This window comes from Caballeronia sp. 11_S32 (assembly GCF_056930355.1).
On the sequence record NZ_JBXOWH010000004.1, the window covers coordinates 510,474 to 568,144 of the forward strand.

50 protein-coding genes (2 of these 50 cut by a window edge) are annotated in these 57,671 nt (G+C 65.2%); 17 read left to right on the forward strand and 33 right to left on the reverse strand.

What is annotated here, in order from left to right; translation table 11 throughout:
- Positions 1-715: the beginning of an FUSC family protein gene (locus AC1Z32_RS28405; protein WP_483482167.1), read on the reverse strand. Its footprint begins 1,397 nt before the window's first position; the window shows 715 of its 2,112 coding nt (coding positions 1-715); its start codon is at positions 713-715; the stop codon falls past the left edge of the window.
- A 133-nt stretch (positions 716-848) separates the two neighbouring features.
- Between AC1Z32_RS28405 and AC1Z32_RS28410 the strand changes: the two genes are divergently transcribed.
- Positions 849-1,808, forward strand: coding sequence for a LysR family transcriptional regulator (locus tag AC1Z32_RS28410; protein ID WP_483482168.1), 960 nt, complete (start codon positions 849-851; stop codon positions 1,806-1,808).
- Between the two features lies 1 nt (position 1,809).
- Here AC1Z32_RS28410 and AC1Z32_RS28415 read toward each other — a convergent pair whose 3' ends face one another.
- The 12 genes from AC1Z32_RS28415 to AC1Z32_RS28470 all read right to left on the reverse strand — a co-directional run bounded on the left by AC1Z32_RS28415 (position 1,810) and on the right by AC1Z32_RS28470 (position 19,876).
- Positions 1,810-2,493: a Fe2+-dependent dioxygenase gene (locus AC1Z32_RS28415; protein WP_483482169.1), complete on the reverse strand. Its 684-nt coding sequence runs from the start codon at positions 2,491-2,493 to the stop codon at positions 1,810-1,812.
- Between the two features lie 50 nt (positions 2,494-2,543).
- Complete coding sequence (locus AC1Z32_RS28420; RefSeq protein WP_483482170.1) at positions 2,544-4,802, reverse strand: TonB-dependent receptor; 2,259 nt, start codon at positions 4,800-4,802, stop codon at positions 2,544-2,546.
- 452 nt (positions 4,803-5,254) lie between these two features.
- Positions 5,255-6,208 (reverse strand): LysR family transcriptional regulator, encoded by a 954-nt coding sequence (locus AC1Z32_RS28425; protein ID WP_483482171.1) that lies wholly within the window; start codon positions 6,206-6,208, stop codon positions 5,255-5,257.
- A gap of 78 nt (positions 6,209-6,286) precedes the next feature.
- Entirely contained in the window at positions 6,287-10,876 is a 4,590-nt protein-coding gene (locus AC1Z32_RS28430; protein ID WP_483482172.1) for a cellulose synthase subunit BcsC-related outer membrane protein, read from the reverse strand.
- Positions 10,870-12,021, reverse strand: a complete 1,152-nt coding sequence (gene bcsZ, locus AC1Z32_RS28435) for a cellulose synthase complex periplasmic endoglucanase BcsZ (protein WP_483482173.1) — start codon at positions 12,019-12,021, stop codon at positions 10,870-10,872. Before bcsZ ends, AC1Z32_RS28430 begins: the two co-directional genes overlap by 7 nt.
- 1 nt (position 12,022) lies before the next feature.
- Entirely contained in the window at positions 12,023-14,512 is a 2,490-nt protein-coding gene (gene bcsB, locus AC1Z32_RS28440; RefSeq protein WP_483482174.1) for a cellulose biosynthesis cyclic di-GMP-binding regulatory protein BcsB, read from the reverse strand.
- A complete protein-coding gene (bcsA, locus tag AC1Z32_RS28445; protein ID WP_483482175.1) occupies positions 14,512-16,728 on the reverse strand; it encodes a UDP-forming cellulose synthase catalytic subunit in 2,217 nt (738 codons plus the stop codon). Before bcsA ends, bcsB begins: the two co-directional genes overlap by 1 nt.
- Entirely contained in the window at positions 16,725-17,513 is a 789-nt protein-coding gene (gene bcsQ / locus AC1Z32_RS28450) for a cellulose biosynthesis protein BcsQ (protein WP_483482176.1), read from the reverse strand. Before bcsQ ends, bcsA begins: the two co-directional genes overlap by 4 nt.
- A complete protein-coding gene (gene bcsP / locus AC1Z32_RS28455) occupies positions 17,510-18,283 on the reverse strand; it encodes a cellulose biosynthesis protein BcsP (RefSeq protein ID WP_483482177.1) in 774 nt (257 codons plus the stop codon). The genes bcsQ and bcsP overlap by 4 nt, the downstream gene beginning before the upstream one ends.
- A 117-nt stretch (positions 18,284-18,400) precedes the next feature.
- Positions 18,401-18,856 carry a cellulose biosynthesis protein BcsD gene (bcsD, locus tag AC1Z32_RS28460; protein ID WP_483482178.1) on the reverse strand — a complete coding sequence of 152 codons (456 nt, stop codon included), beginning with the start codon at positions 18,854-18,856 and terminating at the stop codon, positions 18,401-18,403.
- Positions 18,857-19,383: 527 nt separating this feature from the next.
- On the reverse strand, positions 19,384-19,581 hold the full coding sequence (locus AC1Z32_RS28465; RefSeq protein ID WP_483482179.1) for a hypothetical protein: 198 nt from the start codon (positions 19,579-19,581) through the stop codon (positions 19,384-19,386).
- Between the two features lie 52 nt (positions 19,582-19,633).
- On the reverse strand, positions 19,634-19,876 hold the full coding sequence (locus AC1Z32_RS28470) for a hypothetical protein (RefSeq protein ID WP_483482180.1): 243 nt from the start codon (positions 19,874-19,876) through the stop codon (positions 19,634-19,636).
- Positions 19,877-20,021: 145 nt separating this feature from the next.
- Here AC1Z32_RS28470 and AC1Z32_RS28475 point away from each other — a divergent pair, with 145 nt between their 5' ends.
- Positions 20,022-20,636: an NAD(P)-dependent oxidoreductase gene (locus AC1Z32_RS28475; RefSeq protein WP_483482181.1), complete on the forward strand. Its 615-nt coding sequence runs from the start codon at positions 20,022-20,024 to the stop codon at positions 20,634-20,636.
- A 72-nt stretch (positions 20,637-20,708) separates the two neighbouring features.
- On the opposite strand, the gene AC1Z32_RS28480 is transcribed toward AC1Z32_RS28475, so the two are convergent.
- The 5 genes from AC1Z32_RS28480 to AC1Z32_RS28500 form a co-directional block, all read right to left on the reverse strand.
- Positions 20,709-21,176 carry a DUF3331 domain-containing protein gene (locus AC1Z32_RS28480; protein WP_483482182.1) on the reverse strand — a complete coding sequence of 156 codons (468 nt, stop codon included), beginning with the start codon at positions 21,174-21,176 and terminating at the stop codon, positions 20,709-20,711.
- 429 nt (positions 21,177-21,605) lie between these two features.
- Positions 21,606-22,445 carry an ABC transporter permease gene (locus AC1Z32_RS28485; RefSeq protein WP_483482183.1) on the reverse strand — a complete coding sequence of 280 codons (840 nt, stop codon included), beginning with the start codon at positions 22,443-22,445 and terminating at the stop codon, positions 21,606-21,608.
- A 6-nt stretch (positions 22,446-22,451) separates the two neighbouring features.
- A complete protein-coding gene (locus AC1Z32_RS28490) occupies positions 22,452-23,723 on the reverse strand; it encodes an ABC transporter permease (protein ID WP_483482184.1) in 1,272 nt (423 codons plus the stop codon).
- A 63-nt stretch (positions 23,724-23,786) separates the two neighbouring features.
- A complete protein-coding gene (locus AC1Z32_RS28495) occupies positions 23,787-24,833 on the reverse strand; it encodes an ABC transporter substrate-binding protein (RefSeq protein ID WP_062604195.1) in 1,047 nt (348 codons plus the stop codon).
- Positions 24,834-24,903: 70 nt separating this feature from the next.
- Positions 24,904-26,001, reverse strand: coding sequence for an ABC transporter ATP-binding protein (locus tag AC1Z32_RS28500; RefSeq protein ID WP_483482185.1), 1,098 nt, complete (start codon positions 25,999-26,001; stop codon positions 24,904-24,906).
- Positions 26,002-26,180: 179 nt separating this feature from the next.
- On the opposite strand from AC1Z32_RS28500, the gene pdxR reads away from it, so the two are divergent.
- The 5 genes from pdxR to AC1Z32_RS28525 all read left to right on the forward strand — a co-directional run bounded on the left by pdxR (position 26,181) and on the right by AC1Z32_RS28525 (position 34,731).
- Complete coding sequence (gene pdxR, locus AC1Z32_RS28505; protein ID WP_483482186.1) at positions 26,181-27,668, forward strand: MocR-like pyridoxine biosynthesis transcription factor PdxR; 1,488 nt, start codon at positions 26,181-26,183, stop codon at positions 27,666-27,668.
- A 1,291-nt stretch (positions 27,669-28,959) separates the two neighbouring features.
- Positions 28,960-29,895: a lysophospholipid acyltransferase family protein gene (locus tag AC1Z32_RS28510; RefSeq protein WP_483482187.1), complete on the forward strand. Its 936-nt coding sequence runs from the start codon at positions 28,960-28,962 to the stop codon at positions 29,893-29,895.
- 104 nt (positions 29,896-29,999) lie between these two features.
- The gene (locus tag AC1Z32_RS28515; protein WP_483482188.1) at positions 30,000-31,184 is read left to right on the forward strand and encodes an HlyD family secretion protein; all 1,185 of its coding nucleotides are present in this window, start codon (positions 30,000-30,002) and stop codon (positions 31,182-31,184) included.
- 2 nt (positions 31,185-31,186) lie between these two features.
- Positions 31,187-33,301 carry a peptidase domain-containing ABC transporter gene (locus AC1Z32_RS28520; protein WP_483482189.1) on the forward strand — a complete coding sequence of 705 codons (2,115 nt, stop codon included), beginning with the start codon at positions 31,187-31,189 and terminating at the stop codon, positions 33,299-33,301.
- On the forward strand, positions 33,298-34,731 hold the full coding sequence (locus AC1Z32_RS28525; protein ID WP_483482190.1) for a TolC family protein: 1,434 nt from the start codon (positions 33,298-33,300) through the stop codon (positions 34,729-34,731). Before AC1Z32_RS28520 ends, AC1Z32_RS28525 begins: the two co-directional genes overlap by 4 nt.
- Before the next feature lie 12 nt (positions 34,732-34,743).
- On the opposite strand, the gene AC1Z32_RS28530 is transcribed toward AC1Z32_RS28525, so the two are convergent.
- On the reverse strand, positions 34,744-35,337 hold the full coding sequence (locus AC1Z32_RS28530) for a TetR/AcrR family transcriptional regulator (RefSeq protein WP_483482191.1): 594 nt from the start codon (positions 35,335-35,337) through the stop codon (positions 34,744-34,746).
- A gap of 109 nt (positions 35,338-35,446) precedes the next feature.
- Between AC1Z32_RS28530 and AC1Z32_RS28535 the strand changes: the two genes are divergently transcribed.
- A complete protein-coding gene (locus AC1Z32_RS28535) occupies positions 35,447-35,914 on the forward strand; it encodes a nuclear transport factor 2 family protein (protein WP_483482192.1) in 468 nt (155 codons plus the stop codon).
- 22 nt (positions 35,915-35,936) lie between these two features.
- Here AC1Z32_RS28535 and AC1Z32_RS28540 read toward each other — a convergent pair whose 3' ends face one another.
- Entirely contained in the window at positions 35,937-36,116 is a 180-nt protein-coding gene (locus tag AC1Z32_RS28540) for a CsbD family protein (RefSeq protein ID WP_062604187.1), read from the reverse strand.
- Between the two features lie 69 nt (positions 36,117-36,185).
- Positions 36,186-37,208, reverse strand: a complete 1,023-nt coding sequence (locus tag AC1Z32_RS28545) for a transporter (RefSeq protein ID WP_483482193.1) — start codon at positions 37,206-37,208, stop codon at positions 36,186-36,188.
- A gap of 291 nt (positions 37,209-37,499) precedes the next feature.
- On the opposite strand from AC1Z32_RS28545, the gene AC1Z32_RS28550 reads away from it, so the two are divergent.
- From AC1Z32_RS28550 to AC1Z32_RS28560, 3 genes are all read left to right on the forward strand, one after another.
- A complete protein-coding gene (locus AC1Z32_RS28550; RefSeq protein ID WP_483482194.1) occupies positions 37,500-37,832 on the forward strand; it encodes a hypothetical protein in 333 nt (110 codons plus the stop codon).
- Positions 37,833-37,919: 87 nt separating this feature from the next.
- The gene (locus AC1Z32_RS28555; protein WP_483482195.1) at positions 37,920-38,351 is read left to right on the forward strand and encodes a response regulator; all 432 of its coding nucleotides are present in this window, start codon (positions 37,920-37,922) and stop codon (positions 38,349-38,351) included.
- Between the two features lie 319 nt (positions 38,352-38,670).
- Positions 38,671-38,946, forward strand: coding sequence for a hypothetical protein (locus AC1Z32_RS28560; RefSeq protein ID WP_062604185.1), 276 nt, complete (start codon positions 38,671-38,673; stop codon positions 38,944-38,946).
- Positions 38,947-39,054: 108 nt separating this feature from the next.
- Here the strand turns inward: AC1Z32_RS28560 and AC1Z32_RS28565 are convergent, their stop codons facing one another.
- A complete protein-coding gene (locus AC1Z32_RS28565; RefSeq protein WP_483482196.1) occupies positions 39,055-40,014 on the reverse strand; it encodes a chemotaxis protein in 960 nt (319 codons plus the stop codon).
- Positions 40,015-40,320: 306 nt separating this feature from the next.
- On the opposite strand from AC1Z32_RS28565, the gene AC1Z32_RS28570 reads away from it, so the two are divergent.
- The 3 genes from AC1Z32_RS28570 to AC1Z32_RS28580 all read left to right on the forward strand — a co-directional run bounded on the left by AC1Z32_RS28570 (position 40,321) and on the right by AC1Z32_RS28580 (position 42,729).
- The gene (locus AC1Z32_RS28570; RefSeq protein ID WP_014251054.1) at positions 40,321-40,761 is read left to right on the forward strand and encodes a CBS domain-containing protein; all 441 of its coding nucleotides are present in this window, start codon (positions 40,321-40,323) and stop codon (positions 40,759-40,761) included.
- Between the two features lie 130 nt (positions 40,762-40,891).
- Complete coding sequence (locus AC1Z32_RS28575; protein WP_483482197.1) at positions 40,892-41,887, forward strand: diacylglycerol/lipid kinase family protein; 996 nt, start codon at positions 40,892-40,894, stop codon at positions 41,885-41,887.
- The gene (locus tag AC1Z32_RS28580; RefSeq protein WP_483482198.1) at positions 41,884-42,729 is read left to right on the forward strand and encodes a metallophosphoesterase family protein; all 846 of its coding nucleotides are present in this window, start codon (positions 41,884-41,886) and stop codon (positions 42,727-42,729) included. The genes AC1Z32_RS28575 and AC1Z32_RS28580 overlap by 4 nt, the downstream gene beginning before the upstream one ends.
- Here the strand turns inward: AC1Z32_RS28580 and AC1Z32_RS28585 are convergent.
- A complete protein-coding gene (locus AC1Z32_RS28585; protein ID WP_483482199.1) occupies positions 42,713-43,108 on the reverse strand; it encodes a PPC domain-containing DNA-binding protein in 396 nt (131 codons plus the stop codon). The two genes, AC1Z32_RS28580 and AC1Z32_RS28585, sit on opposite strands and share 17 nt — an antisense overlap.
- Before the next feature lie 105 nt (positions 43,109-43,213).
- Between AC1Z32_RS28585 and AC1Z32_RS28590 the strand changes: the two genes are divergently transcribed.
- Both AC1Z32_RS28590 and AC1Z32_RS28595 read left to right on the forward strand, forming a co-directional pair.
- A complete protein-coding gene (locus tag AC1Z32_RS28590) occupies positions 43,214-43,603 on the forward strand; it encodes an MAPEG family protein (protein WP_483482200.1) in 390 nt (129 codons plus the stop codon).
- Between the two features lie 16 nt (positions 43,604-43,619).
- On the forward strand, positions 43,620-44,294 hold the full coding sequence (locus AC1Z32_RS28595; RefSeq protein ID WP_483482201.1) for an alpha/beta hydrolase: 675 nt from the start codon (positions 43,620-43,622) through the stop codon (positions 44,292-44,294).
- Here AC1Z32_RS28595 and AC1Z32_RS28600 read toward each other — a convergent pair.
- The 10 genes from AC1Z32_RS28600 to cobA all read right to left on the reverse strand — a co-directional run bounded on the left by AC1Z32_RS28600 (position 44,283) and on the right by cobA (position 56,543).
- A complete protein-coding gene (locus AC1Z32_RS28600; protein WP_483482202.1) occupies positions 44,283-45,242 on the reverse strand; it encodes a nucleoside hydrolase in 960 nt (319 codons plus the stop codon). The genes AC1Z32_RS28595 and AC1Z32_RS28600 overlap by 12 nt on opposite strands.
- Positions 45,239-47,251: an ATP-binding response regulator gene (locus AC1Z32_RS28605; protein WP_483482203.1), complete on the reverse strand. Its 2,013-nt coding sequence runs from the start codon at positions 47,249-47,251 to the stop codon at positions 45,239-45,241. The genes AC1Z32_RS28600 and AC1Z32_RS28605 overlap by 4 nt, the downstream gene beginning before the upstream one ends.
- Before the next feature lie 283 nt (positions 47,252-47,534).
- Positions 47,535-47,693, reverse strand: a complete 159-nt coding sequence (locus tag AC1Z32_RS28610) for a hypothetical protein (protein ID WP_157697443.1) — start codon at positions 47,691-47,693, stop codon at positions 47,535-47,537.
- A gap of 152 nt (positions 47,694-47,845) precedes the next feature.
- Positions 47,846-50,632, reverse strand: a complete 2,787-nt coding sequence (locus tag AC1Z32_RS28615) for an Hsp70 family protein (protein WP_483482204.1) — start codon at positions 50,630-50,632, stop codon at positions 47,846-47,848.
- Entirely contained in the window at positions 50,633-52,525 is a 1,893-nt protein-coding gene (locus AC1Z32_RS28620; RefSeq protein WP_483482205.1) for an Hsp70 family protein, read from the reverse strand.
- Positions 52,522-53,118 carry a DUF2760 domain-containing protein gene (locus tag AC1Z32_RS28625; protein ID WP_483482206.1) on the reverse strand — a complete coding sequence of 199 codons (597 nt, stop codon included), beginning with the start codon at positions 53,116-53,118 and terminating at the stop codon, positions 52,522-52,524. The genes AC1Z32_RS28620 and AC1Z32_RS28625 overlap by 4 nt, the downstream gene beginning before the upstream one ends.
- Before the next feature lie 314 nt (positions 53,119-53,432).
- Entirely contained in the window at positions 53,433-53,918 is a 486-nt protein-coding gene (locus AC1Z32_RS28630) for an adenosine-specific kinase (RefSeq protein WP_483482207.1), read from the reverse strand.
- 45 nt (positions 53,919-53,963) lie between these two features.
- Positions 53,964-55,094 carry a CmpA/NrtA family ABC transporter substrate-binding protein gene (locus tag AC1Z32_RS28635; protein WP_483482208.1) on the reverse strand — a complete coding sequence of 377 codons (1,131 nt, stop codon included), beginning with the start codon at positions 55,092-55,094 and terminating at the stop codon, positions 53,964-53,966.
- Between the two features lie 21 nt (positions 55,095-55,115).
- Positions 55,116-55,691 (reverse strand): ANTAR domain-containing response regulator, encoded by a 576-nt coding sequence (locus AC1Z32_RS28640; protein WP_483482209.1) that lies wholly within the window; start codon positions 55,689-55,691, stop codon positions 55,116-55,118.
- 84 nt (positions 55,692-55,775) lie between these two features.
- Positions 55,776-56,543, reverse strand: a complete 768-nt coding sequence (gene cobA / locus AC1Z32_RS28645) for a uroporphyrinogen-III C-methyltransferase (protein ID WP_483482210.1) — start codon at positions 56,541-56,543, stop codon at positions 55,776-55,778.
- A 636-nt stretch (positions 56,544-57,179) separates the two neighbouring features.
- Here cobA and AC1Z32_RS28650 point away from each other — a divergent pair.
- A protein-coding gene (locus AC1Z32_RS28650; protein WP_483482211.1) for an MFS transporter crosses the window boundary here: on the forward strand, positions 57,180-57,671 show its beginning. It continues 834 nt past the right edge of the window; 492 of the gene's 1,326 nt are visible here — the first part of the coding sequence; the start codon lies at positions 57,180-57,182; the stop codon falls past the right edge of the window.

Here is a 57,671-nt window from a genome sequence, read left to right on the forward strand (position 1 = left end):
ACTCGTAGGCTGCGATGCCGCGCGTCGCTTCGAAGCCGACGATCTCATCGACGAAATCGGCGAAGCGGCGCTCACGCGCGATGCGCGAGAGACGCCCGCGCAACACGCCCGCCGCGAACGCCGCGAAGTCCGTCTGGCGCTGCGCGAGCGATTGCACGAGCGTCGCGCTTGCATGACGCGGGAACACGAGCGCGCTCACGACGCTCGAGCACACGATCCCGAGCATGACTTCCGCGCCGCGCGTGAGCGTCGCGATCAGCAAGTTATTCGGATCGGTGACGGCGGGAATGCCGATGAGCGCCGCCGTATAGCCCGCGAGCACGAAGCCATACCAGCGGAACTGGCGATAACGCACTGCGAGCGCGGTGCACGCGGCGACCCATAGGGTCAGGGCGAGCACATAGAGCTCGGTCTGCTGCACGAACACCGCGCCCAACACGAGCGCGGCCAGCATGCCGAGCGCCGTGCCCGCGAAACGGTAGACGCTCTTGGCGAGCACCATGCCGGAGAAGGGCTGCATCAGCACGAAGGTGGTCGTCATCGCGACACGCGGCTGCGGCAGTTCGAGCCGCATCGCGATGCCCATCGCGAGGAATGCGGCAAGCAGTGTCTTCGCGAGATGAAGCCAGATGTGGCCATCGGTGGCGAGCCAGTCGCGTATCGACACGCGTGCTTCCAGGAACGACATGCAGTCCGCCGACAGGCTCCTCATCATGAAGGCGCCGATTGTAGGCAACCCGTTCACGGCGATTAATGAGGGAATTCGGGAACATTCTTTCCGGATTCAACAACAATCGCCCCCCGGAAAAGTCGGACAATGACGCTTCCGAAGTATTTGTGACTGTTTGATGGATACCCTACAGAACATGCGGGTCTTCACTCGCGTGATCGAAGCTGGCAGCTTCACGGCTGCGGCTCAGTCGATGAACTCGACGACCGGCGCGATGTCGCGCGCCGTCTCTGAACTGGAAGCCCATTTGCGCACGCGCCTGATGAACCGCTCGACGCGGCGTCTCGCGCTCACATCGGCGGGCGAGCGCTACCTGAAGCGCGTGCGGCAGATTCTCGCCGACATCGACGGCGCGGAAGAGGAAGCGAGCTGCGCGCATGAACATCCGTCGGGCACGCTGCGCATGTTCAGCTTCGCGAGCGTGGGCCAGCATTACATCCTGCCGGCCATCGCGCGGTATCGCGCGCTGTATCCCGATGTCAAGGTCGAGCTGACGCTTTCCCAGCGCATGCCCGATCTCTTCGAAGGCAGCAGCGACGTGGCCGTGGTCTCGGCGAGCGCATTGTCGGATTCGGAAGTCATTTCGCACAAGCTCGGCGAAACCTTCAGCATTCTGTGCGCATCGCCGGAGTATCTGCGCTCGCGGGGCGCGCCCGAAGAAACCGCCGATCTCGCGCAGCACGATTGCCTCACCTTGCAGACGCCCGCGTTTCCCGCGCGCGAATGGACGCTCGAAGGCCCCGAAGGGCGCGAGACGCTGCAGATCAGCGGGCCGGTGCAGGTGAATATCGCGGAGTCGCTCGTCGTGGCGATTCGCGAAGGCATGGGCATCGGCATGTTGCCCTTGTATGCGGCGATCGAAGGCTTGCGCAACGGCTCGCTCGTGCGCGTGCTGCCGAATCACACGCTGCAGCGCACGAACCTCTATGCGCTCTATGCGTCGCGCAAGTTCGTCGATGCGAAGACGCGCACGTGGGTTGAGTTTCTGCGCGCGCATCTGCCGGACGTGATCGCGCGCGACGAAGCCCTGCTTGCCGAAGTGGGCAAGGCCAAGCCGAACGTCCTGCGCGTCGCGTGAATCACGTATCGCTCCACATGCGCAGCAGGTTGTGATAGCAGCCGACGAGTGAGCGCTTCGCGGCTTCGTCGCCGTTGGTGGCGTTGAGGCGCTGGATCGAGTTGTCGAGATCGAAGAGCAGGGCGCGCTGAGTATCATCGCGCACGAGGCTTTGCACCCAGAAGAAACTCGACACCCGCGCGCCGCGCGTGACGGGCCGCACCTGATGCAGGCTCGTGGCGGGATAAACGATCGCATGCCCGGCGGGCAGCTTCACTTCCTGCACGCCGTAGGTATCTTCGATGATGAGCTCGCCGCCGTCATAGTCCTCGGGCGGCGTGAGAAAGAGCGTGACCGAGACATCGGTGCGCACGCGCGCGCCGTGACCGGGCACGATGCGGATCGCGCCATCTACATGACTGCCGAAATGCATGCCGCCTTCATAGCGGTTGAAGAGCGGCGGATACACGCGATTGGGCAGCACCGCGCTGATGAATAGCGGATGGCGCTCCAGCGCGCCGATGATCGCATCGCCCAGTTCCTGCGCGATCGGCGAGCCTTCCGCGATCTGCATGTTGCGCTTGACCGGCGCGCCCTGATAGCCCGCGGTAGCGCGGCCATCGACCCAGGAGTCGCTGGCTTCGAGACGCGCGCGCATGGCGGCGGTGTCTTCGGGGCTCAGCACGTTCGGTATCGAGAGGATCATTGTTATTGCCTTCGCGCGCGCCATGTATCACGGCGCGCGCTCATTTCACATCAACGGAAGCGGTAGTTCAACGTCGCGAGGAACGTGCGGCCGAGGCCCGGCACCGCGCGTCCGCCATCCGACGGAATCAGTGCGTCGTAGTACTTCTTGTCCGTCATGTTCAGCACGTTGAGCTGGATATCGTAGCGCTTCTGATGATACGCGGCCATCACGTCCCAGCGCACGTAGCCGCCCACTTCGACCAGATTGTTGTTCGCCGCATAGCGCGACGACACGTACGTCGGCCCGCCGCCGATCTGCCACGCCGGCGTGAAGTCGTAGGTCGTCCACAGCGTGAGCATGTGATGCGGCGTGTTCGCGAGCTGGTTGCCGGTGGTGCCGTCGAACGCCTTCTGCACCGTGCCGTCCATGTACGTGTAGCCGCCGAACATCTGCCATTGCCGCGTGATGTGGCCCGCGACGCCCAGCTGATAGCCGCGCACGCGCACGTCGCCGTCGAGCGTGTACTCGCCCGTGGATGTCTGCGTGCGCGCGTTGGTCTTGTCGATGTTGAAGAGCGACTGCGTCACCGAAAGCCCGCCGTTCAGCAGATCCCACTTGGAGCCGATCTCATACGAGCGGTTGTGCTCGGGCGGCGTGTTCTGCTGGCCGTTGGTGAGCGTGAGCGCTTCGAGCGACGGATTGAACGACGTGCCATACGACACGTAGTACGACTGCCAGTCCGTCGGCTGCCACACCACGCCGGTGCGCACGCTCGTGAAGTAGTTCGTCTGCGTCGCGTAGCCGGGCGCGTTGATCGAGTTGTGGATCGACGCCTCGTAGCGGTCCCAGCGCACGCCGCCGATCCACTTCCAGTGCTCGCCGATCGAGATCGTATCGTTCAAGTAGATGCCGATGCCGTTCGCGCTCGATTCCGCGAGATTGGTCGCCACTTCACGATAGTTCGACGGACGCGGCACATAAGGCGGATTGACGAGCGGCACGATCGCGAGCGTGTTCGACGGCAGGCCCGGCGTGGTCGCGGTGAAGGTCTGGTTGCTGTACGTCTCGTGACTCAGATCGACGCCGAAGAGCATGTCGTGCTTCAGGAGACCCGTCGCGAACTTGCCCTGGAAGTCGGTCGTGTTGTAGACCGAGTGATCGTTGATGTTGCGGTCCTTGCCTTGCAGCCGCACATAGAGCGACGTGAGCGGCAGCGTCGTGTAGTTGCCGTTCGAGAGCGCGGGCGAGGTGCCGAGCGGCCCCGTCAATACGGCCGCCGGGTTGGTCGCGCGCGCCTCGGTGCTGTAGTGGCTGAACTGCGTCTGGTTGCGCAGCGTGAACATGTCGTTGAAGCGGTGCTCCACGCGCGCGTTCACGGTCTGCACGTCCTGGATCGTGCGGTCGTCGGTGAAGCCGTAGAAGGTCTTCGTGTCGACGGGCGCGGGATGGCCGTTCAGCGGCGGAATGCCGTAGTCGGGCTGATCGCGGTTGTGCTGGATCAGCGCGGACAGCGTCACCTGCGTCGGCGTACCGATGCCGAACTTCACTTCCGGCGCGATGCCGTAATCCTTGTTGTGCATCTCGTCGCGCGTCGAGCCGAGCGACTGGCCGAACGCGTTGATGCGGAACGCGGAGGTGTCCGTCATCGGCTGATTGATGTCGACCGTCGTGCGATAGCGGTCGTGCGTGCCCGCCTGCAGCGAGACATCGGCGCGCGGCTTGAGGTTCGGCTGCTTGCTGACCTGATTGATGACGCCGCCCGTCGAGCCGCGTCCGAAGTACAGCGACGACGGGCCGTAGAGCACGTCGATCGATTCGAGATTGAACGTATCGCGATAGTACTGGCCGCGGTCGCGGAAGCCGTCGAGATAGATGTCCGTGCGCGCCGAGAAGCCGCGCAAGTTGATGTTGTTGCCGATCTGCCCGCCTTCGGCCGCGCCGATCGTGACGCCCGGGACATTGCGCAGCGCGTCGGTGAACGAGCTCACGCCCTGCGAATTCAGCACTGCCTTCGGCACGACGACGACCGCCTGCGGGATATCGCGCAGCGCCGTCGGCACCTTGGCGCCGACGCTCGACATTTCGGGCTGGAAATCAGGCGCGTCGGCCTGGCCCGTTACCTTGACGGCGGGCAGGGCGGCGGTTTCGGGTGCGGTGGCGGCGGGAGCGCCGTCGGCGGGAGCCGCTTGCGCGACTTGAGATGCGGAAGGAGCGTTCTGCGATGCGGCTTGCGTGGACTGCGGTGCGGTTTGGGCGTAGAGCGGCGCGGCCATGGGGACCGCGGCAATAGTCACCAATGCCGCTGCGAGCGGCGTTTTCCTCAACATTTCGTTTTTATCCCGATGCTTGTTAGTGAAATCCGAATCGGCAGCGAAGCGGGTTTTCGTCTACCGAAAGTGATCGAACAGCGATCAAAGCGGAGCGGGCGGCAGCGCCCTGAACCTGACAGCGCATCCAGTCGCGCCGAGCCTGATTGAAACGGGCTATCGGCGCAATTGTATTAAATGCGAATCAGTATCATTACACGTCTCAGAAACATTTGGAAATAAACATTGCAGAAGACGGGTCTTTTTCCCGACGAGCGTGACGTCCGCGCAACGAAACAATGTGTGGAAAATGCGGATTTCGGCGCAGGCCGCGATGCGCGCCGAGGACTGTGTGACAACGGTTTGGAGGGAGATACCCGGCTCGCGCGCTGGTCGCGTGGACTCAAACCGCATCCATTGCGGACAAAAAGTGGCGGATCACTATTGCGCCGTGCCGACGCACGCGGCTGGCCTCAGAACCCGCCGACGCCGGATGTGACGAGCGCATAAGGACCGCTCGTCAATTGCTGACGCAGGAAATCGATGCACACGCGGATCTTCGCCGAATGCGACGAGCGCGCCGAGGTCACCGCCCACACATCGGCGCGCTGGCGGTAAGCGGGCAGCACGGGCACGAGCGTCCCGTTCTGCAGGCTCGACGCGACATCCCAGATCGATCCCATCACGATGCCGAAGCCATCCTCGGCCCATTGGCGCACGATGTCGCTGTGGTTCGACGCGATCGGCCCCGTCACCTTGACGCTTTCCTCGCCGCCCGGCCCGGCGAGCCGCCAGACGCCGAAGCGCTGATCGCGTCCGCGAAAGAGCAGGCAATCGTGCTGTGCGAGTTCGGCGAGCGTCTTGGGCGCGCCGCGGCGCTCGAGATACGCGGGCGCGGCCGCGAGCACGCGAAAACTTTCGACGATCTTGTGCGCGATCAGATGCGGCTCCTGCACTTCACCGACGCGAATGTCGATATCGAAGTTCTCGCCGACGAGATCCACGCGCCGGTCGAGCAGTTCGAGCCAGATCTCGAGCCCCGGATGACGGCGCCGCAGCAAGGTGAGCGCCGGCGACACATGCTCCCGCCCGAGCCGCAGGCTCGTGCCGATGCGCAACAGCCCGCGCGGATCGTCGAGGCCGGAAAACGCGTCGGCCATGCCTTGCACGTCGTCGAGAATCTTTTGCGCCCACTGGAAGGCCGCTTCGCCGTCGCTCGTGATGGACACGCGGCGCGTCGTGCGCATGAAGAGCTTCACGCCGAGACTCGTCTCCAGCATCGCGATGCGCTTGCTGACGTGCGCCGGCGAAATGCCGGTTTCGGTGGCGGCCGCGATGAAGCTCGAACGCCGCGCGACGATGCAGAAGAGCTGAAGGTCGCGCAGGAATTGATCGTTGTTCGCGACGAGCGCGCTTTGTGTTTTCATTCGGCTGATCTTGCTCGTGTGCCCGCTTGCGGCCGTGGCCCTAAGCCTAGCCGCAAGCGAAGCGCACGCGCAAGAACATCAGTTCGACAGCGACAGATACGGCGAGCTGAACGCCTGTGGCGGGAAGGCCGGCTGCACGCCGCCCTGACGCGTGAAGCTGTAGCGCACGTAGACGGCGGCGAGCCACTCGCGATACTGATACGCGTTGCCGAACGATGCCGTCGCGCCGAACGCGAGCTGCGGCGCGAGCTGATATTCGCCCGTCGCGTTGATCGAGTACGACACGCCCGTCTTGCTTTGGCCCGGATAGACCGCGCCCGCATCGGGCGTCGCGCCGGAGCTGGCGGCCCGCGCCTGGTAGGTGGCGTTCGTCGGGAAATAGTTCGACGCGTCCTCGCGATAGTGCTGCACGCCGATCGAGCCCTTCAGGTCGTAGGAGAAAAGCCCCGTGCGCCCCATGTATTCGACCGGGAAGTTCAGGATCACATACTGCTGCGGGCTGAAGTAGCCGCCTTGGCCGTAGGTGAAGTACGACAGGTTCTTGTCGTAGTGCATCAGCGTGGTGTTCGCGCCGATGGTGAGCGTCTGGTCCGGGTCCTTGATGATGCGCGTATAGATGCCGCCGCCGCCCTTCACCGCGTTGTTGGTCGCGACCTGATTGCCGTCGAGGAACTGATACGCGGCGTTCACGTAGACGCCGCTCGTGCCGTCGTCCCAGCCGAGATCGGCGCGCGCGCCTGTCGATGTCACGCCGCCCCATGCGAGGCCCGCGCCCTGATCGCGCGTGCCGGCATACGACAGCAGGCTGTCGGTCACGGCGCGGCGCGCGACGGCGAGCGAGTACGAGACCTTGTCGGTGATCGCGTTCTGATACTGCAAGCCGCCGACGACGTTCGTCTCGCGGAAGCCGAGCGGCGTCGTGCCGATATCGCCCTTGATGTTGCGGTTCTCGTAGCCGACCGAGAGACCGACGCCCGTCGCCGTCTGCGAGCCGTAGTTGTTCGTCGGCGGATTGGCCACCGCGCCGAGACCCGAGCCGAAGCGCGCGAGCGTGTTCGGCTCGCTGCTCGCGGTGCCCGCGTCGAGCGTGACGGGCGTCGCGCGCACGATCACGTGGCCGTTGCCCGCCTTGATGCGGCCTTCGATGGGCGCTTCGATATCGGTCAGGTTCGAGAGGCCGTCCTCGCCGTCGCGGCTGCGGAAGATGAGGCCGCCCGAGATCGTGCTCGCCTGCTCGCGATTGATCTGCGCGAGCTCTTCCGCGACGCCCGCCGTCTGCGAATTCGCGACCGGCATGGGAACGCCGCCGGCGCTCATCGTCGCGGCGGCGGCGGCGCGCTGCGCGGGCTGCGCCTGCGACGGATAGTAGGGCTGCGCGTAGCCTGCGGGCGGCTGCGGGATGTAGGGCTGCTGCGCGTACTGCGGCGCGTAGGGTTGCGGCGGCGCGTAATAAGGCTGCTGGCCGTACGGCGCCTGCGCGTATTGCTGCGGTTGCGGTTGTGGCGGCGCGGCGTAGGCGTAGGGATCGGCGGGTCGCGCCGTCGTCGCCTTGTTCGACGACTTCGGTTTCTTCGTCGCGCCGGCGGCAGGCTGGGGCGCGTAGGCGTTTGCTTGCGCGTCGCGCGCGCCGGGCGACATCGGCCAGGGCGCGGCGTACGGGTCTTGCGCGGCGTAGGGCTGCTGCTGCGGGTAAGGCTGCTGTGGATAAGGCTGCTGCGGATAAGGCTGCTGCGGATAAGGCTGCTGCGGATAAGCCTGCTGCGGATAAGCCTGCTGCGGATAAGCCTGCTGCGGATACCCGGCCGAAGCCCCCGCATCCTGCCCCGGATACGGCTGCAACGGCGCGCCGGACTGCCCTGAGCCGTAAGCGTCGGGTCCATATCCGCCGCCCGAAACCGGACGCGGCGCGCCCTGAGGCACGGGAGCCGGCGAGGGCGCGACGTAGGGCGCGGTATAAGGCGCGGGCTGAGGAGGCGGCAGATAGGTCGGCACGGGCTGCGAGTAAGTCTGAGGAAGGGCCTGACGATAAGACGCGCCGGATGCGAGCGCCGGATTCGACGCCGTATCGACGGCCGTCTTGCCTTCGAACGGATTGGTGCCGGGCAGCGGATTCGAGCCGATGCGGCTCATCGCGCTTTCCCAGCCCCGCGGGACATTGCCGCGCGCCTGACCGGGCGCGGCGGCCGGCACGGGCGTATTGGCCGCGATGAGCGAGCGCTGCAGGAACTGCGCGGCGAGATCGAGCTTGCCTTGCGCGCGATACATCCGGCCGATCGCGGCCAGCACGCCGGGATCGTTCGGCGCGGCGGCATACGCCTGATTCGCGTAGGTCTGGGCGAGCTTGAAATCGTGCACGCCGCTCGCGGCCGACATCGCCGCCGTTTGCAGACCGACATCGTCGGGGCGGCGCGACAGCGCGTTCTGGTAGCAGGAGAGCGCGCTGCGGTCATCGCCCGCCGATGTGTACATGCGGCCGAGCGCCGCCTGGAGATCGGCGTTGTCGGGCATCGCGGCGAGCCACGGCGCGATGACGTCGTAGGCGGCGGCGAGATCGCCCTGCCGGCGCACGGTATCCGCGCGCGCAACGACGATGCCCACGTTCAGATTGTTGAAGTCGGCGCGCTGCTGCGTCGTGAGCGGCATCGACTGCAGGCGGCGCATCACACCGCCGAGCTCGGCTTCCTGCTGCGTCGCCGACAAAATGCCTGCGTATTGCAGCAACAGGCCGGTGTCGTTCGGCGCACTGGCGATCGCGCCGCGCACGAGCGAGAGCGCCCGCGCCGGATCGCCCGCCTTCACGTACGCCGACGCCACCGCGCCCATCAGCTCGGCATTGCCCGCCGCCACCGGCTCGGCCCGGCGCAGGATCGCGAACGCCTGCTCGCGCTGGCCCGCGGCTGCGGCGCGCGTCGCGAGATCGGCCTGCTGATGAACCCAGAGGCGATGCTGCAAGGCCGTCATCGCGGGCGTGCGTTGCGCGGCGGGAATACGCTCGAGCTGCGCGAGTCCCGTCGACCAGTCCTGCGTTTCGGCCGAGAGCAGCGCGCTCGCGTAGAGCGCGTCGGTCATGTCGGGATGCGTGGCCAGCAGGCCGTCCATCATGCTGCGCGCATTGCCCACCGCGCCCTGACGCACGTAGATGCGCGCGAGATCGAGCCGCAGCCACGGATCGTCGGGATCGTTGAGGAGCGCGTCTTCGAAGAGACTGCGCGCCGCGCCGAGATCGCCGCGCGCTTCCGCCGCGCGCGCCTGCGCGGCCTGCGCCTCGCCGCGCAGCTTGTTGATGCCGCCCGCTTTCGCCTGCTGCTCCGTGTTCAGGCGATTGGCGAATTCGAGCGCTTCGTCGCCGCGCCCTTGCGCGGCCAATGCGCCGACGAGCCCGCGAATCGCGTCGGGATTGTCGGCCTGACGGCGCAGCGCCATGCGATACGCTGCTTCCGCGCCGCGCGGATCGCCGTTCGCGAGCAGCATTTCGCCGAGCAGCACCTGCGCGGTGACATCGGAGGGATTGATCGCGATCGCGCGCTCGAACAGCGTCTTCGCCTGCGCGATCTGGCCGTTGCTGCGCGCGCCGATGGCATCGCTCGTATAGGTCCAGTAGGTCGCGCTCGTGAGCGCGTCCTTCCAGCGCGCCGGATTGCCCGCGCGCGACGCGCGTTCGAGGTACGTGCGCGCCTCCGCGAAACGCTCCTGCTTCAGCGCCGCGACGCCCATGCCGCCGAGCGCGTCGGCGTCGTTCGGATTGCTCGCGAGCACCGATGAAAAGCGCGCGCGCGCCGTCACGAGATCGCCGCGATCGAGCGCGGTGAAGCCTTCGGCAACCGTGCGGCCGCGCGCATCGACGACGGAATCGGCCTGCGCGCGCTCGCGTGCCGACTTGTCCTGCTGAACCATCGAATCGAAGCGCGCCTTCACGGCGGCGTCGTCGGGCGAAACCTGCAGATACGCCTGATAAAGCGGCGCATCCGACGCGCGCGCGCCGAGCCACAGCAGCGCCTGCCGCCAGCTCTTCTTCGCGTCCGCGCCGACGGCACTGTCGTTCGCGAGCTTCGCGAGCCGCGCGATGCCGTCGCGCCGTGTGGAATCGCGATACGTCAGATGTTGCGCGTAGGCGAGCTGGTAGCGCGGTTCGTCGGGATTCTCGTGCGCCAGCTGCTCGAGACCGCGGCGCGCTTCGTCCCAGCCCTGGGGCGTCGCGGCGAGCGCCTGGTAGTACTCGAGCTGAAGCTGCGGCGTCGTGGGCTTGCCTTCGATCGCGCGCCGGTATTCCTGCACCGCCGACGCGCTTTGCCCGCTCTGCGCGAGCCGGCGCGCGTCGTTCACGGTCTGATCGCGCGAGCTGGTTTCGCCGAGACGGCGGCCGAGCTCGTCGATGTTCGGATAGTTCGGCGCGACCTGACGCAACTGCGCGAGATACTGCTGCGCGCCGCTGCCGTCCTTGCGGTCGGCGAGCACCATGCCCATGCCGAAGAGCGCGTCGGGCTGCTTCGGATTGATGCGCAGCACCTTCTGCCACGCCTGCTCCGCGAGATCGCCGCGCTTGTGCGCCTGCCAGTACTTGCCCTGGTCGATGAGCACGGTCAGCGGATCGGCGGCCTGCGCGAAGGCCAATACGGGCGTGGCGCAGATCAGCGCCGCGATCACGCGTTGTCTGGCCCGGATCAGCATGCGCGTCTCCAGTTCGGCTGGAGACGGCCGTTTTCATCGAAGCGATATCGCCCGTCGATGAAACCGCCGCCGAACAGGCCGAGCACGCGGTCGTAGTAGACCGGCTCGCGGCCCGCGCCCGGCGGCGCGGTCAGTGCTTCGAGATGGGTGCGCGCAAGCCCGAGGCCGCGCTCGTCGTTCAGCGCCTTGAAGTAGGGCGCAAGCGCCCCCCAGTAGGACAGCGGGCCTTCGCCCGTGGCCGCGCCGGTCGTCACGTTGACTTTCTCCGGCGGAAAACCCGTCTGCGCGACGCTCTGGCGCATGCCGCCGAGCGCATCGAGCCACGGCCGCGCGAGCGGATCGCCGCTCGCCGCCATGCCGGCCCAGAGATAGACGCGGATCGCGTCATAGCTGCCGACATCGCCGTTCTTCGGATCGACGGCGAACTGGCCGTTCGGGTTTGCCTGGTACGCCGCCCAGTCCGGCGCGTAGCCGCGCGGCGAGGTGACCTTGACCATCCTCGCGGCGTTCTGCGCGAGCTTCGTCCACGGGCCGTCGGGCATTTCATGCGCGAGGCCGCGCAACAGCGGCAGCGGCAGATAGCTCGGATTCAGGCGCGTCACGTCGCCGGTGCGAAAGCCTTGCGGGCCGGGCAGCAGCATCGGACCGAGGCCCGGCAGATCGACGACTTCCTGCTTCACGATCTGCGTCGCGAGCGCGTAGGCGAGCTTCGTGTAGGTCGGTTCCTTCCACAGCCGGCCAGCCTGGAACAGGTCATAGGCGATCCACAGATCGGCATCGGATGCCGGGTTCGGATCCATCACGCCGAACGAGCCGTCCTGCTTCCTGCCCCATTGCCACGCGGGCAGGCGCAGGTTGTTCGCGTCGAACTGATTCGCCGACAGATTGCTGCGCGTCCAGTTGAGCAGACGATCGAAGGTCGCGCGGTCGTTCGCGACGAGCGCGAAGAACATGCCGTAGGACTGGCCTTCCGATGTGGTCTGCTGCGCGTCGGTGGAGCGGTCGATCACGCGGCCATCGGCCTGCACGACGCGCTCCACGAAGAGACGGTACGCGGGCCAGTCGCATTGCTGCGCGGCCTGCGCGCTTGCCGCCGAGGCGGCGATGATTGCACCAGCAAAAAACCTGGCGGTGAATACCCGCATATCAATCCCTCAGGCGCCGCGCGGCGATCGAGCGCAGCGCGCGGTAAAACAGGGCGGCGATGATGAGCGCGGCGAGCACGCCGCTCAGCACCAGCAGAAGCGGATGCGACGACAGCGCCCAGCGCATGTAATGCATCGGCGACAGATGGCCGACGTAGTACGCCTCGCCGTTCGACGTGACCGTCACCGTGCGCCCATGGATCACGGCCATCGCGCCTTGAATGGAAGGCAGCAGGTCGTTGTCGAGCAGGGCGGCGGAGAGATCGGCGTCCGACTGGCCCGCCGCGCTGATGAGCGCCACCGCGCTGCGCCCGCTCTTCAGCGGCGATTCGAAGCCGGTCAGGAGCGCATCGCCGTTCGAGCTGACGAGCGAGAGATCCGCGCGCGCCGGCGAGCGTTCCGGGCCCTGCTCGCCATGCCACCAGTCGACGACCTTGAACGCGACATCGGAAAGCTGGAAGGTGCGCGCGTCGCCGTCGCCGGAGAAGGGCATGTTCTTCGCCCAGCGCTGCAGGAGCGGCTGACGGCCCGGCGAGCCGAGAAGCAGCAGATCCTTGTCGGCGAAGCGGTCGACGTCGTTCGCGCTCGTCACGGTGACGCCCGTCACCGGATAGCCCGTCGATGCGCCCATGCGGCCCATCTCCAGCAGATACAGGCTGTAATCGGCCGAATTCGGCTCGTTCGGCAGCACGACCGCCGTCTGCGAAAGATCGGCCATGCGGGTGAACGGGAAGCCGCCGTTGGCGAACGCCGCCAGATCGGGCAGCGCCATGTAGTGCGGGAAGCCGGACAGATCGATGGTCGAGTTCGGATCGATCGCGCCGACGACGTTATCGAGCACGCGTCCCGTGCATTCGCCGGTCTTCGGGATGTCGTAGTAGAAGTGCAGGCGCAACTGCGCGCGCGGCGTGATGAGCAGCGGCGGCAGATAGATCTCGCGGCGCGCGGCGACGGTCTTGTCCGGCAGCACGCGGCTGAAGTAGTGGCCGAGATCGAAGGTCGATGTCGACACCGCCGGAATGCGCAGCGACTGCACGAAGCCGTTGTTCACGCTGATATTGAGCGACGAGCGGTCCGGCGCCGGGCGCACCGTGTAGCGATAGCCGAGATCGACGGGCACGCCTTTGGTCTGCCACATGAAGAGATCGGGCGGCACGCGCAGGTTGACGCGCACGGCGTCGGCGTCGTAGCCGTGCGCGGTCAGATCGCGCGCTTCCGCAAGCTCGCCGAAGCGCACGGGGCGGTCGGTCGGCAGCCAGTTCGGCGCGTCGTAGGGGCGGCGCGGCTGCAGGTCGTTGAACTGCGTGATCGTCGCGTTCGTGCCGCTCAGTGCGTTCTGGCCGACGCCGAGCGCCTTCGCGGCGGTCTTCAGTTCCGCGTCGTCGCGGCCGAGCACGAGCAGGATGCGGCCGCGCGCGTTGGCATCGCGATCGACGAGCGCGATCGTCGGGCCGGAGACCGGCGGAATGTCGACGCCCGCGACCTTCGCATCCCCGACCGCGAACACGACGGCATTGCCCGAAAGCGGCACGTTGTCGGTTTGCGCGGGGAAGATCGCGCCGCGATAGCCCGCGAGCGAGCCGAAATACGACGCGACCATGCCGGCCGCTTCGAGCGCGGGCAGGCTCGGCTTGCCCGCGAACACGAAGGGCAGCTCGAGACGGCGCACGTCGCGGCGGTCGAAGAACGGCTGCGGCAGCGCGGCGAGATCGGGCTTGTTCGCGATCGACGCGTACGTGAGATCGAGCGAGCTCGCGTTGCTGACGGTCGCCCACAGTGTCGAGTTCGACGGATCCTCGCACTGCTGCGTGTAGTGGCCGATCAGCTGTACGTTCAGGTGATTGAACTCGGTGATGAAGCGCGGATCGATCGCGACATCGCGCGCGACCAGCACGCCGGCCTGATCGCGCGGCACGGGCAGCGTCGCGGCCACTTCGCCGTTGATCAGCACCTTCAGTTGCGAGATCGACGGCAAAAGCGACGGCGAATAGCTGTAGATCAGATGCAGGATCGCGCCCGTCACGACTTCGTCGCCGCGCACGGAGAACGCGATGCCGTTCTGGCCGTCGGTGCCGCGCAATTGCAGCGGATCGAGCGCGCCGTAGTCGGCGAAGCTGAGCGTCTGGCGGCGTCCGCCCGGAACCAGCGTGCCGGGATCGGCCGTGGTCGGCGTGCGCGAGCCTAAGGGCTTGTCGGACTTGCCGGAGAACGCGGGCACGGGCATCGCGAGCGCGGGCTGACCGATCGTGGCCGGGTTGTAGACGACGGACGGGCTCGGCGCGGGCACGGCGCCGACGCCGGTGGCCTGCTGCGCGCCCGCCGCGGCGCTTTCCGATGCGGCGGCCGCCGCAGCCGATGCGACCGGCGCCGCGAACGCGGTCTGCAACGCCATGAAGACGGCCAGCGCGCGCACAAAAGGCCTTTCACAAAAACGCGGCGCGCGCGCGCCCGTTTCGTTTTCAACGCGCAACTTCGACATACCCATGCCCATTATTGGTCTTTGGTTTTCAGCTTCTTCACATCCACCGGGCGCTTGTTCATCCAGGTACGAAGGTCGCTGTACAAATGCTCGAACAATCCCGCGATGCCGCGCGTGCCCACCAGCAGCACGTGCGACAGGCCGCGCAGCGGCGTATCGGGGCGGCGTCCCTCGGACCAGCCGGTCCAGGCGTCCGCGCGCGCGAAAGTGGTCTTCACGAAGTCGTATTCCTGCTCGCGCGTGAGCTGCGAAAAGCGCAGGCCGACGCGGCCGGGTTCCGTATAGCCGACGGTCGCGGGGAACGCATACTCTTCGTCGCCGCGAAAGAGCGAGACCGTGACGCGCTCGTGCATCGGCACTTCGATTTTGGCGGGCAGCGCGACGCCCACGCCGCCTTCCGAATAGTCGATGGTCTCGCACGCGAGCGTGCGGCCGGTCGAGAACTTGAGCATCACGGGCATCTTCATCGTGACGCGATGCGTCGCGCGCACCTGCTTGCGCTCGCTCGCCGCCGCCACCGATGCGCCGAGGATCAGCATGTTGTAGACCGTCCAGCAGAGGTTGAGGATGGTCGTGTTCACCTCGCTCCTGATGTGCCAGTACATGACGATATGCACGATGCCCGCGACGAAGCCGAGCAGGTTCAGCAGCAGGAGGAACAGATAAGGCCGCGAGATATACCAGTCGAAGTAATCCTTCGCGATCTGGCCGCCCTTGGCCGTCACGTTGAACTTGCCGAGCTTCGGGTTGATGACCGCGAGCAGCGTCGGCGCGGTGATGTACGACGCCAGCACCGACTCGTACACTTCGGCCCAGAACGAGTGGCGGAAGCTGCGCTGCATGCGCGAGTTGGTGATGCTCGCGTGCATCATGTGCGGCAGCGCGAAGACCGCGATGGTGCTCGCCGCCGCTTCGATCACATGCGCGCCGAAGAAGAGATACGACAAGGGCGCCGTGAGGAACACGAGACGCGGCACGCCATAGAAGAAGTGCAGCATGCCGTTGAGATAGCACAGCCGCTGACCGATCCTGAGGCCCTTGCCGGTGAGCGGGTTGTCGATGCGGAAGATCTGCGTCATGCCGCGCGCCCAGCGGATGCGCTGCCCGATGTGGCCTGACAGGCTTTCGGTGGCGAGCCCGGCGGCCTGCGGAATCGCGAGATACGCGGTCGTATAGCCGAGCCGATGCAGCTTCAACGCGGTGTGCGCATCCTCCGTCACGGTCTCGACCGCGATGCCGCCGATCTCTTCGACCATCGAGCGCCGCAGCACCGCGCACGAGCCGCAGAAGAAGGTCGCGTTCCAGAGATCGTTGCCGTCCTGCACGAGGCCGTAGAACAGCTCGCCTTCGTTCGGCACCTTGCGGAACGTGCCGAGATTGCGCTCGAACGGATCGGGCGAGAAGAAGTGGTGCGGCGTCTGCAGCATCGACAGCAGCTTGTCGCGCAGGAACCAGCCGAGGCAGATCTGCAGGAAGGAACGCGTCGGGATGTGGTCGCAGTCGAAGATCGCGAGGAATTCGCCCTTGGTGATCTTCAGCGCCTCGTTGATGTTGCCCGCCTTCGCATGACGGTTGTGCGTGCGGATCGTCCAGTTGACGCCCACTTCCTCGCAGAACGCCTTGAACTCGGGACGGCGGCCGTCGTCGAGCACGTGGATCGCGATTTTGTCGGCCGGGTAGTCGAGCGCGAGCGCCGCGTAGATCGTGGGTTTCACGACCGAGAGCGGCTCGTTGTACGTCGGGATGAAGACGTCGACTGTCGGCCACTGGCTGCGGTCGGCGGGCAGCGGCAAGGGCTTGCGCTTGAGCGGCCACGCGGTCTGGAAGTAGCCGAGCAGCAGAACCAGCGCCGCATAGACTTCGGCGGCGACGAGCAACAGGCCCCAGGCGGCGTCGAGCGGACGCTCCCAGTAAGTCGTCTCCGTCAGACGCCAGAACATGTAGCGGCCCGACGCGGCCACCGACAGCATGATCATCACGAGCGTCGCGTACTGTCCTTGCAGACGCCGGAAGCCGAGCGCGCAGAGGAAGCAGATGGTCGCGAACGCGAGCTGCTGGCCGAACGCGAGCGGCACCGTGACGACGAAATACAGCGCGAACGCGGCGAACACCGTCAGCAGGATCACGACGATCCGGCTGCGCCAGATGCCCGCATCGACGAAACGTTCGAGACGCGAAGTCGCGACGCTGACCTCCGTTTCCGGCGATGGGATCTTCGCGGATCTCATGCGAGTTTCCTCGATGAGGCGGCCATCGCGTCGATGGCGGAAAGGAGCCAGTCACCGCACGCGCGCAGATCGGCGGCGGCTTGCGAAAGCGGATCGTAATGGATCAGGGTCGTATCGCACGCGAGCGATTCGGAGACCCCTTCATCTTGATGGATCACGCCGGGGAACAGTTTGGTGCCGAGCATATTGCGCAGCACCTTCAGCACGTCCTTGCTGAGCTGGCGCGACTGATCGACCTGATTCACGACATAGCCCTGACCCGCGAAATCCGGGCGCGGCGCGGCGTAGGCATCGACCATGCGCTCCATGCCGGGGATCGCCGCATAGGACGCGGCATCGGCAAGCACCACGTTCAGCGCGAAGTTCGCGGCCGTGAGCGCGGTGCGCGTGTAGACCGACGAGCCCGGCGGCGTGTCGACGATCACGATGTCGTTCGCGTCGAGCGCGAGCGAGTCGAGTGAATGCGCGAGCCACGCAGGATCGCTGTCGACGAGCGCCTCGAAGCGGCGGCGGTCATCCTCGGTCACCGCGCCGTAGGGCAGCACCGTCACGCCGTCGACGCCGTCGAACATCACGGTCTGCCACGGATCGCGGCTGAGCGTCGCGCGCGAAATGCCGTCGATGCTGTCGAGCGGAATGCCGAAGTGCAGGCGCAGCGCGTTCTGCGGATCGAGATCGAGCACGATCACGCGGCGGCTGCGCGCGGCGAGCACCGAGGCGAGATTGGCGGCGAGCGTCGTCTTGCCGACACCGCCCTTCGCGGAAACTACCGTAATGACTTTCATGAGCGTGAGAGGCGGCTCGCGCGCGCGGCGTGGCCTGCGGCTGCTTGCGTGTTCGTGGGTTCGCCGGCCTGCGGACTGGCGCGGCGCAGCCGCTCGAACATGGCGTCGAGCGAACTGGCGGGCGCGCTGGGCGTGTTCTGGGCGTTTGCCTTGAAAAGCTTGCCGAGGATCGATTGCGGCGCGGCGGCCGCGGGTTCGGGCGTGCGCGGCGCTTCGGCGGCCGGCGTTACCGGTGAAACCTGAGCTGTCGTGCGGCGCGCCGCGAAGTTCGATCCGAACGTGGCTGCCGCGCGCGAGGGTTTTTCGGCGTCATTCGCGACGGGGCTGGACTCGACCGGCGTTTGAACAGGCGGCACGCTCGCCGCGAAAGCGGCTGCGGAATCCGGAATCGTTCCGGTTTGATTCGACACCGATTCGCCGAGCACCGAAAAGCGCAATGCGCTCAGCGACTCCGCCGCGGGCGGATTGACCGGCGGAATCGTGCGGCGATGGGGGCGTGTGAAGAGTTGCTGCTTGCCGCGATGAATCGGCGTCGGCTTTTCGGCCGGCTCGCCCGAGGGTTCATACGAGCGTGTGCGTGGCGAGCCCGGTTGCGCATCGCGCGGCGGCGCGATCTCGGGAATCGACGGCTGCGCGAAGTCGAGCGTGGCGAGCAGCGGCCAGCGGGTGCGGGCGGTCCTGGCTTCGTTTTCCCGTCCGATTTCCTGATAGTTGCCTGCATTGCCGCCGAAATGATCGAACAGCTTCTCGATGTCGCGCGAAGTATTCATGGTGCCGCTTCCTCGTCGTGCTTTTTTGATGCCTGGCCGGTGCTGCCTGTTTTGAGCCGCCCGTCAGGGCGGTCGAAGCCGCCGCATCGGGGCGGCGGTCGGATTGCGCTGGACGCTTCAGGCCGCGACGCGCGCGAGTCTGAATTCGATGGCCGAGTCGTCGCCGAACTCGCTCGCCTGCCTGATCGCGAGTCCTTGCGCGCCGAGCGCGGCGAGCCACTGCTGATAAGCCCCTTCGAGAAACGCGGGCGTCCACGCGAGCGCGCGCTCGCCGAAGGCGGGCAGAGGCGCGCAGTAATGCACGATGCTCAGATAGTCGCGCTCGTCGGACAGTTCGACGAAGCCCCAGTCGGTGTCGCTCCACAAGGCGTTGAGCGCGTCGGCGAGCGCCGCCGTCGAATCGCAGGGCGGCAGGGGGCGGGCATCGGCAAATCGGCTGCCCACGCGGTGCATCAACTGGCGCAGTTCATTGCGCCCGATCTGCGTTTCGAATTCGTCGGCAAGCGCGGCCAGCAGCCCGCGCCATTGCCTGGAGATCTGACTGTCCAACAGGTAATCGAAAATAGCGGCCATGTTCTCGTTCGGCAGGGCGCGAGCCGCAGCACGTGGTTGATCGGTCTTGGTTACGTCCTCGCCGGGATTCCCATTTAACCCGCGAGCATTGATCCGGACATTTGTCCAGGCGCTATTACACGTCTGAACTTACTTCAATGTGGTTTTTTTCGCCAGTAGAAACACTAGCAGCGGGCTGATTTGTCGGATCGGCGGAAAAGGCGGCCACAGGAGGCCCAATTCGGGCGTTTAGAGCCTTTTGGCATGGACGAAATATCGACACCCACGAGACTCGTCGCGGCGACGCGGCATGGGGGCCGGCGCAGCGGAGGCGGCAGTGTACCATCTCGTTAATCGAGCGGATCGACGGTGTCGGCTCAGATTCGCACCGATTGACATTTGTCGGAATCGCTTACCGGAAAGGCTGCTAACCACCTGATTCATCAGACTTATTGACATCATCGAGCCGTGTGTCCACTACAGTCGGCAACCACACGGCGAAAAAAAAAGCGCCCCAAGTGGGGCGCTTTGCATGAGCTGTTGAACGCTTACGGGTTCGCGCGTACCGCGTCCCTGACTGCGTCCATCACGATGCCGTAATTGAGCGGGATGTCCAACGAATCGGAGTAGCCGGGTTGGTCGGCCGACTCCTTTGAGACTGCGCGAACCGGAATCGGTTCGTAGGCGGTTTCGCCTGCCGGATTGTCGCGTCCTTCGATGGCACCCTGCAATTGCGGATTCTTCACGATTAACTCCTTCCGGTAATGGAGCGGCGAGGAACTGCAATATAAACCAATGTCATGACATTTTGGCGACTTCGATTTGAAAACTCGCTCCGAAACTGCTGCGCGCGGCGCGCCGGTAATCGCCGCTGTCGCGCATCTCGAAAGAGTGCGGGGCCTCCAGTTTAATGGTGAGCCGCGCTGCCGAATGCGCTGTTTCATTATGACAATGGCGTGTCGGTATGGCTTGCCGCGCCGTAAATCGGCCCGGAAATTGCATGACCATAACTTTGCCACGTATGCTTTTAATTGTGACCATGCGGGAATCGGTTCTCGGATTCCCTCCCGCGCGGAAATAAACTCTATCGAAGGCGCTGCCGGTGCCACGGTTTATTTCGCTTTATCATGAACCGTCCGGTTGGACGATGCCGGCTTGAACGCCGTTACAAAAGGAGAAGTTGGCAATGAGCAAGATCGCGATCATCGGTGCGACGGGCAATGTCGGCAGCCGTCTGCTGGAGGAGGCGTTGCGGCGCGGACACACGGTCACGGCGATTGCTCGCGACGCGTCCGGTCTCCCGCCGCGAGACGGCGTGATTCCGCAAAGCGTCGATGCGCTCGATGCAGATGCTCTTGCGACTGCCATCGCCGGGCACGACGCCGTGTTCAGCGCTACGCGCTTCGTCACGGTGCCGGAAGAGGCGATCGCCGGTCCGGTGAAGCGCGCCGGCGTGCGGCGCCTGCTGGTGGTGGGCGGCGCGGGCAGCCTTTATGCGGCGCCGGGGCAGCGCGTGCTCGATCTGCCGGACTTTCCCGCCGCGTACAAGCCGGAGGCGACGGCGGGCGCGGCCTTTCTGGACGCGCTGCGCCGTGAACGCGACATCGACTGGACCTTCGTTTCGCCGTCGGCGGAATTCGTGGCCGGGCCGCGAACGCAGAAATTCCGTATCGGTGTGGACGAACTCCTCGTCGACGGCCGCGGCCGCAGCTGGATTTCCTTCGACGATTTCGCGATCGCCTTCCTCGACGAGTTCGAGCACGACGCCCACATCAGGCAGCGCTTCACGGTCGGCTATTGATGGCGAGCGGCGGCAGAACCGGCATCGGCTAGCGCTGCCGGTCTTGCCGCCGCTTTCGTATGCCGCCGCAGGTCAGCCGTGCATGTCGACTTCCATTTCCTCGCTGTTCCGGGGCATCGCGGCGGCGAGGATCATGGCGGCGGCGTTTTGCGGCTTTGGATCGCGTTGCGACGGCCGATACACCTGATCGCCGCGATGAATCGGCATCCCCGACAGGGAGCACACGCCCTCGGCCGTCGCCGTGGTCGCGCGCCAGCCTTGATAGCCGTAATGGCACGTGCCGGGGTCGGACCAATAGACGAGCGCGGTCGCGCTGCTCGGACGCTCGATCACGCGCACGATCGCCTGCGGGAACGGCAGTCGATCGTCGGAATGATGCGGATGCGTGCGATTCCAGTCGCGTGTCAGGCGCTCGAGAAACGCGCTCTCGGCGCGCGCGGATTTTTGGGATGGCGCGGTGCGAGCGATGTCCGTGGGCATCGCTTCGAGCAGGTGAACCGTCTGTGACCACGGGTCCGCTCTTTTCGAAACAGCTGTCATGGCATTGTTCCAGGCTTTGACTCGACCTAGAACGTACGTCATTAAGCACATTCCGATAAATACTGCATCAGTGAATACACTATCCCGCTGATACGAATAATCGGGGCGGAGGTGGCCGAGCGCCTTTGCCGGCGGGCCGAGAGGGGCGCGCGCGGCCCGGTTTGTTTCTTTGCTGGCGGGGCTTCGAACCGGTCTGAGAGGCTCACCGCGGACCGATACGCGAGGCTAATTCCGGCGACGACTGCAGCGTCCGCAGGTCAATTGAGCCATTGTTGGCCCAAGCAGAACGGCCCGGCCGCGTTGGCGGCCCGGGAACGCCTCAGATCGACTCAGTTGGTGGTCTTCGCAAGAGCGCGAGGTGCAAGCAGATGGCTCACCGCGCGGGCGTTTGCGCCAGTCCGGCATACCTTGCGCGGTCCGCCGCCCGCCCTATCCCGCGATCGCGCGTTTCGCCGCCCGACCCCTCAGCCACTCCAGCGCCAGCAGCAGACTCGTCGAGAACACGATGAGGATCGTCGCGAGCGCCGCAATGGTCGGGCTGATGTTTTCGCGGATGCCGGTGAACATCTGCCGCGGCAGCGTCGTCTGATCGGCGCCGGCGAGGAAGAGCGTGACCACGACTTCATCGAACGAGGTCGCGAACGCGAACAGCGCGCCCGAGATCACGCCCGGCGCGATAACGGGCAGGGTCACACGGAAAAACGTCGTCAGGGGGCTCGCGCCGAGCGATTGGCTCGCGCGCACGAGATTGTGGTTGAAGTTCTGCAGCGTCGCGCCGACCGTCGTGACGACGAAGGGCACGCCGAGCGCCGCGTGCGCGAGAATCAGCCCGAAATACGTATTGGCGATGCCGAGCGGCGCGAAGAACAGATACATGCCGACGCCGACGACGATCACCGGCACGATCATCGGCGAAATGAGCACGGCCATGAGCACGCCCTTGCCGATGAAGTTCGCCTTCGTCAGCCCGACCGCCGCGAGCGTGCCGAGGATCGTCGCGACGAGCGTTGCGGAAGGCGCAACGATGAAGCTGTTCTTTGCCGCCATGCGCCATTCCTGCGACATGACGAGGTTGTGATACCAGCGCATCGACCAGCCCGGAATCGGGTAGACGAGGAAGGTGCTCGATGAAAACGACAGCGGCACGATCGCAAGCACGGGCAGGATCAGATATAGCAGGATCAGCACGCAGACGATGCGCAACGTGAAATACCAGACGCGCTCGATGGCTGACGTGTGCGGCGCGAACATCGGTTTGGCGAGTTTCATCTTTGTTTACCCCAGGCTCACGTTCGAGCGCGTGAAGCGTCCGTAGATCACATACAACACGAGGGTCGCGGCGAGCAGCAGCGCGCCGAGCGCGCAGGCCATGCCCCAGTTGATCGTCACGTTGGTGAAGTACGCGATGTAATAGCTGACCATCTGGTCGTTCGGCCCGCCGAGCAGCGCCGGCGTGATGTAGTAGCCGATCGCGAGAATGAACACGAGCAGCACGCCCGCGCCGATGCCCGGATAGGTTTGCGGCACGTACACGCGCCAGAACGCGGCGAACGGATGGCTGCCGAGCGATACCGCCGCGCGCTGGTAAGTGGGCGGCACGGATTTCATCACGCTGTAGAGCGGCAGGATCATGAACGGCAGCAGGATGTGCGTCATCGAGATATAGACGCCCACGCGGTTGAAGAGCAGCGCGAGCGGCGAACCGATCAGCCCGCTGCCGATCAGCGCCTTGTTGACGAGGCCCTCGCTCTGCAAGAGCACGATCCACGCGGCGACGCGCACCAGCACCGAGGTCCAGAACGGAATCAGCACGAGCACCATCACGAGGTTCGCGCGGCGCGCGGGCAGCGTTGAGATCCAGTAGGCGAGCGGGTAGCCGAGCAGCAGCGCGAACAGCGTCACGCCGAAGCCGATTACGAACGTGCGGCCGAAGACGTTGAGATAGATCGACTGGTCTGGATCGGCGTGGACGATATCGCCGAAGCCGTTCTGCTTGTGATCGAGCGATGCGAGGAGGTAGAAGGGCGAATATCGGCCCGCGTTCTTCGCGATTGCTTGCCAGTAGGCGGGATCGTTCCAGCGTTCGTCGATGTCGAGAATCTTCGACTTGATCTGCGCGGCGGGCAGGGGTTTGCCGTCGTCGCCGGTCAGGGGCATGGCGCGCGCCGTCTTCGCGACGAGCGAGCGGTAGCCCGGAATTTCGGTGTTGAGGCGCCGGGCGAGCGCGCCCATCGATTCGCCTTCCGAGATCGCGGTGAGATCCTGCGCGAGCGCGGCATACGCTTCATCCGATGGCGGCGTCTTGCGGTCCCATTTCGCGAGCGCGGCGCCGGTATGCGGCAGCGCGTTCGCCACTTCGGGATTTTCGATGGCGCGCGTGAGCAGCGCGCCGATCGGCACCACGAAAATCAGGAACAGGAAAATGGCGAGTGGCGCGATGAGCACGAGCGCCATGGCGCGCTTCTTGGCATCGGCGATCTTCAGTTCGCGCTTGAGACGCGCGCTCGATTCGCGCGAGTCGTCCGCGGGGATCGTCATGGTGTTCACGTTGGTGTCTCCTTCCCGGCCGCGCCCCACGGGAGCGCGGCCGTCATGCCAGCTGAAATACGCTTACTTCGATGCCCACGCGGTGAAGCGCTGCTCGAGCTCGTCGCCGTGGTCGGTCCAGAACGCCATGTCCTGCAGCACCGCGTTCTTCGCGTTCTCCGGCGAGTTCGGCATGTCGGACTTGGTCTTTGCGTCGAGCGCGGAGATCGCGGCCTTGTTCACCGGACCGTACGCGATGTGCTGCGCATAGACCTCCTGCGGCTTCTGCGACACCGAATACGCGATGAACTGCTGCGCCACGTCCTTGTTCGGCGAGCCCTTCGGAATAGCCCAGTAGTCGAGGTCATAGATGCTGCCGTTCCACACGACCTTCAGGTTCTTGCCTTCCTTGCGCGCCGCGTCGATGCGGCCGTTGTAGGCGGTGGACATCACGACATCGCCCGCGACGAGGAACTGCGGCGGCTGTGCGCCCGCTTCCCACCACTGGATATTCGGCTTCAGTTCGTCGAGCTTCTTGAATGCGCGGTCAGCGCCGGCCTTCGTGCCGAGCACCTTGTAGACGTCCTTCGGCGCGACGCCGTCGGCCATCAGCGCGAATTCGAGGTTGTAGCGTGCGCCCTTGCGCATGCCGCGCTTGCCGGGGAATTTCTTCGTGTCCCAGAAGTCCGCCCAGCTTGCCGGGCCAGTCTTGAGCTTATCGGCGTTGTAGGCGAGCGCCGTCGACCATACGAAGAAGCCGACACCGCACGTCGCCGGCGATTCGGGCACGAGGTCTGATTTCTTCGCGATCTTCGACCAGTCGAGTTTCTCGTAAAGGCCTTCGTCGCAGCCGCGGCCGAGATCGCCCGATTCGACCTCGACCACATCCCAGTTGACGTGCTTCGCTTCCACCATCGCCTTGACCTTGGCCTGTTCGCCGTTGTACTCGACGGCCGTGACCTTGTTCTTGGTCGACTGCTCGAACGGCTGGTTGAACGCGACCTTCTGCGCGTCGCCGTTCGCGCCGCCGAAGTTGACGACGGTGATCTCCGCCGCGTTCGCCAGATGAGCGGCGGACGCGAAAAGGAGTGCGGCGGCGGCCGCCGTTGAGCACGATGCGAACTTCTTCATGATGGTTTCCTCTGTCGGTTTGGTTTTATCAGTGAAACGACGGGTGGGAAGCGAAGCGCTTGCTTCGGATTCAGGCGAACACGCGTAAATGCTCGGGCGCGAATTCGAGGGCGACGGGTGCGCCGGGCGCGAAGCCGTCGAGCGCCGCGGTGCCGAGCGGCACCTTGACGAAGCACTCGTCCTGCTCGCGCACGCCGCAGCGCATGCGCACGTGATCGCCGAAATAGATGAGGCTCTTCGCCTCGCCGGATAGCGCGTTGACGTTGCCGTTGGCGTGTCCGTTGCCTTGCGTGAGCTTCATGCGCTCGGGCCGGATACACGCGATGGCGGACGCACCCGGTTTTGCGTTCGCGACATTGAGGCCGGACAGGCGCGTGCCGTCCGCGAGACGGATCTCGCAGAAATCGCCTTGCGTCTGTTCGATGGTGCCGCGCAACCGGTTGCTGTCACCGATGAAGTTCGCGACGAACTCGTTGCACGGCGCTTCATAGAGATGATCGACGGTGTCGAGCTGCTGCACGATGCCCTTGTCGAATACGGCGACGCGGTCGGACATCGTGAGGGCTTCGCCCTGATCGTGCGTCACGTAGACGAAGGTGACGCCGAGCTTTTCATGCAGCGCCTTGAGCTCGATTTGCATGTGCTCGCGCAACTGCTTGTCGAGGGCGCCGAGCGGCTCGTCCATCAGCACGAGCTTGGGCTCGAACACGAGCGCGCGGGCAAGCGCGATGCGCTGCTGCTGGCCGCCGGACAACTGCGCGGGATAACGCTTCGCGAAGCTCTCCATGCGCACCATCTTGAGCGCGTTGTTCACGCGATACGCGCGTTCCTCCGCGGACATCTTGCGCACCGTCAGCGGATATTCGACGTTCTGCTGCACCGACAGATGGGGAAAAAGCGCGTAGTTCTGAAACACCATGCCGATGTCGCGCTTGTGCGGGGGCACCTTGTTGAGCAGCTTGCCGTCGAGCCAGATCTCGCCGCCGGTCGGGAACTCGAAGCCCGCGAGCATCATGAGGCAGGTCGTCTTGCCGGAGCCGGACGGCCCGAGCAGCGTGAGGAATTCGCCCTGATAGATATCGAGATCGAGCGATTTGACGACGAGCGTTTCGCCGTCATAGGTCTTTCGCACGCCGCGAAAGCTGACGATCACCTGATCGGTTTTCATCTTCCGTGTCTCCTTCGGAAAACCCTGATACTGCCGAGCGTCCCGAGGACGCCCGGAAATTTTTTCCACTGCTTGGGATAACTATAGCTCGGGACGGTTCTAAAATGGGGAGCCATTTCAATATTCAGAATAGAACCACTTCGGCGTTCTGAACGGGTGGCTTGGACCGGGGAGAACTGATGGATACGATCATCCTTGCCGACTGGCTGAGCGCGCGGCTCGACCGCGCGGCTGCCGAGCCGATGTACCGGCAGGTGCTGGAACTGATGCAGCAGGCGATCCTCACGAGCCAGCTCGCGCCGGGCACGAAGCTGCCGAGTTCGCGCACGCTCGCGCTCGATCTCGGCATCGCGCGCAATACCGTGCTGCATGTCTACGAGCAGCTCACGGCCGAAGGCTATGTGACGTCGACGACCGGCAGCGGCACCTATGTCGCCGACACCGCGCCGCGCGATGGCGCCGTCAGGCAGGCGCCGCCCGAAGCAACGAAGGCGCCGTGCACGATATCGCGCCGGGGCGAGCGCCTGATCGCGCAGGCGGGCGTGTCGCCGAAGCAGTGGGGCGCGTTCATGCCCGGCGTGCCGGATGTCGCGGAGTTTCCGGCGCGCACGTGGAGCCGCCTGCAGGCGCGTCTCTGGAAGCGCGCGAGCCCCGATCTGCTCACGTATGCGCCTGGCGGCGGCTATCGGCCGCTGCGCCGCGCGCTGTCGGATTATTTGCGCGTCGCGCGCTCGGTGAAGTGCCAGCCGGACCAGATCATCATCACGACGGGCATTCATCAGTCGATCGACCTCACCGTGCGGCTGCTGACGGATTTCGGCGACCGCGCGTGGGTCGAGGAGCCCTGCTATTGGGGCGTGCGCAGCGTGCTGCAATCGTCGGGACTGACACTCGTGCCGATTCCCGTCGACGCGGAAGGCCTGAACCCGACCGACGGCGACATGGCTGAGCCGCCGCGCATCGCGCTCGTGACGCCGTCGCATCAATACCCGCTCGGCATGGTGATGAGCCTCGCGCGACGCCGCGCGCTGCTGGAGTTCGCGCGGCAGCACAAGGTGTGGATCATCGAGGACGACTACGACAGCGAGTTTCGCTATGGCAGCCGGCCCCTGTCATCTCTGCAGGGGCTCGACGACGCGGGGCAGGTGATCTATGTCGGCAGTCTCGGCAAGATGCTGTATCCGGGATTGCGGATGGGCTATATGGTGGTGCCGGAGAATCTCGTCGATTCGTTTCGTACCGGCGTGGCCGAGCTCTACCGCGAGGGCCAGCTGATGCAGCAGGCCGTGCTCACCGAGTTCATTCTGGACGGCCATCTCACTTCGCATGTGCGCCGCATGCGCGGTCTGTACGGCGAACGGCGCGAGTTGCTGATCAACGCGATCCGGGCGCGCTTCGGCGATTCCTTGCCCGTGCGCGGCGATGAAGCCGGCCTGCACTTCGTGCTCGAACTGCCCGATTCGACAGACGACCGCGCCGTTGCCGCTGCCGCGCTCAGCGCCGGAGTCGTGACCCGGCCGCTTGTCCATTACTACATGAACCGGCTCGCGGCGAAAAAGGGCTTGATGCTGGGTTATGCGTGCGTGCCGAACGACCAGATCGCCACGAACTTCGACAGGCTGGCGGAAGTCGTCGAAGCGATGACGGCGTCGGTCGTGGTGAGTTAATAGCTTTTTGGCAGGAATTAAGGCGCTGGTTTAGCGCAACAAGGCACCGCAGTTTATAAACCGGCTAGCTGCTGCTTTAAATCAGCGATTTAAAGAACGAAGCCTCGAGGTGCCTCTCGGACTTATTGACTGTGAAAAGGCAAGCAATCACTGAGAGCGAGTGACTTTTTTCAAATTGTCCGCATTATTTTATCCAGTCTTCTTTGGATTCGTAGTTTTCAGATTATTCGTGCTGGTGATTCTGAGGGCAAAAATATAAGATTCATTTGCCCAAACGCAACGGGTGCCTTCTTCAATTTAAGGAGGCGGTCGTCTGCGATGCTCCGATGTCACTGTATTGGTGTACCGCAGCGATTTGATATGTGTTCACATTTAGGTGTGGGCGAGTACTTTTTTAAACTTGGTTATTAAAGAGGTCTAGCATGCAAAAGATCGAACGTAGCGCATTGGTCCAAGCTCAAATCGCCGGTGGTACGGCTAAGAGCTCCACGTCGGCCTCGGCGGAGAACAATACGACGGTGGACATCACCATCAAAGGCTAAATCCAACTGTAGTTTCAAGAAAGGCAAAATAATGCAGAAAATCGAGCGCAGCGCATTGACGCACTCCGAACTGGCTGGTGGTTGCGCGAAGAACTCGCGAGCTAACGCCAGCAATACGGTCTACATCGTCATTCAGGCAAAGTAAGAGCTGCTCGAGGTCGGAGCGTCGTGCCAAAAAAGGCGCGATGCATCCACGGATGCAATGGCTGGGATGTATTTTTAAATTTTCTTAAGGAATTGAATCATGCAAAAGATCGAACGCAATGTCTTGGCTCAGGCTCAAATCGCAGGCGGTACGGCAAAATCGTCGACCAGCTCGACGGCAACGAACACGACGAATGTGACGATTAGCATCGGCGGTTAAGGCAGGGCGGCGGTTGGGAACTTCATTCCTAACCGCTGTCGTGTTGTTAATTTTAATCTGGAGTAATGGCGTGCAAAAACTCGATCGCAATGCGTTGGCTCAGTCGCAACTGGCCGGTGGTACTGCTAAGTCGGGCGTGACCTCGACTGCGACTAATGACACGAATGTGTCGATTACTATCACGCCGCCTGGGAATTCAGGCGGCTGATACCGTTCTTGAAAGAGAACGCCGGGGTGCGCTCGAAAAATGCGCCTCCGGTGAATGGAGTTGCCTGATTCAACGTTCAGACTGATCGTCGGTCTTGGTGGTCGAAAAGGCGCTTTTTCAGTCATCTAGTTCATCGTTTTGAAAAGCACGCCTCATCCGAATTCAATTTACCCATAAATGTCTGCCCTTATTCGATCAATCAGGAAATGGATTGCGCGGAAGAAATTCCTCGCGCGCCGTTCCGTGGTGGGTCGCATTCCGGTGAGAGCCATTGAGCGTCTCGCCAACGTCGGATGGCTGGTGCGTAGCTGGTGCGACGTGCGTTGGCGTGCAACCGGAGTCAGCCGCGCAGAACTCGGCCGTGATCTTTTGGGATTACCCTCCGAAATCGCGCAGCGGGCTCGCGCGGGCGTGTTGCTCGAAAAGCTGATTGACCAGCGCATCTACTTCGGCCGCGCGATTCGAAACGGCGAATCATTGCCGGACCTCGATGCTGTGGCGCAAACACTCGCAGAACAAGTGCGACGGCTGAAAAGCATCGCGCCCGGCAAGCCGATATTCGTTTCGCCGTTCCACTACGTTTCGCAGTACGCGAACATCTACGTCGTCGAAAAAATGGGCGCTTTGCTCGGGATCGATTCGCTCGCCGTGGTATCGGGTGTTCCGCAAAACCAGTATGGCGACGATCACGCACTGATTCCCGGCATCAAGGTTCTCTATACCTACAACGATCCGAACCGCGGCGGGTTGGGCGTGCGCGTCGCCCGTGCGCTCAAGCGCCACGGCGTGGCCGTACTGTTCTCGGACGTTCCGCCATTTACGATGCATCGCTACCCAATGGAAACGGTCGGTGTATCGATATTCGGGCGCAATGCCAGAATCCATAACGGTGTGTTCCGCATGGGCGCCACGTTCGACGCGCTGCTGCTGCCGTTTTATCTCCGATTCGAGCAAGGACGGTTCAGAGCCCGCCTGTTCGACCCCATTCGGCTTGCTGATGAGGGCGCGCCGCAGATCCTTGCCGGCGATATCGAAGCCGCGCTCTCCGAAAACTACCCTCAGTGGCTCACCTCGGGTCACCCGGCGATGTATTCGTTTGCCGCCGCCAAATAGCTCTATCGCTCAACAAATCCGCGCGTTGACCGGACCGTCTGCCACGAGCGGCAGACAGCTTGCACGCGATACCTATTGCCAACCGACAGCCACCATCGAGCGCTATGCAAGCAACTAGCCTTCCCGAATTCAAGGACGTGCCTTGGCGCTGGATCGCCTACGCCACGTCGACATTTGTCGTCGGTGCAATCGCCTTCGGGTTTCTGCATCAGGTCGAACTCAAGCAGGATGTGCCGAGCGAGATCGTCTCGCCCGCCGAAATCAAGATTCGCGGACTGACGGGGCTCGTGTCCGCCATCTATGCGAAACCTGCCGAGCGCGTGGCGTTGGGCGCACCGCTCTTCCGGCTGCAGCGCGACCTTTCGTTGTCGGCCAACGGCCAGCGCCGGCAAGTCTTCGACGAACAGGCGAGGGACGAGCAGATTCGCGCCGCCGTGGATCAATACGAGCAGCGGCGTGCCCAGTTGAACGCGCAGCTCGATGCCTCGCGCGTGACGGAAGCAAGCCGGCGCGCGGAACTGGGGGCGCTCGACGAGCAGATCGCGCAAGGCCGTCAACTGGTCGGTGAATCCGAGCGCAAGGTGACGCGCCTGAATTCAGTTTCGGAATACGTGACAGCCGACCGGATCGAGCAGGCGCAGGCGGATGTCCATCAGGGCAAGGTCGCGGTCGCGCAGACGAGAGCACGCCGCCAGCAGCTGGCGGGCGAAATCGATGCGACGCGCAGCGCGCGGGCGGACCTCGACGCGCAGGTGCGCGAGCTCGAAGCGCGGCACGACAGAGAGATCCAGGACATTCGCTCGCGCTACGAGCGCGAGCGTCAGGACGCGACCGTGTCGGCGCCGAGTGCGGGCGTCGTCACCTTTTCGAGCCTGGTGGCCGGCCGCACGCTCGCGGAGGGCGACGTCGCGCTCGTCATCGCGACGAACGACCACGGTCCGCTGCGCGCCGCACTGCGCATTCCTTCCCGGCGGCGCGGCTTCGTCAAGGAAGGACAAATCGTCCGGCTCAAGTTCGATGCGTTTCCCTACACGAAATTCGGCACGTACGAAGCCACGATCGACTCCATCTCCAGCACGACCATCGGCATGGGCGAGCAGCAGGACGGCGCGAAAAACAGCGATGGCGAATACATGGCGTGGGCCACGCTGAAAAGCAAGACATTCGATTTCGACGGGCAGCACCTTGTCATCCTGCCGGGTATGAGGGCGACCGCGAGCATCGTGGTCGAGCGCAGAACCATCGCCGAATGGGTGCTTGCACCTTTGTTCCGAATGCTGAGAGGTTGACAGTGCGAGTCATTTACCAGAACGAAGTGGCAGAGTGCGGGTACGCCTGCCTTGCGATGGTGCTATCCCATCACGGACGAGCCACCGAAGTGCGCGAGTTGTCCGCGTACAAGCCGATTTCCGCCAACGGTCTCACGTTGATGGATCTCTACGACATCGCGATCGATTTCGGGCTGTCCGTTCAGGCGTACCGCTTTGATCCTTCCGATCTTTCGCAGATCAAGAAAGGTTCCGTCCTGCACTTCGGCGGCGCGCATTTCGTCGTCTTCGAAAAGTACGGCCGGGGCTTCGTCCAGGTGATCGACCCGGCGAGCGGCCGGCGGCGCGTATCGATGGACATGTTCATCACCACCGTCTCCGGCTTTCTGCTGGAATTCGCGCCCACGCCGGAAATGCCGCGCATCTCCGCGAAATCTCGCGTGCCCGCCGCGGTGAAGCGCGTGCGCGCGCTCAATCCGCAATTGAATGGGCAGATCGCCAAAGTGCTGTTCGTGGCGCTCGGAAGCCAGTTCGCGATTCTCGCGTCGCCGTACTTCGGCAGCCTGGTGCTCGACTATGTCGTTGCGGCGGACAACCGCAACCTGCTGAACGTGCTGGTCGTGACTTTCGCCAGCATCTTCGTGATCGGCGCGCTGAGCCAGTATGTGCAGGCGTATCTCACCGAACTGTTGAACGGGATGGCGCAGGTCAATGCCACGGAGGGGCTCGTCGGCCACCTGCTGCGCAACCCGATGTCGTGGTTCGAAAAGCGTCACGTCGGCGATGTCTTCGCGAAGGTGAAGGCGCAGGACGAGATCAACAACTTCGCGACGCGCACGACCGTCTCGCTATTCATCGATCTGACGGTCGGCGCGCTCGCCCTGGGGCTCATGATCATTCAGAGCCCGAAACTCACGGTGGTCGCCGTGCTCGTGTTCGCGCTGTACTTTGCGTTCGCATTCAGCATGTACCCGTCGATGCGCGACACGCACGCGCTCGTTCTGGAAACCTCCGCGCGTTGCGACGACTCCATGATCGAAACGATCCGGGCGGCTTCGCTGCTCAAGCTCGCGCAGGGCGAGACGCGCCGCACCGCGATCTACATGACGATTTACAAGACGTATGTCGCCGCCCGGCTCTCGAGCAGCCGGCTGGCCTCGACGCGCGATTCGATCCTGAAGCTCCTGCAGTACGCGGACACCATCCTCATCACGTGGATGGCCGCGCGCCTGATGTTGGGCGGAAAGATCTCCGTCGGTGTGTTCTATTCGTTCCTGATCTACAAGGCGCTGTTGTCCGAACGCTTCTCGCGCGCAATCAACGCGGCCTTTGAATATTTCATGCTGAGCGTGCCGACCGCGCGCGTGGACGATATCGTGGAGGCGCAAAACGAACGCTATACGCCGTTGAAGGATAGCCAGCGCGCCACCGAGATTCGCGCTTTCGACACGCTGGACGTGCGCGATGTCACGTTCAGCTACGGCGTGTCCGATGAACCCGTTTTGCGCAACGCGAGCTTCAGCGTGCGCAAGGGCGACAAGATCGCCATTGTCGGGCCATCGGGCAGCGGCAAGTCCACGCTATTCAAATTGCTCTCGGCGTCGGAAACGCTGCAGCACGGTCATATCGCGCTGAACGGCATTGCGTGGCCGAACCTGACCGTCGACGAGATTCGCCGGCATCAGGCGCACATGCGCCAGGGCGACATCATCCTGCATGGCTCCATCGCAGATAACGTGACGCTCTTCGCCGGCAATCCGGACGAGGACCGCATGCATTCGCTGCTCGAAAAGGTCGGCCTGATCGACGACATCATGCGCCTGCCCATGCGCACCCGCACGGTCATCAGCGACACCATCGCCAATATCTCCGCGGGGCAACGGCAGCGTCTGCTGCTGGCGCGCGCGCTGTATCAGGATCGTGAGCTGCTGCTGCTCGACGAGCCCACGTCCAACCTCGACCCGGTTTCCGTCCGCCGGATCGCCAACTTGCTGCGCGAACTCGATCGAACCGTGGTCGTCATCACGCACGACATGTCGCTTGCATCCACGTTCGATGTGCGCTTTCGGTTCACCGACGGCGCGCTCGTGCGGGACAACGACGTCAATATCGAGGCTGGCGAGGAAGTCGTCGCATGAGAAAGAACAATGTTGCGGGCTGGATCCTCACTGGCATGCTGGCGTGCGCTGCGCCGGCACGCGCGGACGACTTGCGTTCCATCGTCGACATGACGCTCGGTCACGATGCCGAACTCGCGCAGGCGCGCGCGGCCTACGAGGCAGCGAAGCAAGCGCTTCCGATCGCACGCGCCGCGTTGCTCCCGCAGATAGGAGGAGGCTGGGGGCGGACCTATAACCGCATCGAGGTGGAGAGCTTTCCGAGGCAGACCTACTGGCAGAGCGGCTGGATGGTCAGCGTGTCGCAGGCGCTGTTCGACTGGAGCAAATGGACGGCGTACAAACAGTCGGACTACGTCGCGGCGAAGGGCGTGGTCGATCTCGCCGGTGCACAGCAGAGCGCGATGCTTCGCGCCGTAAAGGCCTACTTCGAAGAGCTCGCCGCCGAGGACGAATTGAAGCGCACGATCGAATATGGCGCCGCCATCGCGGCGCAAGCGGAGGAGATTCGTCGCAAGCGCGCGGCCGGTGAGGCCACGCTGATCGACGTGCGTGACGGTGAGGTCGCTCGCGAGCAGGCGCACCTTCAGCAGTTGGACGCGCAACAGGAGTTGTCCATCAAACGTCGCGCTGTCGAGCTGGCGAGTGGTCAACCGTTCACCTCGCTCGCCGCGCTGCCGCGCGATCTTCCGCTGCCGAAGCTTTCTCCGGAGAGCGCGGAAGTCTGGGTCGACGAAGCAAAAGCGCGCGGCTACGACGTGCAGTCCAAGCAGATCGACTGGGAAATTGCCAAGTACGACACAAAAAAGGCGCGCGCCGCAGGCTATCCGGTTGTCAATCTGACGGGGTCATACACGCCGGCCGGCGCGGCTTCAGGCTATGCCATGCCCACCACCACGACCACGGGAATGCTGTCGGTGAGCATTCCATTGCTGACGGGCGGCGAAATTCAAGGGCGTGTCAGGCAATCCCTTGCGCTGGAGGACAAGGCGGAACAGGGATTCCTGCTGGCATCGCGACAGGCGGAGAATTCCGCGCGCGATAATTACGCGCGCTTTATCCAGGCGCGCGAGAGGACCGCCACGCTCGCGCGCCTCGTCGGATCGACGCGCGAGGCGCTCGACGCGACGAAGATCGGCTATCGAACCGGCAGCCGCACGAGCGTCGATGTCTTGCGTGCCATCGACACGTTCTACATCACGCAGCGCGACCTGATGCGAGCGCGTTACCAGGCCGTCGTGACCTTGCTCAACCTGAAGGCCGATGTTGCAACGTTGAGCACCGAGGACATCTCGCAGATCAGTTCGATGCTGTGCTGCTCGGTGAAGACGCAGACCAGCGAGAGCCCCTCTTCCGCGAGCAGCGGCGCACCCAATGCAGCAAAGCCAGCCGAGCTGACGTTCGAACTGCAACCGGCTGTTCCCGCGGTCGAAAGCGCAACGGTCAGGTAGCGCCTTGCCGGTTCATCTGGCGACCTGGGGCTCCGTCGCGCCGGCCCGAATCGCGCGGACCACGCGGGCGAGCGCCTTCAGCGCATCGGCGGGCGAGTCGGCGAACTGCGCGGTCACGATTGCACCGTCAACGGCCAAAGCGAGTGCCTGCGCGTCCGCCTTTGCGGTGCGCGAAGCTGGCATCAGCGCACGAATGGCGGTGGTCATGTCGCGCTTGTGACGCCGTGAAATATCCACGGCCTGCGGCAGCGTCGCGCCAACTTCCACGACCGAATTGATGAACGCGCACCCGCGATAGCTCTCGCTGCCGAACCATTCGGCGAGCGCCGGCACGAGCGCATTGAGCGTCCCGCCGTGGCGCGCCAGGGCTTGGCGGAACCATGCCATCCAGTTCTCGTGACGGAAGTCCAGGAACGCGACGATCAGATCGTCCTTGCTCGGAAAGTAGCGATAAAAGGTCTTCTTCGCGACGCCCGATTCCGCGATCACGCGATCGATGCCCGTCGCGCGAATGCCGTCGCGATAGAAGAGGTCGTGCGCGGTATGCAGGATGCGCGCGTCCGGCGCGAGCTCCGCGAGATCGAAAGACGATGCTGATGGTTTCATGCAATCGATTGTAGACAGGTTCGTCTACCTGCGCTAGAGTGCGTCTGGTAGACAGATCTGTCTACCTTCGCTCATCGCTTCGTAATCGCTTCGTAAAAGAGGACTTGCCATGGAAAGCAAACCGCCGTTTCCGCCGTTCGACGAAGAATCCGCCAAGCTGAAAGTTCGCCTCGCCGAAGATGCATGGAACACGCGCGAGCCGGAGCGCGTATCGCTTGCTTATAGCGTCGATACCCGCTGGCGCAATCGCGCCGAGTTCGCGAATGGCCGCGAGGAAGTGGTCGCGTTTTTGCGGCGCAAATGGGCGCGCGAGCTCGACTATCGCTTGATCAAGGAGTTATGGGCGTACGAGGGCAACCGCATCGCGGTGCGCTTCGCGTACGAATGGCATGACGACGCCAACAACTGGTATCGCAGCTACGGTAACGAGAACTGGGAATTCAACGAGGCGGGGCTGATGACGCATCGCCACGCGTCGATCAACGACCTGCCGATCAAGGCAGCGGACCGCAAGTATCACTGGCCGCTCGGCCGCCGGCCCGACGACCATCCGAGCCTGAGCGACCTGGGCTTCTGATCCTGCTGTGAGCTCTGCGGCGCTACTTCTTGATGCGCCGCACGGCATCGGCTGCCGCGCCGAGTTTCGCCTGCATCTTGCCCGCCATTTTTTCGGCCGTGCCGCGCATTTGCGTGCCGCGGCTGCCGGTGGCCTTCCCGACGGCTTCGCGGACGATGCCTTTCATCTGGCGAGCCGTGCCTTCGATGCGGTTCTTGTCCATGATCACCTCCGACGGTTTACGAGGCGTGCGCCTCATCGGTAATGCCGCATGGGACGTGCCTGCTTCTTCCTACATATCGCGTCGGCGGCGGAAAGCCCACCATCCGGCGAGCGCGGTGAACGTGGCGACGATCGCGACCAGCAGCCAGAAACCGTGATGGTTCTCCGCGAGCGGAATGCCGCCCACATTCATGCCGAAGAAACCCGCGACGATATTGATAGGCAGCGCAAGCACCGTCACGAGCGTCAGCGTGAAGAGCGTGCGGTTGCTTTGCTCGCCCATGCGTGTCGCGACTTCTTCCTGCAAGAGCTTGATGCGCTCGACGAGGCCCGCGAGATCATTGAGCACGAGGGAGAACTCTTCGGTCGCGTCGCGCAGGTCCTGGATGTCCTGGGCATGCAGCCAGCGCGGCGGCCGCGCGAGCAGACGGAACACGGAGCCGGGCTCGGGCGCGAGCAGGCGCTGCAATCGCACGAGCACGCGCCGCAGGCCGCCAAGGTCGGTGCGGGTCGCGGCGCCGCGCATCGAAAGAAAACGATCTTCGATACCGTCGACCTCGACGCTCGTGCGCCGCACGATATGCACGAGCAGTTCCGCCTGATCGCGCAGCAGATGCGCGAGCAGTTCGGCGGGCGAGCGGAACAGTTCGCCGCGCCTGACCGACTCGCGCAGCGAATCGACGGAACGCAAGGGCTTGAGGCGCGCCGTGACGAGCAGCTTCTGATGCGTGTAGACCCACAGCGTCGCGATCTCCGAGGGCGTCAGCTCGAAGTTGAACATCACGTCGTTGATGACGGCGAAGAGCGCGCCTTCCTGATGCTCGATGCGCGTCGAATGCGAGCCTTCGTTGAGGGTGTCGAAGAAGGCGTCGGGTAGGCCGAGGCGGCCGCGCATCCAGCGTTCGCACGAACTGTTCGCGAGATCGAAGTGCAGCCAGACGAATTCCCGGGTGGTGTCGTCGCGCGCGAGCCATTCGCTCGCGGCTTCGGCGTCGATCGGCTCGCCAGGGTGGTCGACATGAAATCGGAAGCCGCAGACGAGGCCGGAAAAATCGGAGCCGTAAGGCGGTCTTTGCAGGGTAGCGGGATTCATGCAGGCGTTCGGTTGCGTTCTGGTAGATCGGCGTGTCGGCTGATGGCGCGCGCGTCGACGCATCGGAGATTCGCGCCGCCACGCGCTAGTGTGCCACCGGTCGCGCCCCGAATCGCGATCGCCGCGCGTGATCGGATAGCGAAATGGTCACCCCAGGCGCGTCAGGACGTGCAAATATGACTGTCATATTGATGGCGTATGATCGCGCCACGCAAGACGGGCGCACACGCGGCGCCCGCGTGGAGTCCGCCGCCGGCGCGCGGCGCCGCGTGCCAACATGGGGAGAAGGCAGTGGAAGACCGTGACGATCTGGACGGGGCGACGCAATCGACGGCGGGGGGCGTGATCCGGCTCGCGTCGGTGATCGCCGGGCTCGCGCGCGAAGGCGCGATCGACACCCGCTTCGGCGCGAAGCTCCTGAAGCGGCTCGACAAGGAAGCGCGGCGCGTGGCGTCGCTCGACGAGGCCGAGCAATCCGCGCTCTTCGGCGCGCTCGGGGAGCTCGATCTCGCGTTGCGTCAGCGCGACGCGGCATCGCTCGTCGAGGCGAATGCGCGGCTGCGCGAGAGCGAGGGCGCTGCGTCGGGCAAGCGGCGCAAGAGCAAGAAAGAAAGCGACGCCTGAACGAAGCCCGAGCGAAGCCTGAGCGCCGCGCGGCGGGCCGGGCGCGAAACGTGCTGCGGCGCGGACGTGTGATCTCGTCCAATGCCCATGTCCGTATCCCTGCATTCCCCTCATTGCGCGCTGTGGACGAACCGTAGCGTCGACTTGCACCGCGCCCCGTGGCGCATCCTCATCGTCGACGACAACGTCCATAGCGCCGAAGCGCTCTCAGCCGCGCTCGAATCCGACGGGTTCGACGCGCGCTTTGCGCTGTCCGGCGTCGCGGCCCTGCATTCGATCGATAGCTGGGTGCCCCACGTCGTCATTCTCGACATCACCATGCCGGAGCACGACGGCTTCGCGACCGCGCGCGTGCTGCGCCGGATCGCCCGCACGCGCGACGCGGTGATCATTGCGTTCACTGCGCTCGGCGAGGATATCGTGCGGCCCGAGGCCGTTCATGCAGGCTTCGATGGTTACTGCCAGAAGGGCAATCCGCCCGCCGAGCTGGTCCGTCTGATCGGGCGGCTCGTTCACTGAGATAACGTCCCGGATCGGCGCGCGTGCCGCTATTTGGCACGTCCGGTCGCCAGATCTTTGTTCCGTTCCCGTCGAATGAAGCTCGACATAGCGCTGCGAAGCTACAGCCGCAAAGCCTTACGCCACGGTCATGTGCGGTGAATTCGCACGCCCGTGCGGCCAGTTATTGTTGGCTCAGAGCGAAAAGTGAATTGAAACTTATGGGGATAAAAAATCGATAGTAGGGGTATACACTGCTTTCCATCGACGTAGCAGACAGTTTCTCGCAAGACCGCTTCGGCGCTTTCTGATTGAACGTCAACCGTCTTTGGAGCACACCATGAAACGCAATCTTCTCGCTACTCTCCTGATCGCCGCTTCCGCCACGCTCGCTGCTCCTGCTTTCGCGAGCGGCTACGGCCCGGCGCCGTTCTACCGTCCGGCAGTCGGCGCGCCGGCTTCGCAACAAGGCCCGAGCGCGCAAGCGATCGCCGCCGAGGAAAACGCTCACGGCGCCGATGTCCACGCTTTCGGCGGCTCGCGTGACGCGCTGGCGCAATCGGGTAACCGCACGCAATCGGCCAACAAGGCGCAATCGGTCTTCTTCGGTCAATAACCGGTTCGGCTTGCCCGGCTTATCCGCCGGGCGGATAGTCTGAAAGATCGCTTCGGCGCCCGGTGACGCAGACTCACGAGGTCTGTGTCACCGGGCGCCGATCGTTTTTCAGGCGGCGTGCGCGAGCGCCCCGCGCATCACGTTCGCGAGCTCCGACGCCTCGAACTTCGACACATACGCATTCGCGCCGACCTTGCGCACATGCTGCTCGTTCGCCGATCCCGACAGTGACGAGTGGATCACCACCGGAATGTGCATCAGCCCCGTTTCCGCCTTGATGCGGCGCGTGAGGGTGAAGCCGTCCATCTCGGGCATTTCCAGATCCGTGAGCACGAGCGCGATATGATCCGCGACCTCGGTGCCTTCCTTCTGCGCTTTTCTGAGCGCCGCTTCCAGCACGTCCCACGCTTCCTGACCGGTCTTGGTCATCACGAAGGGCACGCCCATCGCGGTAAGGCTTTGTTCGATGAGCGCCCGCGCGACGCCCGAATCGTCCGCCGCCAGCACGCGCGCGCCCGGTTTCAAATGAAGCCGCCCGGTGTTCGCCTCGGTGATGTCGGCTTCCCGCGACGGCAGCACGTCACGCACGATGCGCTCCACGTCGAGGACCTGCGCGAGCCGCGAGCCGTCGACATTGCCGTCGAGCCGCGCGAAGCTCGTCACGGTCTTGCCGCCCGAATGCGATTCCGCCGAGAGCACCTGGTTCCATTCGAGCCGCACGATGTCGTCGACTTCCTCGACCGCGAAGCCTTGCGTCGTCCGCGCGAACTCGGTGACGAGCAGGATCTTCGGCCCGTTCTTCGGCCGGCAGCCGGTGATGCGCGCGAGATCGATCACCGGAATGATCTGTCCGCGAATATCCGCCACACCGAGAATCTCCTCGCTCGATCCGGCCACCGCGGTGATCGTCGGCATCGCGAGAATTTCGCGCACCTTGAACACGTTGATGCCGTACAGTTCCCGTTGCTCCGAGCCCGGCGTCTCGCCGAGCCTGAACAGGAGCAACTCGAACATGTTGCTGCCCGCGAGCCGCACGCGCTGCTCGATATCCTGTTGTGAACTGCTCACCTCGTTCTCCCTCTAAGCGGTGCATTGCGCCGCGTTGCCGTCGTGGTCGTCTTCATGGCGATGAATCCCGCCGAATTCCTGATTAGCGGCAGCGATCGGGGAAACTGTAGGCACGCGGCATGAACCGCGATTCACGATTCACGTGGCGCGCCGCACTTGCGCGCCGCCGCGTTGATCTATACTTTTTCGAATGGTCGGGTTAATGCCGATGAAGGCGCCGCGCGCAAGGCTTTAGGCTCCTCAAGGGCGCAAGGCAAACCCGTCGCCCAGGCGCAACAACGTTCCCCGCTACAACGGAGGCGCTCGATGGCAACAGTCGCACAGGTTCTGAATTCGAAACCCGACCAGACCGTCTATACGGTTGCCGCAACGGCGTCGGTCTTCGATGCAATCAAGCTGATGGCCGACAAGCATATCGGCGCGGTGATCGTCACCGAGGGTGACGAGATCGTGGGCATCATGACCGAGCGCGACTATGCGCGCAAAGTCGTACTGATGGACCGCGCGTCGAAGCAGACGCCCGTGCGCGACATCATGACCTCGCAGGTGCGCTACGTGCGCCCGGACCAGACCACCGACGACTGCATGGCGCTCATGACCGACAAGCGCATGCGTCACCTGCCGGTGATCGACGACGGCAAGCTCGTCGGCATGATCTCCATCGGGGATCTGGTGAAGAACATCATCTCCGAGCAGCAGTTCACCATCCAGCAGCTCGAGTACTACATTCGCGGCGAGCACACGTAAGCCCCGGCGGCGCGCGATGCGCCCGGCCGTCCGGCTGTAAGCATTTCGTTATAATCGGCAGGCTTCGCGCGAAAGCGCGGGCCAGCCTCGTCGTGCCCTTCGCACGCGGGGGATCAAAGGAGCGCCGCCGATGACTCCAACCGTCACATCCGCCGCATCCGCCGAAACAGGACAGACGCTCGCCGCCGACGCGCCGTTCTTCATCGTGATGAACGCGGGCTCGGGCCGCCGTCCGGCCGACGCGACGCGCACCATCCTCGAGCAGGAGCTGGGCGCGGCGGGGCGGCGCTTCGAGTTGCGCGTCGTCGACGATCCGCGCCGCCTCGCGAACGTCGCGCGCGAAGCGGCCGCCGCGGCCTGCGCGCAGGACGGCGTGCTCGTCGGCGCGGGCGGCGATGGCACGCTCTGCACGGTCGCGCATGCGGCGCACGACGCCGGCTGCCCGTTCGCGGTGCTGCCGCGCGGCACCTTCAATTACTTCAGCCGCGACCATGGCATTCCCGCCGATCTCGAACAATCCACGAAACTCCTGCTCGACGCCCGCGCTTATCCGGTGCAGGTGGGTTTCGTCAACGGGCGCATGTTTCTCGTCAATGCGAGTCTCGGGCTTTATCCGCGTTTGCTCGAAGATCGTGAAATCTACAAGCGGCAGTTCGGCCGCAGCCGGCTGGTGGCGCTGTGGTCGGCGCTCGCCACGTTGTTGAAGCCGCACCGGCACCTGCGTCTGCATATCGAACACGAAGGCAGCACCACCGAGATTCGCTCGTCGACGCTTTTCGTCGGCAACAACCGGCTGCAGATGGAACAGATCGGCATGCCGGAGGAAGCGCGCGCGCTGGAACACGGTTTGCTCGTCGCGATTGCCCCGCGGCCGGTGGGGCGGCTCATGCATCTGTGGCTGTCGCTGCATGGCGCGGCGGGACGGCTGTCCGATTCCGATCACGTCGTGAGCTTCACGTTCGAGCGCATCACGGTGATGCGTCCGTCGAAGAAGCGCAAATCGATCAAGATCGCGACGGACGGCGAGATCGCGAAGCTGCCGATGCCGCTGGAATTCCGCGTCTCCGACAAGCCGCTCTTCCTGCTCAAGCCGGAACCGGCGATGGCTGAAGCGAATCGCTCATGACCGTGTTGCTGCAGATTTCCGATACGCATTTCGGCACCGAGCGGCCGCAAGTCGCAGCGGCCTTGCTGCGTCTCGTCGATGCGCTGTCGCCGGAGCTCATCGTGCTGTCGGGCGATATCACGCAGCGGGCCCGCCGCGGCCAGTTCGCCGCCGCGCGCGCGTTCGTCGATGCGCTCAGTCCCACGCCGACGCTCGTTATCCCCGGCAATCACGACATTCCGCTTTTCAATCCGCTCGCGCGGTTTTTTTATCCGTATGCGAATCATCAGCGCGCGTTCGGCGCCGATCTGGAACCTTCGTTCGAAGCGCCCGGGCTGCTCGTGCTCGGCGTGAACACGACGCGCCCATACCGGCATAAGGACGGCGAAGTGTCGATGCAGCAGATCAGGCGCGTCGCCGCTCGGCTCGAGCTGGCGGACGCGGCGCAGTTGCGCGTGGTGGTCACGCATCAGCCGGTGGCCGTCACGCGCTCGCAGGACGAAAAGAACCTGTTGCACGGCCGCGAACGCGCGGTGCAGCGCTGGGCGCGCGCGGGCGCGGACCTGATTCTCGGCGGGCATATTCATCTGCCGTACGTGCTGCCGCTGCACGATACGTTCGCGGGCCTTCCGCGCCGCATGTGGGCGGTGCAGGCGGGCACGGCGCTGTCGTGGCGCACGCGCGGCACCATCGACAATTCGGTGAACGTGATTCGCCACGAAGCCGGCGGTGTCGAAATGCGGCAAACCACCGTCGAGCGCTGGGATTACTCGGAGACGAGCGAGACCTTCGAGATGATCGCGCTCCACGAGCTCGCGCTCGACGGCGCGAAGCCCGGCATCGCCGTCACCGTGCCCGGATGACGAGTTCCGCGAAGCCGGTCGCCGCGTCGGGTTCGCGCGTGTAGCGCTCGTCCGGCAGATTCGCGACGATGATCTCCGCCGTCGTTCGCACGATGCAACCCGGCGTGACGTGTCCGCCGAACACGCGGCCGTCTGCGTCGGACACGCTCATGTGCAGGTGCGGACCTTGCGCGGACAGTGTGCCGGCGAGCGTCAGGATTTCGAGGTCGCCGCGCAATTCGGCGGCGGTGTCGCGGCCCGCGTAACGCAGGCGGGCGACGCTCAGGCTGCCGATTCCCTGCAGCACGAACGCGGCCGGGAGACCGCGCGTATGGAAAGCGTGATCGAGCGCGGCGCGCAGGTCGTCGCCGGGTGAGAGACGCAGGGTCATCGCATGCATGAATGGAACACTCCGAGCCGGATCGCCGTCAAGACTACACGCTCGCGGGTCATGATGGCATGATGGGCGCGACCCGTCGTGGAGGGTTCATCTTCCGGAGACGCCATGAGTTTCGAACTGACGATGCTGGCCTGGACGCTCGTGCTCGCGCTGGTGCAAGTGTTGCTCCCTGCATTGGTGCGCAATCGCGAAGTCGGCATCCGATACAACACCGGACCGCGCGACGGTCCCGCGCCGCCGCCCGGCAGGCTCTCCGGGCGGCTCATGCGCGCGCAGGCGAATCTGTTCGAAACGCTGCCGATTTTCGCGATCGCGGTGCTGATCGTGCACGTGACGGGACGCGAGAACCCGCTCACGCATTACGGCGCGCTTGCGTATTTCGTCGCGCGCCTCGTCTACGTGCCGCTCTACGTGGCGGGCGTGCCCTTCGTGCGCTCGCTCGTGTGGCTCGTGTCGGTCGTCGGCATCGTGCAGATTCTCGTTCCCATCATCTGAAAAGGAGTGACGGGCAATGACCGAACAATCTTCGACCATCGAGATCGAAACCGCGCCGAATCCCGAATTCGCCGTGATCCTGATGCACGGCCTCGGCGCCGACGCCAACGACTTCGTGCCGCTCGTGCCCGAGCTGCGCCTGGACGATGCACCCGCTATCCGCTTCGTGTTTCCGAACGCGCCGGAGATCGCGGTCACGGCGAACAACGGCTACGTGATGCGCGCCTGGTACGACATCCTGTCGTTCGAGGGCATCAACCGGCGCGTGGACGAGGCGGGCATTGCGCGTTCGGTGGAACGCGTGCGCGGGCTCATCACGGAGCAGAACGCGCGCGGCATTCCGAGCGAGCGCATTTTCATCGCGGGATTCTCGCAGGGCGGCGCGATGACCTATCACACGGGGCTCACGCATCCCGAGAAGCTCGCGGGGCTGATCGTGCTGTCGGGCTACATTCCGTCCGAAGGCCTGATCGATGAATCGCTCTCCGAAGCCAATCGCTCGATTTCCATCTTCGCCGCGCACGGCAGCTTCGACGACGTGCTCAACGTCAGCCTCGGCGAGCAGGCGTGCGAATTCGCGCGCGCGCAGGGCTGCGACGTCGAATGGAATGCCTATCCGATGCCGCATTCCGTCTGCATGGAGGAAGTCGAAGCGCTGCGCGCGTGGCTCGGCGCGCGGCTAGCCCGTTAAGGTCCTGGCGAAAAGCGCGAGCACCGCGTCCGCATCCACGCCGATGCAGACATCGCAGGCGGGGCGCGTGTCCCAGTCCGGCGCGCTCGCGAGCATCGACGCGGGTTTTTGTATCGTGAGGCCCGCCGCGATGCCCTCGGTCAGGACGCGCACCGGGCCGCTGCGCAGCGTGTACAGTTCGCGCGCGACGACGAATGCCGCCGCCGAGTAATCGTGCGCGTAGATGCCTTTCGACATGCCGTCGTCCGCGTGGAAGCGTTCGTAGAAGCGCGACACGTCCCACACGAAGCGGCCCGCATCGCCGGCACGGTCGCGCAGCGAAGCGAGAAACGCCGTCGTCATCACGGTTTCGTGGGTCACGTCGAGCCCCACGATCGACAGCTTCCACGGCGCGCCGAAGACGATATCGGCGGCATCCGGGTCGCCGTGCATGTTCGCCTCGGCGGCGGGCGTCGTATTGCCGAGCGTGCCGTTGAAGCCGAACGCGCCGCCCATCACCACGACTTCACGCACGAGCGCGGCGATCTCCGGATCGTCTTCGAGGGCGAGCGCGAGATTGGTCATCGGCCCGACGGCGAGCAGCGTGATCTCGCCGGGATGCGCCCGCACCGTCTCGACGATGAACCGGTGCGCCGCGCGCCCGTCCTCCTGCGCGTCGACGTGCCCGATCCGCTCGATATCGCCGAGCGCGTCGTTGCCGTGGATATGCGCGATCGGCTCGGGCGGCGGGCATTTCAGCGGCGCCGCCGCGCCGCGCGCGACCGGCACGCCCGGCGCGAAGCGCGACGCGAGATAGAGCGCGTTTGTCGTCGTCGTGTCGATGTCGGCATTGCCGAACACGCTCGTGATGCCGACGAGCTCGATCGCCGGATGCCGCGCCTGGAACACGAGCGCGATGGCATCGTCGATGCCGGGATCGGTGTCGTAGATGATCCTGTGCTTCGTCATGCCGCCGCCGCCGCGCATTCGCCCGCGATCAGCGTCACCATTTCGCGCCGCAGTTCGGCGGGGCTCACGGGCTTCGAAAGCACGTCGTGATCGCACGCGAGCGGGACGATGGTCGCAGCCGGCTCGCCGGTCACGACGAGGCACGGGCAGGGCCGCCCGAGCTTCGCCGCGCCGAGCATCGCGACCTCGCGCGCCGTCTTGAAGTCGCGCAGGCGGTAATCGGTGATGATGAGATCGGGGAAACGCTCGACCGTCGCGAGAATCTCCTCATATTCCTCGAAGGTCGCGGCGGAGTCGTAGAGCACGCCCCATTGCGAGAGCAGCGCCTCGGTGGACGCGCGCACGAGACCGTCGTCCTCCACGAGCAGCACGTAGCGCCCGCTGAGCTGCGCGGCCTCGGCGGCTTCCGAGCGCGCCGGCGCGCGCGCTGACGGCGTGTCCAGCGACGGTCCGCACAGCGGCATTTCCAGCGAGAAGCGCGAGCCGCGCCCCTCGGTGGACTTCAGCTCGATGCGGTGCTGATCCAGCATCGAAATCACCGCATTGACGATCGACAGCCCGAGGCCCAGGCCCTTGTCGCGGTCCTGCTCGGGGTTGTCGACCTGAAAGAACGGCTGGAAGATCGCGTCGAAATAATCGGCCGGAATGCCGATGCCGTTGTCCAGTACATCGATGCGCGCGCGCGTCGGCGAGCGCACCACGCCGACGATCACCGTTGCTTTCGACGTCTTGCTCGTGTCCGCGTACTTGATGCCGTTCGACACGAGATTCGCGACCGCGCGCCCGAGCCAGTGCGCGTCGCTGCGCACGCAGACGATGTCTTCCTTCGGCAGCCGCAGCCGCAATTCGACGCCGCGGCTCATCGCGAACGGACGCAACTGCTCGGCGGCCTCCTCGACGATCTGCCGCACGTCGAACACGTGATAGCGCGGCACGACGCGCCCCGACTCCAGCCGCGACAGATCCAGCACCGCGTTCAGAAGCCGCGCGAGGATCACCGACGAGCGCCCGCATTCGTTGATGAGCCGCTCGGCCTGAGCGAACTCGCCGTTGCGGATGGCCTCGGCGGCGGCCTGCAAAAACAGGTTGAGCGCGTGCATCGGCTGGCGCAGGTCGTGGGTGGCGGCGGCGAGGAAGTTGGACTTTTCGCGGCTCGCGGTCTGCGCGGCGATCATCTGCTGCTCGCGCAGCGCGAGCAGCGCGTTGGTCTTGTTTTCCTGATCCTTCTTCGACACTTCCAGCTCGCGGTTTTTGCGGCCGAGCGAGACGTTCGCGGTGCGCAATTCGTCGTTGAGCGCGGCGAGCGCGCGCTCCGAGCTATAGCGCTCGCGCGACACGCGCTCGGCGTGCGTGCAGACGCCGTGCCCGACGACCACGACGTTGAACATGTAGAACATCCCGGCGAAGAAGTCCTCGGGGCTGAGCAGATGAAAGCTGATTTGCAGCAGGATGATCGACGCGAGCGTGACGACGCCGGCGATCAGCGCGATGCGCGAGCGCAGGTAGAAGAAGCTGAACTGGAAGAACAGCGCGAGACAGAGACCGTTGAAGTGCTGCGTGAAGTTGTAGGGCGCGGGCGTAATCGCCACCATCGTGAGGATCAGGCACAGCAGGCCGTAGATGCCCGTGAGAATGATCCGCTGCGAGCTTGCGTGCGAGCGGAACGACGGCCGCAGCACCAGCACGCCGACGAAGAACAGCAGCGCGATGCCCGCGAAGCGCAGCGCGAGGATATCCGGGAGGCGCGCGTTGAGCGCCTGGTTGCCGCGCGCGAAGCTCAGGTCCCACCAGAGAAAGCACGTCCAGATGGCGAGCGCGAGCAGGGTCGACGCACGTCTGAACGCACAAAAGCGCTGGCTGTGATCTTCGAGAAACTGCGCCTCCAGCGCGGGATCGGAGAACGGCGCCGGAATCGAGAGATTGCGCACCAGGCTCGCGCCAGCCTCACGGGCGGCCGCGAACAGCATTCCTGGATTGCGCACGCTGGCGGCGCGTTGGGGTACGGCCATCTTCATGCTCGCTCACGGAATCGGGTTTTCTACTTTAGGCCAATGCAGTCATACCAATACGCCTTTTTTTAGCAATCAGCCGTTATGACCGGAAAATATTGCGTCTTATTGGCGCCTTATTGGCGTGTCTCGGGCGGGGCGGGAAGGCGAGGAGGGAAGAAGGCCGGGTCGGTTCCGGTGCCGAACGGCGAGCGTCGGGTTTTCGCTCGCCGATTCGAAGGACAGCCACAACATATGCCCCCCGCACGATGACGAGGGCGGTTCTGCACGGACCTGAATCCGCTCAGGATTTCGGTTTGGCCTTGGTGGTGCGCTTCGTGACCTGCATTTCCTTCGTGCCTGCGGCCTTCGCGGGCGACGCCTTGCTGCCGGCCGTCTTCTTGCGGCTCGACATTTCCGTCTCAGCGGGCTGGCTCGCTTGAGCCTTGCGTGGGGATGGCATGCTGACCTCCTTCAGTGCGTGTCCATATCGACACATTGATAACCATAGGATGCGGTCAGCCGGTATTCAAGACGCGGCGCGGCTCGGGCGCCACGTATCGGCAAAAAACTTCTGAGGACGAAGCATTTCGACGCGATGCGCGCGGCAAGCGATCAACGGATGAGCTTCAGCCCGGCCGGCAGCGTTTCGCCGAACACGCGGCCTTCGTCGGCGCGATCGAGCTCGACGGTCTCGCGGACCATCGCGATCCACGCCTCTGCCGCGCCCATCGTTTCGAGGCGCTGGACGACGGCGGCGCGGGCCTCGTCGGGCAGGTCGCGCGAGCGGTCGCCGGTCATGCGGGCGATCTGCACGGCGGCGAACGCGGCCGGATCGATCTTCTTCCAGTCGAGCGCGAGGATCGCATCGAGCCAGGTGACGGCGACGTCCGGCGGCACCACGCCGTGCGCGCTGCCGTAGAAGGGCGCGCGCGCGCCGATGCGGCCCACGGCCCACCAGCTCTGCACGTTCTCCGAAGGTTTTCTGAGGCGCGTGAGCAGCCACTCGCCGACCTCGATCTTGCGTTCGACGCTCACGCGTTCCAGCGATGCCGCGAGCCGCACCATGTCCTCGTAGCCCGCGCGCGCCGCGCCCGCCGCCTTGCGGTAGCGGCTCGTGCCGGGCGGCTGGAGCACGAAGGCCATGTCGTCGAGGAGCCGCAATTGAGCCGCTTCGGGCAGCCCGCCCGCCGCGCGGCGCCAGAGCGTCCACCATTCGGACCAGATCTGGCTTTCGTTGCTGTACTGGATGCCCTGATCGAAGAGCGTCCACAACTGCTCGACGCGCCATTCGTCGAGCGGATGGCCGAATCCCGGCCTCATGCAGTAGCCCGCGAGATTGAGCCACAGGCGCTCGTGATCGGCGGTGCGGCGGCGCTTTTTTGCGCGCTCGAACAGCGCGCCGAAGAGCTCGCGCAACAGCGCGATGTCCCAGGTGTCGCGCGCGCCGAGCGTCTGTTCGAGCTGCGCGCGCAGGCGTTTGACTTCCTTCGGCCCGACGTCCTGCGACTTCGCGCCGAACGTGCGGTCGATCAGTTCGATGGCTTTCGGCAGCGCCGGATGCGGTTCGCTCGCCGCTTCATCGGATTGAGCCGTCTCGCGGCGCAGCTGAAATTCGAGCAGCCAGCGCTTCGCGGGATCGTCGACGGCGATGCAGTGCATTTCCAGCGTGCCGACCTCGGTGAGCGAAGTCGTCAGTTGAACCGGCGTTTCGCGCGCCTTGCCGTGGTCCGCGGCGCGCGGATCGACGACGGTCGCGATCGGCGGCAGACGCACGAAATCACCCGCTGCGGCGGCGAGGTCCGCGAGTTCGCCCGCCTTATGAGCCGTCTCCGCCACCGACGACGCCAGGTGAAAGCGCACCGGCGCGCCGAGCGTGAGCGCGAAGGTGCGGTCGGCGAGATGGATCGGCTGGCCTTCTTCCGTGCCGCGCGGCAGCACGCAGACGCCGCGCGTCGCGCTGGCGTCGTCTTCGAGCAGAAGGAAGAAGCTGCGCGCCGAGCCGCCGCCGATCTTCGGCGCGTGGCCCGCGCGCGCGAGCGCATACGCGACCGCGCCGCGCGCGACGGCCACGTCGGGATGGCCGTTCGCGAGCACGTTGACCGCTTCGCCGCGCCAGCCCGAAAGCGTGTCGGCGATGCGCCGCGCGAGCGGATCGGCGCGAAACACGCCGCCGTTCAAAAGCAAGGTGTCCGGAATGGCGAGCATTTCGGCGGGGACGTCGAGCGCCTTGCGCGCTTCGCCCGCATGCTGGCCGAGAAACGCCGCGATGTGCCGCGTGATGGCCGCGTCGCTTGCATAAGGCAGCCCGAACTCGACGATGCCGCCGCGCGCGCGGATCGGGCGATCGCCCGCGGACACCCTCGGGAAAAAGCCTTCGACGATGATCTGCTCGATTTCGTCGCGCGTGACATCGGTGGAGCGCGCGCCGCCGATGAGCTTCGAGCCCGCGCCCAGCAGCGTGATCGACGTGGAAGCGGGCGCGTTCGCGCCGAGCAGCTGTTCCTTCGCGGCCCGGCAGCGCTCGACCAGTTGCGACAGACGCGCCGCGGACAGCCGCGCGTCGCCGCTCGCGAGCCGCTTCTCGACGAGATGCGCGAGCGCGAGGTCCATGTTGTCGCCGCCGAGCATCAGATGGTTGCCCACGCCGATGCGCGTCAGGCGCGGCTCGCCATTTTCCAACGCGACCTGGATGAGCGTGAGGTCGGTCGTGCCGCCGCCGACATCGACGATCAGCACGAGCCGCGTGGACGCGAGTTCACGTCCAAGCGTCTCGCGATGATGGAACAGCCAGTCGTAGAACGCGGCCTGCGGCTCTTCCAGCAGCCGCAGCGTTTCGAGTCCCGCCATGCGCGCCGCTTCGAGCGTGAGGGCGCGCGCGCCTTCATCGAACGAGGCGGGCACGGTCAGCACCACGTCCTGCGTGTCCAGCGGCGCATCCGGAAAGCGCTCGTTCCACGCCGCGTGCACGTGCGCCAGATAGCTCGCGCTCGCGATCACTGGCGAGATTTTTTCGACATCGTCGCCCGCGCCCCACGGAAGAATGGGCGCGAGGCGATCGACCGCAGCATGCGAAAGCCAGCTCTTCGCGCTCGACACGAGCCGCCCGGGCACCTGCGCGCCGAGCTTCCTCGCGATTTCGCCGATGACCGCGGGCGCTTCCATCTCGCCCCACGGCAGCTGCAGATCGGCGGATTTGAGTTCGCCCGGCGCGAAGTGATAGCGCAGCGACGGCAACAGCGGCCGCGCGGCCACTTCGCCGGGACTGACGAGCTGCTCGATCTCGAACACGCGGATGTCGTTCGAGCCGGCCTCCGCGTATGCGACGACCGTATTGCTCGTCCCCAGATCGATGCCGACGCTGTACCGCGCGCCGGACGCCCGTTTCTTCCGTGCGGACACTTACAGGCCCATGCCCTGATCCACGCCCGAGGCCGCGCCGCCGCGCACGTCGAACTCGACTTTCCAGCGCTCCGACGAGCCGCGCGGAATTGCTTCGAGTTCGAGCGTGCCCGCTTCTGTCACGCGCGCATGCAGCTTGACGGGCACGACTTCGCCCGGCGTGCGGCCTTCGGGCGGCAGCGACGCCTCGATCTCCTCGAGTTCCTGCAGCTCGTCCGGCTGCCAGTATTCGAGCAGCGTGCCGACCTGATCCTGCCGGCGCACCGACGAGCCGAAGAAGCGGAAATGCACCGGCTCCCCGACGACGAGCCCGAATTCCTGCGTGGGCAATTCGGCCTCGGTGCCTTCCTCCATGCCGAACGGCGCGACGCACAGCGCCTGCACGGGCGGCTCGAGTCCGGGCACGGCCGGCATCGCCGATTCGACCGCGACGTAGTACGCGCGCGCCGTGCCGCCGCGGATGCGCACGCCCTTGCCGTGCCGCACATAGCCGTAATAGGCCGCGCCGCGCGCCACCGCCAGATCGAGGTCCGCGCCTTCGAGCAGACGCGCGGCGGGCGCGTTCTCGGCGGCGAGCCAGGCATTGAGCGTCGTCATCACGCGCTCGACGAGCAGTGGCGACTTGAACACGCCGCCGTTGAACAGCACGACGGTCGGATGCAGCATCGTCGCGCCTTGCGGCGCTTCGCGCTGCAAGCCTTCCACTTCCGCCAGCGCGTTCACCTGACGGCCGAGGAACGCCGCGAGATGACGCGTGACGGCGGCGTCCTGCGCGTAGGGCAGACCGAGCTGCGTCAGGCCGACGCGCGCGCGCGAAACCGGCCGCGCCGATGCATCGACTTGCGGGAAGAAGCCTTCGAGCAGGATTTGCGTGAGTTCGGCGCGGGTGAGTTCGGTGCGCAGCGACCCGCCGATGAGCTTCGAGCCGCGGCTCGGCACGACGAGCGGCACGGCGTCGACGGACGGATCGGACAGCAGCGCTTCCTTCGCCGAGCGGCACGCGTAGGTGAGGGCGCGCAACTGCCACGGATCGGGCTGCGTGCCGGCCGCCGCGAGCTTGCGCGCGACGGTATGCGCGAGCGCGAGGTCCATGTTGTCGCCGCCGAGCAGGATATGCTCGCCGACCGCGACGCGATGCAGCTCCAGATTGCCTTCGCGCTCGACGACCGCGATCAGCGAAAGGTCGGTCGTGCCGCCGCCGACATCCACGACGAGAATCACGTCGCCCACCTTGACCTGCTTGCGCCAGTTGCCGCTCGACTTCTGGATCCAGCTATAGAGCGCGGCTTGCGGCTCTTCGAGCAGCGTCATGCGCGTGTAGCCGGCGGCCGCCGCCGCTTCGGCGGTGAGTTCGCGCGCGGCGGGATCGAAGGAAGCGGGGATCGTCACGGTGACGTCCTGCTGATCGAACGGCGCGTCCGGATGCTGATGATTCCAGGCCTCGCGCAAGTGCGTCAGATAGCGCACCGAGCTTTCCAGCGGCGAGACGCGCTCGACTTCCTCGGGCGCATCCGACGGCAGAATCGCCGCGCGGCGATCGACGCCCGGATGGCACAGCCAGCTCTTCGCGCTGGAGACGAGGCGGATCGGCGTGCCCGCGCCACGGCTACGTGCGAGCTCACCGACGATGAACGTGCGCTCCTGCGTCCACGGCAGCGTGAGATCGCCGGGCGCGAGCTCGTTTTCGTGCGGCAGATAGAGGAACGAGGGCAGGAGATCGCGCTCTTCGGCGGCGCCGGGCGCGGTCAGCTGCGAGATCGGCAGCACGCCTTGCGCGGTCTTTTCGCCATCGCTCGCGCTCATGTCGACATAGGAGAGCGCGCAATGCGTCGTGCCGAGATCGACGCCGATCGAGTAGCGCGCCTGGCTCTGGTTTTCGTTGATTTCGCTCACAGTTCCACCTCCGCCGGCGCGACGATGCTCGCATCATGGGACGGCGCGAGCTTCGGCAGGCGCGTGTCCTCGACCTTCCAGCCGCGATGGCTGATGCTGCCGTTGAAAGGCGGCTTGCCGACGACATTGCCCGTCAGGCGCACCGCCGCCGCATCGAAGCCTTCCTGCAGCGTGATGCGGCTGCCTTCGGCTTCGGTCCGCACGGGCTTGATCGAGAAATGCTCGCGCAGCACCGCGCGGCAGCCATCGTGCACGAGGCGGGCGGCCGCGCCGATATCGGCGTCGTTGTAATTGGCGATGTCCTCTTCGACGAAATCGATGAAGCGCGCGTCGCGCTGCAGAAGGCCGAGCAGCTGCAAGGCGGCGACGGGGCTGGCTTCCGTGAGCGCGGACGGCGCGGGCTGGACCGGCGCGGCGGTGGGCTTCGGTGTTTCGGCTTTGAAATCGGGCTCGATATCGGGCGCTCGGGCCGCTTCGGGCGCTTCGCGCAGGCGCTGCACGCGGCCCGCGAACGCCGCATTGCCCAGAATGCCGAAGAAGGCCCCGAAGGCAATGCCTATCCTGCCGAAAAAGCCTGGATTCATGTCGGTCATGTGATGCTCCTGTAGGCCGCGAGAGGACGACCCTATCCTCGGGCGGCGCGGGTGGCCGGTGTTCGGTGCCGTATCGGCGGGTGTGATGCCGGGAGTTATCGGTTCGTGCGGATTTCAGGCGCGCGCCGTATGCGGCGTGCCGAAGAGCACGAAAAAACAGCACAAAAAGCGTTACGGCCTTTATACCGTATCTCGGTATTTTCCATGATGTCGCGCCCCGGCCGGAAAAAACGCGGGCCAGAGCGCGCGGCGGCGGGCCACATTCTCGCGGTTTGCGCCGCCAAGTCAAGGCGCGGCGGGCGTTTCGGGGATTTTCAGGCCTTGTAGCCGATCTTGCGCAGGAGGTCGCGGCGCCACTGCACGTCTTCGGCAGTTTCGACGCCGAGCGGCGGCAGCCCGTCCACGACGCCGACGATCCCGCGCCCCTGATCGGTCTGCGCGACGAGCACCTGCGTCGGGTTGGCGGTCGCGCAGAAGATGCGGCAGACCTCCGGCACGGCCTTGATCGTATTGAGCACGTTCACGGGAAAGAAGCCGTCGCCGAGCACGATGATGAAGCTGTGCCCCGCGCCGATGCTCTGCGCATTGCGCGCCGCCATCTCGACGAGCGTGTCGTCCGTGCCCGACGTGCGCACGAGCCGCTTGCCCGACGCCTCGCAGAACGCGAGCCCGAAACGGATGCCGGGCACCGTGCCGACGAGCGCCTCGTGCAGATCCTCGACCGTCTTGATGAAATGCGACTGGCCGAGGATGAAGTTGGTGTCCTCGGGTTTGTCGATGGCGATGGCGAGCAATTCCATGGCGAATCTCCGGTGCGCGCTGGAGATTCCATGGTAGGCGCTTTTCTAGGCGCGTATTTCGAAGCCTGCGAGATACGCGGCGGCGTCGCCGCCGTCCCACACGCGGCCATCGCAGAAGGTCGCCGCGCGCCGTTCGCCGGGCAACGCGATGCCCGCCGCCTGCGCCGCTTCGCGATAGAGCGCCGTCTGGTTCACGTCCGCCGCGATGCGCGCATCGTCGATATCGGCATCGAGCATGCCCCAGCGCCGATACTGCGTGATGAACCACAGCCCGTCGGACACGCGCGGATAGTTGACCGCGCCGCCATCGAAGAAGCGCACGGGCAGTGCGCGCGCGTCGGCGCCGTGGGTAGCGGCAAGACGCGGCTCGATCAGCGCGCGCGGCACGCCGACCAGTTCCGCCGACGACAGCGCCTCCGCGATCTCGCTGCGATGCGCGCTCGCATCGAGCCAAGCGCAGGCGTCGAGCATCGTGCGCACGAGCGCGCGCGCCGTGTTCGGATACAGTGCGGCGAAATCGCGCCGGCACGCGAGCACCTTCTCCGGGTGATCCGGCCAGATCTCGCTCGTGTACGCGACCGTCCTTCCCGCGCCGCGCGCCTCGGCCACCGCATGCCACGGTTCGCCCGCGCAGAAGCCGTCGAGCGCGCCTTCGACGAGCGCATCGGCCATGCGCGGCGGCGGAATCACGATGCTCTGAATATCGCGCAACGGATGCACGCCGTGCGCGGCGAGCCAGTAGTACAGCCACATCGCGTGCGTGCCGGTCGGAAAGGTCTGCGCGATGACCGGCTTGCGTCCGAGCGAATGCAGCGCCTCCTTGACGCTCGCGCCCTGCTCGATCGCCTCGGCGAGCGGCCGCGACAGCGTGATCGCCTGCCCGTTGCGGTTGAGGACCATCAGCACGGCCATATCCGCCTGCGGTCCGCCGATGCCCAGTTGCACGCCATACACGAGCCCGTAGAGCGCGTGCGCGGCGTCGATTTCGCCGGAGAGCAGCTTGTCGCGCACGGCGGCCCACGAAGGCTGGCGACACAGCTCGATGGTGATGCCGTAGCGTGCGCCGAGCTTGCGCAACGCGGCGGCGGCGAGCGGCGCGGCATCGGAAAGCGCGACGAAGCCGAGCCGCAGATGCGTGCGCTCGGGCGCGGGAAAGTTGGTGTCGGGCGGGTTCATATCGGTTCTTGAGTGCGTCGGCTAGCGCAGCAGATCGGCCATCGAAAGCAGCTGGCGCGCGATCTCCGCGACCTTCACGCCCTGATCCATCGCGCGCTTGCGAAGCGCCGCATAGGCTTCGTTTTCGGACATGCCGCGTTTTTCCATCAACAGGCGTTTGGCGCGGTCGATGACCTTGCGCTGCTCCAGCTCGCTCTCCACTTGCGCGAGGCGCTGGCGCAACTGCGCTTCATGCGCGAAACGCGCGAGCGCGACTTCGATGATCGGCGCGAGCCGCTCGGGCGCAAGCCCTTCGACGGAATACGCGGTGACGCCCGCGCCGACCGCCGCGCGGATGAACTGCTGATCGGCGTCGTTGCTGAACATCAGCACGGGGCGCGGCGCGGCCTTGTTCATCACGGCGAGCTGCTCGAGCGTGTCGCGCGACGGCGATTCGGTATCGATGATGACGACATCGGGCTTCTGGCTCTCGACAGCCTTGTGCAACGCCGAGGGCGCGGCGACTTCAGCGAGCATTTCATAGCCCATGCGCGCGAGCTGCTCGCGCAGGTCGCCGATGGGCTTGTCGGTGTCGGTGACGAGAAGAACGCGAAGCATGCGGGAAGCGGAAGGGGTCATGCGAAGAACGGCGGAAGCGGTTCATTGGACTTTAGCGCGCCGTTCGCCGTTTGAGAACCTGCTTCACGCGGCATGCGCAAAGCCTTTGGCGTCCGCAGCGCGCGCCGTGAACTCAGCCGCTTCGCCGATCGCGCCGCCGATGAGAATGACCGCGGGACTGCCGAGACCGGCGGCGGCGGCTTCTTCCGCGAGCCGGTCGAGCGTCGTGACGAGACGCTTTTCCTTCGATGATCCCGCGTTCTGCACGACGGCGGCCGGCGTGCGCGCGGGCAACGCTTCGAGCAGCGATGCCGTGAGCGTCGCGATGCGGCTCATGCCCATGTAGATCGCGAGCGTGGTGCCGGTGGCGGCGAGCGCGGCCCAATCCGGCTGGCTGTGATCCTGCATGTGCGCGGTGACGAAGGTCACGCCCTGACAATGATCGCGATGCGTGAGCGAGATGCCGAGACCCGCCGCCGCCGCGAATCCCGACGACACGCCGTTGATGATGTCGACTGGAATATGCGCTTCACGCAATGCGGCGATCTCTTCGCCCGCGCGGCCAAAGAGCAGCGCATCGCCGCCCTTCACGCGCACCACATGCAGCCCCTTCTTCGCATAGCGCTGCATGAGGCGCTGAATGAACGCTTGCGGCGTCGACTTGCAACCGCCGCGCTTGCCGACGCGAATCACGCGCGCTTGCGGCGCGAGCGTGACGATATCGGCGTTGGCGAGATCGTCGACGAGCAGGATGTCGGCGCAGGCGAGGGCTTTCGCGGCCCGCAAGGTAAGCAGGTCGAGGTCGCCGGGGCCTGCGCTCAGCAGCGTGACTTTGCCTTTTGAGTTGCTCATCGTTCCTTCCTGATGCTTTGCGTATGTGAGGCGTGAGGTGCATCGGCGCGGCAAACGCCTATAGCGTCCGCTCGTGTCGCTGCACGATGGGGACGCCTTTGTCCTTGCTCTTTCGATTCGAGGCGCCGCGGACGCCGTTGTCCGCAGCGCTTGCGTCAATGCAATAAGCGGGCCATTGCGTCGAACAGGGATTGGGCCGCCGTGCATCGCACTGTCCTTGTGCGCAATGCGCATGCACGGCACCGCTTCGGCGCGCGCGTGCTTCGTTCGAGTGAACGCCAGGGCTAACCGGATGGTACAAAAAGCGCGAGCCGCGAAACACCGCTGCGCGCACGTTCGCACGGCATCAGTGCTGCGTCGCACCATCCTTGTGCCCGCCCGCATCGAAACGCGACGTGGAGCGCGTGCGCGCAAGCGGTGCAAGCATCCCGCGAAGCCTTATGCAGCAAGCCTCTCCAGCCGATGCATCGCGCATGGCATAGCCCTTGCCTTATGTCTCGCCATCGGATCAACGGCGATCCGTCCTGAATACAGCGCCCGGCAGGTCACAGCCATGCGGGCATCGGACAACGGCGTCCCCCGCATTCGGCTAACCGGTCGAATGCGCGGGACGCCTTTCTTTTTTGCGGAAAGACGATGGACAAAGCCACCCGGATCGATCTCTTCAGCATGCGCACCGCGCCGATGCGCGCCTTCCATCTCACGTGGATGGCGTTCTTCGTGTGCTTCTTCGCGTGGTTCGCCTGCGCGCCGCTGATGCCGCTCATCAAGCGCGAATATGGTCTCACGGCGGATCAGGTCGCGAACATCAACATCGCGGCGGTCGCGGTGACGATTCTCGTGCGCCTCGTCGTCGGCCCGATGTGCGATCGCTTCGGCCCGCGCAAGGTGTATAGCGCGCTGCTGCTCGCGGGCGCGGTGCCGGTGCTCGGCGCCGCGGTCTCGACGGGCTACGACAGCTTCCTGTGGTGCCGTCTCGCGATCGGCGCGATCGGCGCGAGCTTCGTCATCACGCAGTACCACACCTCGGTCATGTTCGCGCCGAACGTCGTCGGCACCGCGAATGCGACGACCGCCGGCTGGGGCAACGCGGGTGCGGGCGCGGCGCAGGCGATCATCCCGTTGCTC

Coding starts and splice junctions, on each gene's coding strand:
- AC1Z32_RS28410 (WP_483482168.1), top strand. CDS start 849: ATGGATACCCTACAGAACATGCGGGTCTTCACTCGCGTGATCGAAGCT.
- AC1Z32_RS28415 (WP_483482169.1), bottom strand. CDS start 2,493: ATGATCCTCTCGATACCGAACGTGCTGAGCCCCGAAGACACCGCCGCC.
- AC1Z32_RS28420 (WP_483482170.1), bottom strand. CDS start 4,802: ATGTTGAGGAAAACGCCGCTCGCAGCGGCATTGGTGACTATTGCCGCG.
- AC1Z32_RS28425 (WP_483482171.1), bottom strand. CDS start 6,208: ATGAAAACACAAAGCGCGCTCGTCGCGAACAACGATCAATTCCTGCGC.
- AC1Z32_RS28430 (WP_483482172.1), bottom strand. CDS start 10,876: ATGCTGATCCGGGCCAGACAACGCGTGATCGCGGCGCTGATCTGCGCC.
- bcsZ (WP_483482173.1), bottom strand. CDS start 12,021: ATGCGGGTATTCACCGCCAGGTTTTTTGCTGGTGCAATCATCGCCGCC.
- bcsB (WP_483482174.1), bottom strand. CDS start 14,512: ATGGGCATGGGTATGTCGAAGTTGCGCGTTGAAAACGAAACGGGCGCG.
- bcsA (WP_483482175.1), bottom strand. CDS start 16,728: ATGAGATCCGCGAAGATCCCATCGCCGGAAACGGAGGTCAGCGTCGCG.
- bcsQ (WP_483482176.1), bottom strand. CDS start 17,513: ATGAAAGTCATTACGGTAGTTTCCGCGAAGGGCGGTGTCGGCAAGACG.
- bcsP (WP_483482177.1), bottom strand. CDS start 18,283: ATGAATACTTCGCGCGACATCGAGAAGCTGTTCGATCATTTCGGCGGC.
- bcsD (WP_483482178.1), bottom strand. CDS start 18,856: ATGGCCGCTATTTTCGATTACCTGTTGGACAGTCAGATCTCCAGGCAA.
- AC1Z32_RS28470 (WP_483482180.1), bottom strand. CDS start 19,876: ATGGTCACAATTAAAAGCATACGTGGCAAAGTTATGGTCATGCAATTT.
- AC1Z32_RS28475 (WP_483482181.1), top strand. CDS start 20,022: ATGAGCAAGATCGCGATCATCGGTGCGACGGGCAATGTCGGCAGCCGT.
- AC1Z32_RS28480 (WP_483482182.1), bottom strand. CDS start 21,176: ATGACAGCTGTTTCGAAAAGAGCGGACCCGTGGTCACAGACGGTTCAC.
- AC1Z32_RS28485 (WP_483482183.1), bottom strand. CDS start 22,445: ATGAAACTCGCCAAACCGATGTTCGCGCCGCACACGTCAGCCATCGAG.
- AC1Z32_RS28495 (WP_062604195.1), bottom strand. CDS start 24,833: ATGAAGAAGTTCGCATCGTGCTCAACGGCGGCCGCCGCCGCACTCCTT.
- AC1Z32_RS28500 (WP_483482185.1), bottom strand. CDS start 26,001: ATGAAAACCGATCAGGTGATCGTCAGCTTTCGCGGCGTGCGAAAGACC.
- pdxR (WP_483482186.1), top strand. CDS start 26,181: ATGGATACGATCATCCTTGCCGACTGGCTGAGCGCGCGGCTCGACCGC.
- AC1Z32_RS28510 (WP_483482187.1), top strand. CDS start 28,960: ATGTCTGCCCTTATTCGATCAATCAGGAAATGGATTGCGCGGAAGAAA.
- AC1Z32_RS28515 (WP_483482188.1), top strand. CDS start 30,000: ATGCAAGCAACTAGCCTTCCCGAATTCAAGGACGTGCCTTGGCGCTGG.
- AC1Z32_RS28525 (WP_483482190.1), top strand. CDS start 33,298: ATGAGAAAGAACAATGTTGCGGGCTGGATCCTCACTGGCATGCTGGCG.
- AC1Z32_RS28530 (WP_483482191.1), bottom strand. CDS start 35,337: ATGAAACCATCAGCATCGTCTTTCGATCTCGCGGAGCTCGCGCCGGAC.
- AC1Z32_RS28535 (WP_483482192.1), top strand. CDS start 35,447: ATGGAAAGCAAACCGCCGTTTCCGCCGTTCGACGAAGAATCCGCCAAG.
- AC1Z32_RS28540 (WP_062604187.1), bottom strand. CDS start 36,116: ATGGACAAGAACCGCATCGAAGGCACGGCTCGCCAGATGAAAGGCATC.
- AC1Z32_RS28545 (WP_483482193.1), bottom strand. CDS start 37,208: ATGAATCCCGCTACCCTGCAAAGACCGCCTTACGGCTCCGATTTTTCC.
- AC1Z32_RS28555 (WP_483482195.1), top strand. CDS start 37,920: ATGTCCGTATCCCTGCATTCCCCTCATTGCGCGCTGTGGACGAACCGT.
- AC1Z32_RS28560 (WP_062604185.1), top strand. CDS start 38,671: ATGAAACGCAATCTTCTCGCTACTCTCCTGATCGCCGCTTCCGCCACG.
- AC1Z32_RS28570 (WP_014251054.1), top strand. CDS start 40,321: ATGGCAACAGTCGCACAGGTTCTGAATTCGAAACCCGACCAGACCGTC.
- AC1Z32_RS28575 (WP_483482197.1), top strand. CDS start 40,892: ATGACTCCAACCGTCACATCCGCCGCATCCGCCGAAACAGGACAGACG.
- AC1Z32_RS28580 (WP_483482198.1), top strand. CDS start 41,884: ATGACCGTGTTGCTGCAGATTTCCGATACGCATTTCGGCACCGAGCGG.
- AC1Z32_RS28585 (WP_483482199.1), bottom strand. CDS start 43,108: ATGCATGCGATGACCCTGCGTCTCTCACCCGGCGACGACCTGCGCGCC.
- AC1Z32_RS28590 (WP_483482200.1), top strand. CDS start 43,214: ATGAGTTTCGAACTGACGATGCTGGCCTGGACGCTCGTGCTCGCGCTG.
- AC1Z32_RS28595 (WP_483482201.1), top strand. CDS start 43,620: ATGACCGAACAATCTTCGACCATCGAGATCGAAACCGCGCCGAATCCC.
- AC1Z32_RS28600 (WP_483482202.1), bottom strand. CDS start 45,242: ATGACGAAGCACAGGATCATCTACGACACCGATCCCGGCATCGACGAT.
- AC1Z32_RS28605 (WP_483482203.1), bottom strand. CDS start 47,251: ATGGCCGTACCCCAACGCGCCGCCAGCGTGCGCAATCCAGGAATGCTG.
- AC1Z32_RS28610 (WP_157697443.1), bottom strand. CDS start 47,693: ATGCCATCCCCACGCAAGGCTCAAGCGAGCCAGCCCGCTGAGACGGAA.
- AC1Z32_RS28625 (WP_483482206.1), bottom strand. CDS start 53,118: ATGACCGACATGAATCCAGGCTTTTTCGGCAGGATAGGCATTGCCTTC.
- AC1Z32_RS28630 (WP_483482207.1), bottom strand. CDS start 53,918: ATGGAATTGCTCGCCATCGCCATCGACAAACCCGAGGACACCAACTTC.
- AC1Z32_RS28635 (WP_483482208.1), bottom strand. CDS start 55,094: ATGAACCCGCCCGACACCAACTTTCCCGCGCCCGAGCGCACGCATCTG.
- AC1Z32_RS28640 (WP_483482209.1), bottom strand. CDS start 55,691: ATGCTTCGCGTTCTTCTCGTCACCGACACCGACAAGCCCATCGGCGAC.
- cobA (WP_483482210.1), bottom strand. CDS start 56,543: ATGAGCAACTCAAAAGGCAAAGTCACGCTGCTGAGCGCAGGCCCCGGC.